Source organism: Enterococcus saccharolyticus subsp. saccharolyticus, from assembly GCF_029023825.1.
Classification (GTDB): Bacteria; Bacillota; Bacilli; order Lactobacillales; family Enterococcaceae; genus Enterococcus_F; species Enterococcus_F saccharolyticus.
The window spans coordinates 1217501-1274541 of sequence record NZ_CP118957.1; the positions used below are offsets into that span (position 1 = coordinate 1217501).

Annotated in this window: 65 protein-coding genes, 2 rRNA genes and 2 pseudogenes (2 of these 69 running past the window's edge); 50 read left to right on the forward strand and 19 right to left on the reverse strand. The window is 35.5% G+C overall.

Features of this window, described 5'->3' with window-relative positions:
• From PYW32_RS06270 to PYW32_RS06340, 15 genes are all read left to right on the forward strand, one after another.
• Positions 1–79, forward strand: a 23S ribosomal RNA gene (locus tag PYW32_RS06270) (it extends 2836 nt beyond the left edge of the window).
• An 85-nt stretch (positions 80–164) separates the two neighbouring features.
• Positions 165–280, forward strand: a 5S ribosomal RNA gene (gene rrf / locus PYW32_RS06275).
• A 158-nt stretch (positions 281–438) separates the two neighbouring features.
• On the forward strand, positions 439–1314 hold the full coding sequence (locus PYW32_RS06280) for a hypothetical protein (protein ID WP_016175173.1): 876 nt from the start codon (positions 439–441) through the stop codon (positions 1312–1314).
• Positions 1311–2219, forward strand: coding sequence for a hypothetical protein (locus PYW32_RS06285; RefSeq protein WP_016175172.1), 909 nt, complete (start codon positions 1311–1313; stop codon positions 2217–2219). Before PYW32_RS06280 ends, PYW32_RS06285 begins: the two co-directional genes overlap by 4 nt.
• An 80-nt stretch (positions 2220–2299) precedes the next feature.
• Positions 2300–3007, forward strand: a complete 708-nt coding sequence (locus tag PYW32_RS06290; protein ID WP_016175171.1) for a methyltransferase domain-containing protein — start codon at positions 2300–2302, stop codon at positions 3005–3007.
• 14 nt (positions 3008–3021) lie between these two features.
• Positions 3022–3696, forward strand: coding sequence for a thermonuclease family protein (locus PYW32_RS06295; protein ID WP_016175170.1), 675 nt, complete (start codon positions 3022–3024; stop codon positions 3694–3696).
• A 15-nt stretch (positions 3697–3711) separates the two neighbouring features.
• Positions 3712–5130, forward strand: coding sequence for an AcpB/EbpR/MafR family transcriptional regulator (locus tag PYW32_RS06300; RefSeq protein WP_016175169.1), 1419 nt, complete (start codon positions 3712–3714; stop codon positions 5128–5130).
• Between the two features lie 12 nt (positions 5131–5142).
• Positions 5143–6492, forward strand: coding sequence for an FAD-dependent oxidoreductase (locus PYW32_RS06305; RefSeq protein WP_245558572.1), 1350 nt, complete (start codon positions 5143–5145; stop codon positions 6490–6492).
• A 133-nt stretch (positions 6493–6625) separates the two neighbouring features.
• Positions 6626–7573 (forward strand): ABC transporter permease, encoded by a 948-nt coding sequence (locus tag PYW32_RS06310; protein ID WP_016175167.1) that lies wholly within the window; start codon positions 6626–6628, stop codon positions 7571–7573.
• On the forward strand, positions 7570–8529 hold the full coding sequence (locus PYW32_RS06315; RefSeq protein ID WP_016175166.1) for an iron chelate uptake ABC transporter family permease subunit: 960 nt from the start codon (positions 7570–7572) through the stop codon (positions 8527–8529). Before PYW32_RS06310 ends, PYW32_RS06315 begins: the two co-directional genes overlap by 4 nt.
• A complete protein-coding gene (locus PYW32_RS06320; RefSeq protein ID WP_016175165.1) occupies positions 8526–9284 on the forward strand; it encodes an iron ABC transporter ATP-binding protein in 759 nt (252 codons plus the stop codon). Before PYW32_RS06315 ends, PYW32_RS06320 begins: the two co-directional genes overlap by 4 nt.
• A 15-nt stretch (positions 9285–9299) precedes the next feature.
• Entirely contained in the window at positions 9300–10295 is a 996-nt protein-coding gene (locus PYW32_RS06325) for a siderophore ABC transporter substrate-binding protein (RefSeq protein ID WP_016175164.1), read from the forward strand.
• Between the two features lie 290 nt (positions 10296–10585).
• Positions 10586–11197, forward strand: a complete 612-nt coding sequence (gene rsgA / locus PYW32_RS06330) for a GTPase RsgA (protein ID WP_016175163.1) — start codon at positions 10586–10588, stop codon at positions 11195–11197.
• An 11-nt stretch (positions 11198–11208) separates the two neighbouring features.
• The gene (locus tag PYW32_RS06335) at positions 11209–11454 is read left to right on the forward strand and encodes a ribosome small subunit-dependent GTPase A (RefSeq protein WP_248636478.1); all 246 of its coding nucleotides are present in this window, start codon (positions 11209–11211) and stop codon (positions 11452–11454) included.
• Between the two features lie 146 nt (positions 11455–11600).
• The gene (locus tag PYW32_RS06340; RefSeq protein WP_016175161.1) at positions 11601–12251 is read left to right on the forward strand and encodes a DNA alkylation repair protein; all 651 of its coding nucleotides are present in this window, start codon (positions 11601–11603) and stop codon (positions 12249–12251) included.
• Between the two features lie 88 nt (positions 12252–12339).
• On the opposite strand, the gene PYW32_RS06345 is transcribed toward PYW32_RS06340, so the two are convergent.
• A complete protein-coding gene (locus tag PYW32_RS06345) occupies positions 12340–13041 on the reverse strand; it encodes an Ltp family lipoprotein (RefSeq protein ID WP_016175160.1) in 702 nt (233 codons plus the stop codon).
• A 156-nt stretch (positions 13042–13197) separates the two neighbouring features.
• Positions 13198–13431 (reverse strand): annotated as a pseudogene (locus PYW32_RS06350) (sunset domain-containing protein); the annotation flags it as partial.
• A 261-nt stretch (positions 13432–13692) separates the two neighbouring features.
• Here PYW32_RS06350 and PYW32_RS06355 point away from each other — a divergent pair.
• The 5 genes from PYW32_RS06355 (at position 13693) to ahpF (ending at position 18541) form a co-directional block, all read left to right on the forward strand.
• Complete coding sequence (locus PYW32_RS06355; RefSeq protein WP_275066195.1) at positions 13693–13821, forward strand: hypothetical protein; 129 nt, start codon at positions 13693–13695, stop codon at positions 13819–13821.
• A gap of 1018 nt (positions 13822–14839) precedes the next feature.
• A complete protein-coding gene (locus PYW32_RS06360; protein WP_016175158.1) occupies positions 14840–15184 on the forward strand; it encodes a PadR family transcriptional regulator in 345 nt (114 codons plus the stop codon).
• A complete protein-coding gene (locus PYW32_RS06365; RefSeq protein ID WP_016175157.1) occupies positions 15171–16133 on the forward strand; it encodes a permease prefix domain 1-containing protein in 963 nt (320 codons plus the stop codon). Before PYW32_RS06360 ends, PYW32_RS06365 begins: the two co-directional genes overlap by 14 nt.
• A gap of 304 nt (positions 16134–16437) precedes the next feature.
• Complete coding sequence (gene ahpC, locus PYW32_RS06370) at positions 16438–16998, forward strand: alkyl hydroperoxide reductase subunit C (protein ID WP_016175156.1); 561 nt, start codon at positions 16438–16440, stop codon at positions 16996–16998.
• Positions 16999–17008: 10 nt separating this feature from the next.
• Positions 17009–18541: an alkyl hydroperoxide reductase subunit F gene (gene ahpF / locus PYW32_RS06375; protein WP_016175155.1), complete on the forward strand. Its 1533-nt coding sequence runs from the start codon at positions 17009–17011 to the stop codon at positions 18539–18541.
• A 16-nt stretch (positions 18542–18557) separates the two neighbouring features.
• Here the strand turns inward: ahpF and PYW32_RS06380 are convergent, their stop codons facing one another.
• Positions 18558–20258, reverse strand: a complete 1701-nt coding sequence (locus PYW32_RS06380) for a hypothetical protein (protein ID WP_016175154.1) — start codon at positions 20256–20258, stop codon at positions 18558–18560.
• 194 nt (positions 20259–20452) lie between these two features.
• Here PYW32_RS06380 and PYW32_RS06385 point away from each other — a divergent pair, with 194 nt between their 5' ends.
• A complete protein-coding gene (locus tag PYW32_RS06385; RefSeq protein WP_016175153.1) occupies positions 20453–21478 on the forward strand; it encodes a YibE/F family protein in 1026 nt (341 codons plus the stop codon).
• Positions 21475–22236, forward strand: a complete 762-nt coding sequence (locus PYW32_RS06390; protein ID WP_016175152.1) for a YibE/F family protein — start codon at positions 21475–21477, stop codon at positions 22234–22236. The genes PYW32_RS06385 and PYW32_RS06390 overlap by 4 nt, the downstream gene beginning before the upstream one ends.
• A gap of 15 nt (positions 22237–22251) precedes the next feature.
• On the opposite strand, the gene PYW32_RS06395 is transcribed toward PYW32_RS06390, so the two are convergent.
• Positions 22252–22479 (reverse strand): helix-turn-helix domain-containing protein, encoded by a 228-nt coding sequence (locus PYW32_RS06395; RefSeq protein ID WP_081633725.1) that lies wholly within the window; start codon positions 22477–22479, stop codon positions 22252–22254.
• On the opposite strand from PYW32_RS06395, the gene PYW32_RS06400 reads away from it, so the two are divergent.
• From PYW32_RS06400 to PYW32_RS06465, 14 genes are all read left to right on the forward strand, one after another.
• Positions 22414–22674, forward strand: coding sequence for a hypothetical protein (locus tag PYW32_RS06400; protein WP_016175151.1), 261 nt, complete (start codon positions 22414–22416; stop codon positions 22672–22674). The two genes, PYW32_RS06395 and PYW32_RS06400, sit on opposite strands and share 66 nt — an antisense overlap.
• Positions 22675–22687: 13 nt before the next feature.
• Positions 22688–23362 (forward strand): ATP-binding cassette domain-containing protein, encoded by a 675-nt coding sequence (locus PYW32_RS06405; RefSeq protein WP_016175150.1) that lies wholly within the window; start codon positions 22688–22690, stop codon positions 23360–23362.
• A gap of 84 nt (positions 23363–23446) precedes the next feature.
• A complete protein-coding gene (locus tag PYW32_RS06410) occupies positions 23447–24115 on the forward strand; it encodes a hypothetical protein (RefSeq protein WP_016175149.1) in 669 nt (222 codons plus the stop codon).
• Positions 24115–24975: a sce7725 family protein gene (locus tag PYW32_RS06415; RefSeq protein WP_016175148.1), complete on the forward strand. Its 861-nt coding sequence runs from the start codon at positions 24115–24117 to the stop codon at positions 24973–24975. The genes PYW32_RS06410 and PYW32_RS06415 overlap by 1 nt, the downstream gene beginning before the upstream one ends.
• 145 nt (positions 24976–25120) lie before the next feature.
• Positions 25121–25738 (forward strand): NAD(P)H-binding protein, encoded by a 618-nt coding sequence (locus tag PYW32_RS06420; protein ID WP_016175147.1) that lies wholly within the window; start codon positions 25121–25123, stop codon positions 25736–25738.
• A gap of 24 nt (positions 25739–25762) precedes the next feature.
• Positions 25763–27022, forward strand: a complete 1260-nt coding sequence (locus PYW32_RS06425; RefSeq protein ID WP_016175146.1) for an MFS transporter — start codon at positions 25763–25765, stop codon at positions 27020–27022.
• A gap of 172 nt (positions 27023–27194) precedes the next feature.
• The gene (locus PYW32_RS06430) at positions 27195–27374 is read left to right on the forward strand and encodes a hypothetical protein (RefSeq protein WP_016175145.1); all 180 of its coding nucleotides are present in this window, start codon (positions 27195–27197) and stop codon (positions 27372–27374) included.
• 343 nt (positions 27375–27717) lie between these two features.
• On the forward strand, positions 27718–29022 hold the full coding sequence (gene brnQ / locus PYW32_RS06435) for a branched-chain amino acid transport system II carrier protein (protein WP_035010157.1): 1305 nt from the start codon (positions 27718–27720) through the stop codon (positions 29020–29022).
• 447 nt (positions 29023–29469) lie between these two features.
• Positions 29470–29694, forward strand: coding sequence for a DUF2829 domain-containing protein (locus tag PYW32_RS06440; protein WP_016175142.1), 225 nt, complete (start codon positions 29470–29472; stop codon positions 29692–29694).
• Positions 29691–30431 (forward strand): 3-oxoacyl-ACP reductase, encoded by a 741-nt coding sequence (locus tag PYW32_RS06445; RefSeq protein ID WP_016175141.1) that lies wholly within the window; start codon positions 29691–29693, stop codon positions 30429–30431. Before PYW32_RS06440 ends, PYW32_RS06445 begins: the two co-directional genes overlap by 4 nt.
• 123 nt (positions 30432–30554) lie before the next feature.
• The gene (locus tag PYW32_RS06450; protein WP_016175140.1) at positions 30555–31064 is read left to right on the forward strand and encodes a QueT transporter family protein; all 510 of its coding nucleotides are present in this window, start codon (positions 30555–30557) and stop codon (positions 31062–31064) included.
• 77 nt (positions 31065–31141) lie between these two features.
• Positions 31142–32032: a PhzF family phenazine biosynthesis isomerase gene (locus PYW32_RS06455; protein WP_016175139.1), complete on the forward strand. Its 891-nt coding sequence runs from the start codon at positions 31142–31144 to the stop codon at positions 32030–32032.
• Positions 32033–32803, forward strand: a complete 771-nt coding sequence (locus tag PYW32_RS06460) for a PhzF family phenazine biosynthesis protein (protein ID WP_016175138.1) — start codon at positions 32033–32035, stop codon at positions 32801–32803.
• A 16-nt stretch (positions 32804–32819) separates the two neighbouring features.
• Positions 32820–33641 carry a dihydrodipicolinate synthase family protein gene (locus tag PYW32_RS06465; RefSeq protein WP_016175137.1) on the forward strand — a complete coding sequence of 274 codons (822 nt, stop codon included), beginning with the start codon at positions 32820–32822 and terminating at the stop codon, positions 33639–33641.
• 49 nt (positions 33642–33690) lie between these two features.
• Here PYW32_RS06465 and PYW32_RS06470 read toward each other — a convergent pair whose 3' ends face one another.
• Complete coding sequence (locus PYW32_RS06470) at positions 33691–34692, reverse strand: ROK family protein (protein ID WP_016175136.1); 1002 nt, start codon at positions 34690–34692, stop codon at positions 33691–33693.
• A gap of 160 nt (positions 34693–34852) precedes the next feature.
• On the opposite strand from PYW32_RS06470, the gene PYW32_RS06475 reads away from it, so the two are divergent.
• Positions 34853–35656 carry an HAD-IIB family hydrolase gene (locus PYW32_RS06475; RefSeq protein WP_016175135.1) on the forward strand — a complete coding sequence of 268 codons (804 nt, stop codon included), beginning with the start codon at positions 34853–34855 and terminating at the stop codon, positions 35654–35656.
• 83 nt (positions 35657–35739) lie between these two features.
• Here PYW32_RS06475 and PYW32_RS06480 read toward each other — a convergent pair whose 3' ends face one another.
• The gene (locus tag PYW32_RS06480) at positions 35740–36153 is read right to left on the reverse strand and encodes a MarR family winged helix-turn-helix transcriptional regulator (RefSeq protein WP_016175134.1); all 414 of its coding nucleotides are present in this window, start codon (positions 36151–36153) and stop codon (positions 35740–35742) included.
• A gap of 64 nt (positions 36154–36217) precedes the next feature.
• Here PYW32_RS06480 and PYW32_RS06485 point away from each other — a divergent pair, with 64 nt between their 5' ends.
• From PYW32_RS06485 to PYW32_RS06495, 3 genes are all read left to right on the forward strand, one after another.
• Positions 36218–36646, forward strand: coding sequence for a GNAT family N-acetyltransferase (locus tag PYW32_RS06485; RefSeq protein ID WP_016175133.1), 429 nt, complete (start codon positions 36218–36220; stop codon positions 36644–36646).
• A gap of 187 nt (positions 36647–36833) precedes the next feature.
• A complete protein-coding gene (locus PYW32_RS06490; RefSeq protein ID WP_016175131.1) occupies positions 36834–37052 on the forward strand; it encodes a hypothetical protein in 219 nt (72 codons plus the stop codon).
• A 148-nt stretch (positions 37053–37200) separates the two neighbouring features.
• Positions 37201–37533, forward strand: a complete 333-nt coding sequence (locus PYW32_RS06495; protein WP_016175130.1) for a hypothetical protein — start codon at positions 37201–37203, stop codon at positions 37531–37533.
• A 200-nt stretch (positions 37534–37733) separates the two neighbouring features.
• On the opposite strand, the gene PYW32_RS06500 is transcribed toward PYW32_RS06495, so the two are convergent.
• Complete coding sequence (locus PYW32_RS06500; RefSeq protein WP_016175128.1) at positions 37734–39104, reverse strand: aminotransferase-like domain-containing protein; 1371 nt, start codon at positions 39102–39104, stop codon at positions 37734–37736.
• A gap of 115 nt (positions 39105–39219) precedes the next feature.
• Between PYW32_RS06500 and PYW32_RS06505 the strand changes: the two genes are divergently transcribed.
• The 9 genes from PYW32_RS06505 (at position 39220) to PYW32_RS06545 (ending at position 45737) form a co-directional block, all read left to right on the forward strand.
• A complete protein-coding gene (locus PYW32_RS06505) occupies positions 39220–39717 on the forward strand; it encodes an Lrp/AsnC family transcriptional regulator (RefSeq protein ID WP_016175127.1) in 498 nt (165 codons plus the stop codon).
• On the forward strand, positions 39714–40874 hold the full coding sequence (locus PYW32_RS06510; RefSeq protein WP_016175126.1) for an aminotransferase class I/II-fold pyridoxal phosphate-dependent enzyme: 1161 nt from the start codon (positions 39714–39716) through the stop codon (positions 40872–40874). The genes PYW32_RS06505 and PYW32_RS06510 overlap by 4 nt, the downstream gene beginning before the upstream one ends.
• Positions 40871–41539: a type 1 glutamine amidotransferase gene (locus PYW32_RS06515; RefSeq protein ID WP_016175125.1), complete on the forward strand. Its 669-nt coding sequence runs from the start codon at positions 40871–40873 to the stop codon at positions 41537–41539. Before PYW32_RS06510 ends, PYW32_RS06515 begins: the two co-directional genes overlap by 4 nt.
• 260 nt (positions 41540–41799) lie before the next feature.
• Positions 41800–42681 carry a cation diffusion facilitator family transporter gene (locus PYW32_RS06520; RefSeq protein ID WP_016175124.1) on the forward strand — a complete coding sequence of 294 codons (882 nt, stop codon included), beginning with the start codon at positions 41800–41802 and terminating at the stop codon, positions 42679–42681.
• A gap of 42 nt (positions 42682–42723) precedes the next feature.
• Positions 42724–43494 carry an N-formylglutamate amidohydrolase gene (locus PYW32_RS06525; protein WP_016175123.1) on the forward strand — a complete coding sequence of 257 codons (771 nt, stop codon included), beginning with the start codon at positions 42724–42726 and terminating at the stop codon, positions 43492–43494.
• Positions 43495–43875 (forward strand): ACT domain-containing protein, encoded by a 381-nt coding sequence (locus PYW32_RS06530; RefSeq protein WP_016175122.1) that lies wholly within the window; start codon positions 43495–43497, stop codon positions 43873–43875.
• A complete protein-coding gene (locus PYW32_RS06535; RefSeq protein WP_016175121.1) occupies positions 43875–44657 on the forward strand; it encodes a GNAT family N-acetyltransferase in 783 nt (260 codons plus the stop codon). The genes PYW32_RS06530 and PYW32_RS06535 overlap by 1 nt, the downstream gene beginning before the upstream one ends.
• A gap of 163 nt (positions 44658–44820) precedes the next feature.
• Complete coding sequence (locus tag PYW32_RS06540; protein WP_016175120.1) at positions 44821–44964, forward strand: putative holin-like toxin; 144 nt, start codon at positions 44821–44823, stop codon at positions 44962–44964.
• 167 nt (positions 44965–45131) lie between these two features.
• Positions 45132–45737: a histidine phosphatase family protein gene (locus tag PYW32_RS06545; protein WP_016175119.1), complete on the forward strand. Its 606-nt coding sequence runs from the start codon at positions 45132–45134 to the stop codon at positions 45735–45737.
• A 378-nt stretch (positions 45738–46115) separates the two neighbouring features.
• Here the strand turns inward: PYW32_RS06545 and PYW32_RS06550 are convergent, their stop codons facing one another.
• The 6 genes and pseudogenes from PYW32_RS06550 to PYW32_RS06570 all read right to left on the reverse strand — a co-directional run bounded on the left by PYW32_RS06550 (position 46116) and on the right by PYW32_RS06570 (position 49681).
• The gene (locus tag PYW32_RS06550) at positions 46116–47003 is read right to left on the reverse strand and encodes an AraC family transcriptional regulator (RefSeq protein ID WP_016175118.1); all 888 of its coding nucleotides are present in this window, start codon (positions 47001–47003) and stop codon (positions 46116–46118) included.
• A 476-nt stretch (positions 47004–47479) separates the two neighbouring features.
• Positions 47480–47656 (reverse strand): hypothetical protein, encoded by a 177-nt coding sequence (locus PYW32_RS06555; RefSeq protein WP_245558535.1) that lies wholly within the window; start codon positions 47654–47656, stop codon positions 47480–47482.
• Between the two features lie 48 nt (positions 47657–47704).
• Positions 47705–47848, reverse strand: a pseudogene (locus PYW32_RS13375) (replication initiation factor domain-containing protein); the annotation flags it as partial.
• Positions 47849–48023: 175 nt separating this feature from the next.
• Positions 48024–48575 carry a tyrosine-type recombinase/integrase gene (locus PYW32_RS06560; RefSeq protein ID WP_016175117.1) on the reverse strand — a complete coding sequence of 184 codons (552 nt, stop codon included), beginning with the start codon at positions 48573–48575 and terminating at the stop codon, positions 48024–48026.
• A gap of 294 nt (positions 48576–48869) precedes the next feature.
• Positions 48870–49046, reverse strand: coding sequence for a GNAT family N-acetyltransferase (locus tag PYW32_RS06565; protein ID WP_154649298.1), 177 nt, complete (start codon positions 49044–49046; stop codon positions 48870–48872).
• A 293-nt stretch (positions 49047–49339) separates the two neighbouring features.
• Positions 49340–49681, reverse strand: coding sequence for a hypothetical protein (locus tag PYW32_RS06570; RefSeq protein ID WP_016175116.1), 342 nt, complete (start codon positions 49679–49681; stop codon positions 49340–49342).
• A gap of 219 nt (positions 49682–49900) precedes the next feature.
• Between PYW32_RS06570 and PYW32_RS06575 the strand changes: the two genes are divergently transcribed.
• Positions 49901–51220 carry an IS1380-like element IS1678 family transposase gene (locus PYW32_RS06575; protein WP_016175115.1) on the forward strand — a complete coding sequence of 440 codons (1320 nt, stop codon included), beginning with the start codon at positions 49901–49903 and terminating at the stop codon, positions 51218–51220.
• A gap of 426 nt (positions 51221–51646) precedes the next feature.
• Here the strand turns inward: PYW32_RS06575 and PYW32_RS06580 are convergent, their stop codons facing one another.
• The 6 genes in view from PYW32_RS06580 to menE are tightly spaced (at most 23 nt apart) and all read right to left on the reverse strand, a layout consistent with a single transcriptional unit that may run on beyond the window.
• Complete coding sequence (locus PYW32_RS06580; protein WP_016175114.1) at positions 51647–52021, reverse strand: DUF1697 domain-containing protein; 375 nt, start codon at positions 52019–52021, stop codon at positions 51647–51649.
• 23 nt (positions 52022–52044) lie between these two features.
• A complete protein-coding gene (gene menC / locus PYW32_RS06585) occupies positions 52045–53154 on the reverse strand; it encodes an o-succinylbenzoate synthase (RefSeq protein ID WP_016175113.1) in 1110 nt (369 codons plus the stop codon).
• Positions 53151–53948: a 2-succinyl-6-hydroxy-2,4-cyclohexadiene-1-carboxylate synthase gene (gene menH, locus PYW32_RS06590; protein ID WP_016175112.1), complete on the reverse strand. Its 798-nt coding sequence runs from the start codon at positions 53946–53948 to the stop codon at positions 53151–53153. Before menH ends, menC begins: the two co-directional genes overlap by 4 nt.
• The gene (gene menD, locus PYW32_RS06595) at positions 53941–55635 is read right to left on the reverse strand and encodes a 2-succinyl-5-enolpyruvyl-6-hydroxy-3-cyclohexene-1-carboxylic-acid synthase (RefSeq protein ID WP_016175111.1); all 1695 of its coding nucleotides are present in this window, start codon (positions 55633–55635) and stop codon (positions 53941–53943) included. Before menD ends, menH begins: the two co-directional genes overlap by 8 nt.
• Positions 55610–56968, reverse strand: coding sequence for an isochorismate synthase (locus tag PYW32_RS06600; RefSeq protein ID WP_016175110.1), 1359 nt, complete (start codon positions 56966–56968; stop codon positions 55610–55612). Before PYW32_RS06600 ends, menD begins: the two co-directional genes overlap by 26 nt.
• Positions 56949–57041, reverse strand: partial view of an o-succinylbenzoate--CoA ligase gene (gene menE, locus PYW32_RS06605; protein WP_016175109.1) — the 3' end only. It continues 1317 nt past the right edge of the window; the window shows 93 of its 1410 coding nt (coding positions 1318–1410); the start codon falls outside the window, past its right edge — the gene reads right to left on this strand; the stop codon is at positions 56949–56951. The genes PYW32_RS06600 and menE overlap by 20 nt, the downstream gene beginning before the upstream one ends.

Sequence of the window (57041 nt, forward strand, 5' to 3'; positions counted from 1 at the left end):
GATCAGGTAGATAGGTCAGAAGTGGAAGTGCAGTGATGTACGGAGCGGACTGATACTAATCGATCGAGGACTTAACCAAAAAGAAAAAAATTGAATTCAAGGTTATGTTGACCTTTACTTTAAATCCAGTTTTGAGTGAATGACTTCATTCAATTAAATAATAGTGTGGTGGCGATAGCGAGAAGGATACACCTGTTCCCATGTCGAACACAGAAGTTAAGCTTCTTAGCGCCGATTGTAGTTGGGGGTTGCCCCCTGTGAGAGTAGGACGTCGCCACGCAAATGAAAAGGACTGATATATTATCAGTTCTTTTTTTGTATAATAACAAGAAAATTTATGAAAAAAATTAAATAAAAAGCAAAAATCGAGGTTTTTGACCCTTTTTTCAACTAAAAATGATAAACTATAATAGAGAAAATTTAGAGGAGGGCATTGTTATGTCTGAGGAAGTACTAGAAGAAACAGATCGTCAAGAGACATCTGATTCGTATAAAGACTTTGATAAAATCAAAAAAGTAGCTTCAATGAACATTACTTCTATGTTGAAAGATTTGCATGCATTTGAAGCCGCCATTGAGACTGAAAATATTCCTGAGATTTATCGTATTTATAAAGGAAAATTGCATAAAGAATTAAAAGAGACCTCAAATCAAAATCATGAAATTGATGAACTGTTATCAACAAAATTACATGATAAATTTGTTGAACAATTTCCATTTATGGAATATGTAGAAAAAATTTCGCCGACCATTCACTATTATAAAATCGGTACCTATTATCGCGAACGTGCGACAATTGGTTTTGATGCAAGTATTCCAGAAATTTTTGTTTTGCCAAAAATTGACGAAGAATGGCAACATTATCGTCCAGAAAGTCGTGAATTATTGAAAGCAATTGAAAAGCAAATCGATAATTTAGACGCTAAGATGATTGCGGCAGAAGAAGAACTTAAAAATTTGGAAAAAGAAGCGCAAATATTAGCAGCAAAAAAAGAAGAAATTTCAAATAGTAAATCATTTTTCAATCGCGCAAAAACAGAAGAAGAAGTGGAAGCTTTAAATAAACAAATTGCTGAAATCAATAAGAAAAAAACTGAATGGTTACCATTTGTACAAAATAAAAATAAGTCCAATCAGCAAAAAGAACAACTGATGCGTACCTACGAAGAAACTCGTTTAAAACGTGCAGTTGTAGCAAAGGAATATCGTTTTATTAATCAATATTTTGGTTCAATGAAAAAAATGAATGAACAAATTCAGCAATTTTTGACAGCTTATTTGTCACCTAAGAAAGGAGAGGGACATACTAAATGAGTAAAACAAAGAAAAAAATAACACCGAACTCTCCGACTGTTGATAAATCATCAAAAAAAGATAACTATTATGTATTAAAAGAAAAAGATCATCAAGCGATTATGAACCTTATTGGAGAAAGAGAAGATGAATTAGCAGATTTATACATGCGTATGGCTTTATTAGAAGCCGATTTTGTCGAATTATTAGAAGCGTACTGTCAATTTATTATTCCAAATGTACCAATTTCTAAGATAGCGAAAACGAATTTATTAGCGTATTTTTCATATGAATTATTGAAGCCATTAAAGGCTGTTGGCTTAACACAAACAGATAAAGAAAATGTTTGGAAAAGTAAACATTTTGATGTAGCTTACGAATTAGATAAAAATAATGATTTGGCATTAAGTTTTAAAATGGAAGTCGTAGATGCTCGTTTTGAGTCTGCTTATATGCCACTTATTTTGGTTCATCCTAAAGAGATGACGGTAGAAGTAGATGAAAAGCAAGTATTAAAATTAATTCATTTATGGCATAAAGATAAAATCTTTTCGCATAATCAATTGTCTTTAATCAATTACGATTTAAATCAATTATTAGCATGGTTTAAAGAACTTGGATTTGAAGTTGCACCAAGTCTTTTAGACAATACGCATGCATTAAAACGTGAATTTTCAAGTGAATTATCAGTAGATACCAAAGTGCTAGATGATATTTTTATCATTACGATGGAATCTACAGATTATGATTTTGAAAAAATCGATGATACCCATTATCAAGTGAAATTAAATCAAGAACAAACAGTTGATATTTTTTCTGAAAATGGGAAGACACGCTTGTTTATTGATTCGAATAATCGTCGTCGTTCAATTTTGGATTTCTTTACAAATTATCCATTCTTAGTTCCATTAATTGTCCGTAATTAGTAAGGGATATCCGAGCTATAAAGAAACTGCTCTGGTGGTTTAAATAGTTCGGATATTTTTATTTTTACAAAGGAGAAAAAATGAGTCATTTAGAAGAAGAACGTTTATTTTGGGATGGTTTTGCAGAGGAATATGCTGAAATCCAAGCAGAATCGACAACCACTATTCCACAAGATGTTCATGATTTTTTAGTAGCTGAAAACATTTTACCTACGAATACTTTTCTAGATCTTGCCGGGGGAACTGGAAAATATATCCCTGCAATACTTGCTAATGTCAATGACTATACGTTAGTTGATTTCTCAGAAAAAATGCTTCAAATTGCGCAAGATACTCACAATTATCCACGACTTCAATTCCTTCATTGTGAACAAGCAGTTTTTTTGACGCAAACCAAAGATAACCGTTATGATGTCGTATTTTCAGCAATGAATCCAGCTTTAACATCGAAACAAATCCTTAACGAATTGTTACGAATAGCGAATGAATATGTCTGTATTTTACGTGTGATTGAAGAAAAAGATGAATTGTTTTCTTTGTTTGAACAGACTCCAGAAGAATGGAAGTGGATGGAAACCTATAAGGAATGGTTAGATGGAAAGTATCGAACCCAATTGTTTTCATATAATTCATCAGAAAGCATTTCAAAAGAATTTTTCCTAACGTATTTTGAAATGGATTTTCCTTATAGTCAACTTCAAAAAATCGCAGATGACTTATTCCAACAGAACACAGAGAAATTAAATCGCACAACAATTACTTTTGAATTGTTAATAATTGAAATATAAAGGAAGTTGCAACAATGAAGAAAAAAATAACTAGCTTTTTAACGGTACTTATCGTATTAATTGTCGGTATCTGGCAATGGTTGAATCCCAGTGAATTTTTAGAAGTAGCGGAACCAAAACAAGAACAAAAACAAATTTCAGAACCAACGAATACCATAGATACAACAATTAATGAAAAAACAAGCCAATCAATTGACGACATTGATTTAGAAAATCCACCACGTTTTGAGAATATTCGTGTTTCTTCTTTACGAAGTGTCGATGGCGATACGTTTGCGTTTTATACAGCAGATGGGAAAGAACACAAATTACGTTTATTGATGGTTGATACCCCTGAAAGTGTGAAAAAAGGTGTATCCGTCCAACCTTATGGAAAAGAAGCCAGTGATTTTACGAAAGAACAACTAACGAAAGAAGGTGTTTCTTTGGTTTTTGATAAAGGCGAAGTGGTGGATAACTATGGACGCTTTTTAGCGTATGTCTATATTGGAGAAAACTCACTTCAAGAGTTATTATTAGAAAACGGTCTTGGAATTGTTCGTTATGTAAATGCAGGTGGTGACAGTTTAGTGGAAGAATTATTAACTGCTCAAGAAAAGGCGCAAGATGAAAAATTAGGTGTTTGGAGTAAAAAGGATTATGTAATGCAAATGAAAAATGGCTACTATCGTTACAATGAAGTTGAATAAAGTTGAGGTGATTCAATGAAACTAACTGAGTTGATGGATAAACATCAACAAGTACAGATAACAATTTTTCAATGGATTTTAAAAAGTGAAGGTGCAATTCGCATCAAAGATTTGGAAAGAGAATTAGCTATTTCAGTCCCAACCTTACAAAAAGAAATTCGCTCATTAGAAACAGCTTTGGAACTATTTGATGATGAATCTAAGCTGATGAAGTTAGACAATGATTATTTGAGTTTACATCTGTCAAATGAATTTTCTGTCAAAGCATTTGTTTATTCCTATTTGGAACAAGCACTAGATTATCAGATAGTTTCGTTTATCTTTCAACATAAAAAAGTGTCAATCACAAAAATGGCACTTGATTTGCAAGTAAGTGAAGCCTCGTTATTTCGTCGCTTGAAATCAATTAACCAACAATTGGAAGAATTTGAAATTCAATTTCGCAATAAAAAAATGATTGGTGATGAACTTCAAATTCGAGTATTTTATTATTATCTTTTTTGGACAAGTTTACCTTTTGAGCAATTGCAAAAAAAGTTTCGTAATCCTACCATACAAAACTTAATTCAAGTAATTGAAAAACACTTCCATTTAACTTTTACAAAAGAACAATATTGGAAGTTGTCCTTATGGTTAGGAATTATGCATAGTCGCTTTGATTATCGTGGGGAACAGAAATACCGTTTGCGCAAAGAGACTGTTCACGAAATTGAACAAGACATGTTTTATCAAGAATTAAAGAATATGCTAGCGCGTTATTTAAGTCGTTTTGCCTTCCAAGGATCAGATGAAGAATCCGTCTATCTTTATTTATTCTTTTTATCAGAAAATCTGTTGCCATCAGAGAAAAAATGGCTAACAGAATCGCCTTTTATCGCTAAATTTTTGACATTAAATCAAAAAATTTACCAAGAGTTAGTGCATGATTCAGATGTCTCTTCATTTGATGCTTTTTTATTGGAGTTGCACATAAAATTGGCATTTTCTAAAGGATGGATTGATACCGAAGAAAATGATTTATTGTTACTGTCGGATTACGATTCGTCAAAAATGTCCGCCTGTATGTCAATCATTGAAGCAGAATTATCTAAGGATATTTCGAATTCCCAATGGCGTATGTTAGATCAGGCGTATGGTCTAGTAGTCGATATTTATCAAAGAAGGCAACAAAAAGAATTACTTGTTGGCATTGCATCCGACGATTCCTTACAATCAGAGGAAGTGTATCAATTTATTGAGCAACATTTGGCAAGTTTGCCGCATGTAAAAGTTAAAAAAGCAAAAAATCGCGTGTATTCGTTACTAGTTGCATCAGAATATACGGACATAACAAACTATGCTTATGAGGAACGCTATATTTTTAGTGGTCGCTTATCCTTATTTGAAGTGAATCGATTAAAACAAGCGATTGAAAATTGCTATGATAGGAGTTGAGAAATTTTGCGAGTGGTAATTATTGGTGGATCTCATGCAGGGATTGCTGCAGCGAGACATTTAAAGAAAATTGACGAGAGTGTCGAAGTAATTATCGTCGAACGATCCAATGTTTTGGGGTACATTGGTAGCAGTTTAAATCTTTATTTAGAAGGTTTTATTGATAAATTAGAGGATGCAAGAACTGTGACTCCAGGCCAATTATTGGCAGAACAAATCAACGTATTGTTAAATAGCCGAGTAGTTTCTGTAGATGCCAAAAATAAATCTGTGGATTTTACAACAGATAATGGAGATATTCATTTAACAGATAATATTTCTTACGATTATTTAATTTTAGCGATGGGGTCAAGCCAATACCATACCGATTTTTCATCGGAAACAGAAGCAACAATGACAAATTTTAAAACACTAACACAATCAAAAACAGCGTTAGATACTTTAATGGATGCCAAGAAAGTCGCAATTATTGGGGCAGGGTTAATCGGTTTTGAATTGGCAGAGTCTTTAAGTAAATACAACAAAGAAATTTATTTAATTGATCGCATGGACAGCGTGCTGTTTCGTTACTTTGATGAAGAAATTACGCAAGAATTAGTGCAAAAACTGCCGGAGAATGTCCATATTTTATTAAATAGTGATGTCCGTGAAATTACAATGACTGATGAACAAAAAGTCACAGGTGTCATCTTAGCGAATGGTCAGACGGTTGCAGTAGAAGCAGCTGTGTATGCCATTAACCCACGACCAAATGTCGAATTAGTGACAGATATTTTAGATATCAATATGGATGGAACGATTGATACCAATGAGTTTTTAGAGACGTCTGATCCGTTTATTTATGCAGTAGGGGACTTAGTGTCTGTTCACTTTAATCATTCTGCTATGCCAATTTATATTCCGTTAGTGACAAATGCGTATCGAACAGGGATGATTGCTGCGTCAAATATTTTATTAACCGATAAAATTCCTTTCCCAAAAGTACAACGCACGATTGTCAGTGCATTATTTGACACCTATTTAGCAAGTTGTGGAGTCAATGAAGAAGAAGCTCCTTATTATGGTTTAGACGTAGCATCTGTCTCCAAAACCTTTCATAAAGAAGCCTTATTTCAACTAGATGATACGTTTGAATTAACGATTAAACTGGTATTTGATGTTAACACAAAACAGTTAATGGGGGGGCAATTAATGACTAATTCCAAAAAGACGCTAGAAATTATTAACACGTTATCTACCTTGGTAACAATGGAAACAACGTTGAATCAATTAGTCACGATGGATTTTTATTTTAATCCTAAATTATCAACGCCCTTGCATTTTCTAAATGATTTAGCATTGGAAGGGGTCATTAAACGTTAAAACCAATAAAAGAATTGCTATTTCAGCAATTCTTTTATTTTTATTTGAAAAAAGCATTGTAATTTTCTGTATTTTCTAATAAACTAGTTAAGAGAATGAGAATCGTTCTCAACTGTATTGTAAGGAGTTTGTCATGAGGAAAGTTTGGTTATTTCTGAGTTTATTACTTCTTGCTATCGTTTCGCTTTTTGTGGGTGTTCACCAAGTCTCATTATATGGATTAATGAATGGCGATGAGACCCAATGGATGTTGTTGTTAAAAACACGAATCCCCCGAACAATTAGTTTGATTTTAGCAGGAGGAATGTTAAGTGTCTGCGGAAAAATTATGCAACACTTAATGCAAAACAGATTTGTTTCTGCTGGAACAATTGGGATGATGGATAGTGCACGGTTAGGGATTTTGTTAGTCATGTTACTATTTCCGAACGGATCGATTTTATTACGTGCGGGAGTAGCGTTCATCTTTGCTTACATAGGTGTTTTGCTATTTTTGAATTTAAGTCGAATTCTACCTAAAGGTGATCCGATGATTTTACCATTAACGGGTGTCATGTTTGGAAATATTATTGGTGCAGTCGCTTCATTTTTTGCGTATCAATTCCAATTGGTTCAAAATTTATCGTCTTGGCTTCAAGGAAATTTTGCGACAGTCATGGAAGGTAGTTATGAATTAATCTACATAACCGTACCAGTATTTATAATTTTATATTTACTAGCCTATCAAATGACGATTGCCGGATTGGGTGAGGAACTCGCAACCAATCTTGGTATGAACTATCAATTGTTACAATTTATTGTCTTTGCGTTAGTCGCATTAGGCAGCAGTGCAGTCTTAATTATGGTCGGTAACATTCCTTTCTTAGGAGTGGTTATTCCCAATCTAGTATCTTTATTTTACGGAGATCATTTAAAGAATACCATGAGTGTAACAGTTATCTTTGGAAGTATTTTCTTATTGATTTGTGACATTCTATCGCGTGTATTGATAGCCCCTTATGAAATTCCTGTCAGCGTTGTTGTGGGGATGATTGGTGGCGCTCTTTTCTTATTCTTATTGATTAGGAGGAGAAAAGGATGAAAAAAAATCATTTTGCACTCAAAATTGGTGCGTTATTCGCGTTGTGTTTAGTAGTCGTTGTAGTGTTCTTGACTTACAATACCTATGGAAATTGGGATTTTGCTTTAAAGTTAAGAGGAAAAAAAATCTTAGCCTTTATCTTTGTTGCCCTGGCAACATCAGTCAGTACGATTGCTTTTCAAACAATTACACGAAATCAATTTTTAACTCCCGGAATTTTAGGACTAGATAACTTGTATATTATGATTCAGACATTATTATTCTTTTTTGTAGGGGGAATTAAAATGCTCTCTCAAGAATCAATTTGGATGTTTATTGCGAACGTTGGTTTAATGACAATTTTAAGCGTCTTGTTTATTTCTTTCTTTATGGATAAAGTGACAGGAAATCTCTTTTTGCTTTTAATGGTCGGTATGATTTCAGGAACCTTGTTTTCAAGTATTAGTACATTCATCCAAGTGTTGATGGATCCTAATGAATATGACCTCCTACAAGGACGTTTATTTGCTAGTTTTAGTAATGTGAATAGCAATTATTTGATGGTAGCGGCAGCGATTATTATCGTATCTGTCGTGGTCTTATGGTTCGTTGCACCAGAACTAGATATTATGCATATTGGGAGAGATCATGCGGTAAACTTAGGGATTTCTGTTAATCGACTACAAACTCTTTGCTTATTTTGTATTTCCTTATTAACGGGAACAGCAACAGCATTAGTTGGGCCAACTGTTTTCCTAGGCTTTATTGTTGTAACGATTAGTTATCGTTTATTTGCGACATATCAGCATAAAAAATTATTTATTGGTAGTTTTTTATTAGGAATTTTGTTGTTAGTTGGTGGGCAGTTTTTAGTAGAGCAAATTTTCCAATGGAGTACGACAATTAGTACAGTTATTCAATTTGTGGGTGGTATCTTCTTTTTAGGAAAAATTTTATCAGAAAGGAAAAAGGTATGATTCAAGCACAAGAAATTTCAAAAAAATATGAGAATAAAATCGTGTTACAAAATGTTGACCTAGAACTACCTAAAGGTAAATTAATTGCCTTTATTGGTCCAAATGGTGCAGGAAAAAGTACCTTTTTGTCGCTAGTTAGTCGATTGCAACCACAATCAAGTGGCGAAATTTTTCTAGATCGAGAAGAAGTACGGAATTGGAAATCAAAAGAATTAGCGAAAAAGCTAGCGATTTTGAAACAAAGTAATGCCATTCAATTGAATATTTCTGTTCGTGAATTGGTTTCATTTGGCCGGTTTCCTTATAATCGAGGAAAATTAACTGCTGAAGACGAACGAATCATCGATCAAGCAATTGAGCAGATGGAATTGCAAGAGATGGTCAATGATTCCATTCATTCGTTGTCAGGTGGCCAATTACAGCGTGTTTATATTGCGATGATTTTAGCACAAGATACGGAATACGTCTTGTTAGATGAACCATTGAATAATTTAGATATGAACCATGCCAATCAGATGATGCATTTGTTGAAACGTTTGGTAGAAGAACAAAATAAAACAGTGTTAATTGTTTTACATGATATTAACTTTGCGGCAGGATTTGCCGATCATATTGTGGCAATGAAAAATGGCGAAGTTTTCGCGACAGGAGAAACGGAAACGATTATCCAACCTGAAGTATTAAATAAATTATATGGCATGAACATACGGATTTGTGAAATTGAAGGAAAACGATTTTGCATGTATTTTAGCTAATAGGGGGAACTTTTTATGAAAAAGATTTTTAGTGGCATTCTTGTATTAACAGCAGCATTAACGTTGGCAGCGTGTGGGAACACTGGTGGCGACACAGCGAAATCATCAGAAACAGCGGCAAGCACAGCAACACCTACAACGGCTGCTTCGTCTGCGGCAGAAGCAACACCAACAGAAGTAACAGTTACGGATTCAGATGGCGATGAAGTCACTGTACCATTCAATCCAAGTAAAGTGGTTGTCTTTGATAATAGTGCCTTAGATACGATGGATGCATTAGGTGTCGGTGAATCAGTGATTGGTGCGGCAACAGATAGCATGCCGGATTACTTGGAAGCTTATAAAAATGTTGAATCTGCAGGTGGTATTAAAGAACCTGATTTGGAAAAAATCAATCAATTACAACCAGATTTAATCATTATTTCTGGTCGTCAAGCAGATTACAAAAAAGATTTACAAGCAATTGCACCAACTGTTTTCTTTAGCACAAATGGTGAAGATACTTGGGGTTCAATTCAAACAAATGTAAAAACAATTGCACAAATCTTTGGCAAAGAAGCTGAAGCTGATGCAAAAATTGCGGAATTAACAACATCTATTGATGAAGTCAAAGCGGCTGCTGAAGCTTCTGGTGAAAAAGTATTAACAGTACTAGTTAATGAAGGTAGTCTTTCTGCTTACGGATTAGGTTCTCGTTTTGGCATTGTTCATGATACTTTTGGTTTTGCACAAGCAGATGAAAATATCGAAGCATCAACACACGGACAAAATGTATCGTATGAGTATGTTTTAGAAAAAAATCCAGATGTGATTTTCGTTGTTGACCGTACAAAAGCAATCGGTGGTGACGCTTCTCAAAACAATGTAGCGGATAACGATTTAGTCAAAGAAACAAATGCTGGTAAAAATGGTAAAGTTATCGCATTAGACCCACAAGTGTGGTACTTATCAGGTTCTGGTTTAGAATCAGTGCAAATCATGTTAGATGATGTGAAAAAAGCAGTAGAATAATCAAATGAAGCAACCGTCAATGATTAATCATTGACAGTTGTTTTTAGAAAGCGGTATCAAAAATGGTTGTTATTAGTTTAAATATATGCTATGGTAAATTTACTACAAGGAGAGAAGGTGCGTGCAATGATGAATACAACAAATCAACCGAAGCTAAATTGCAAACACTTCTTCTTAAACAACTAATAAATTCTTTATTCAATGTTTAAAAATAAGTTCTCTATGATTTTGCAATGAGCGGGTCATAGAGTTTTTTTATGTGCAATTAAACAATGAATAGGTGGAAAAGAATGGAAAATAAATTACAACGTGGTCGTGTCGCAATTGTTCATGGCGATTATTACCGTGTATTAACCAAAGAAGGCGAAATATTAGCAAAGTTAGCTGGAAAATTCAGTGAGCAATTCATCACAAACCTAGAATTACCGACTGTGGGTGATTGGGTTTTCTTTCAAACAATCGATCAGCAACGAGGAATTATTCAACAAATTGAACCACGAATCTCAAAATTTTCTAGAAAGATTGCAGGTCATCAGTCAACCGAACAATTGATAGCTAGCAATGTAGAAATTATTGTGGTTTTAACAAAAGTCGATTGTTGCGCAAATGTAGCTGATTATTTAATTCCTTTGTATGAATTAACGACTACTATTATTGTGACTGGATTGAACGATGATACTGGTATTTTAAAAATTGCTAGTTATTTAAAAAATGGAAAAACAGGCGCTTTTGTAGGTTCTTCGGGTGTTGGTAAATCGACATTAGTGAATCGATTGGTACAGAATCAACAAATGGCTGTTTCAGGAATTCGCTTAGAAGACAGTAAAGGGCGGCATACAACAACTCATCGAGAATTGCTTGTTTTGTCAACTGGTGGTATATCATTGATACCCCGGAAATGAGAGAGTTTCAGTTGTTTGAAGAAAATGAATTGGATGCGACGTTCCAAGATATTGTTGACCTAGCTAAGAATTGTCGATTTAATGATTGTCGGCATGAAACTGAAAATGATTGTGCTGTTAAAGCTGCAATTCAAGCAGGCGTCTTAACAGAATCTCGTTTATTGAATTATAGCAAGCTACAACGCGAGTTAACTTTTCAGGAAAGACGTACAAAACAAAAAGAACGATTCAAAAACAAACGAAAAAAGACCCGCTAGTGGGGAGACTAGCGGGTAGGAGAAAAATGAAAAAGTGTTAGGGTTGTTGTTTTAGTATGTCTAAAATATAACGAGAAAATGTGAAGAATTTTTGATAAAAATACGGATAGTTACAGAATTTTTTACTAAGAAAAGGTAGTGAAACGATGTTTGAACGGATAGTACAACAATTTTTAGAAGCTGCTGATCCAAACAAAGCAGAAAAAATGGCTGCTTATATGCGTAATCAATTTCTTTTTCTAGGCGTGTCTGCGCCACAACGGCAAATGATTTGCAAAGAATTTTATAAAGAAAGCACACAACAAGAAATTGATTGGCACTTTGTTTTTGAGTGCTGGGCATGTCCTTATCGTGAATTGCAATATGTTGCGATTGGTTATTTACAAGTTCTCAAGAAAAAATTAGAACCAGAGGATGTGGGAGCTATCCAACGATTAGCACAAACAAAATCTTGGTGGGACACAATTGATGGTTTGGACAAATTAATGGGTGAGCTTGCTTTTCAATATCCAGAGGTAAAGTCTATATTGATTCAATGGAGTACAGCAGAAGACTTCTGGTTGCGAAGAATTGCCATTGATCATCAATTATTACGAAAACACACAACCGATGTAGAATTATTACGTGTCATTTTAGAAAATAATTTAAATCAATCAGAGTTTTTTATCAATAAAGCTATCGGTTGGAGTTTACGTGATTATTCTAAAACTAATCCAGAATGGGTCAGAGATTTCATTGAAGCGCATCGTAAAGAATTGACGTCATTAAGTATCCGCGAAGCAAGTAAATATCTTTAAGGAACTATTATCGCATTTGCGATAGAAAAAAGGCGACAAAAAAGAACTTGTTAGATGATTATGTGGTTCATCTAACAAGTTCTTTTGATTATTCAGGCAAATTTTTTATCGCATATTCTGCTTGTTCCTTAGTAAAACCAGAATAAATTAATTGATCATATAAGCCTTGATCAGAAGAGGGACTAAAACTTTGTAACTGGATAGCTGATTGAAGTGCTTGTTCATTCCAATCAACATCAATATTCGCCAAGGCATAGGCTATTTGTTCATCAGTGAATTTTGCATATAGTAATTGTGAAGATAAATTATCTTTTGAAAATGCTGAATAAGAAAGATAAGTATTAGCAGATTCTAAAGCGTGTTTGTTCCAATCAGTCTGAATAGTATCAACCGCATATTGCGCCGCCTCGTTAGGATATTTATCAAAAATGAGTTGGTCATATAAACCATCCTTTGATAAATGACTAAACGTAAGATACTGTTCGGCGCTCGCTAAGGCATTACTAAATTCTCTAGACACATTGCTATCAGGGGAGGATGTACTGCTCGTTGTTTCGTTAAAAAAATAACTAGATGACTGACTACTTTCATGAGAGTGAGTTGGTTTCATTGCTTTTGATTCAAGTGTATTACTTAAGGCACCACCTGCTAACATAATCAGAACGCTGCCAAGAAAAATAAAGACACCAGGTTTTTTCGGCGTTTTTTTGAAAAGAGACCGAATAAATAATACAATGCCGTAAATACTTCCTAATAAGCCCATCAAGATAAGGATATCTTCTAATTTCATCTTTTTCCTCCTTACAAACCAATTTTAGTAAGACATAAAAAAGGAGTTTTTATTTTATTTTACCAATTTTTGTAAACGGAAACAAACTCTTTTTAAGAAGCTAACAATTAAAACCAGGTAATCCAATGAGATCACCTTATTTTTTGTATCAAAATTTTACCTAAGTGGCGCACGATACCCTGCTGCTTCGGCTTCTTCAATTGATGTAAATAAAGCTTCTGGGTTAGTCGTACGGTCGTAATAGGTGGAACCAGGGACATGATAAATTTTATTTTTTGACCCTTTGATTAAGCCTAACCCATTTGCATCTACATATGGATTAGCTGCTGCTTGTTGTGCAACTTGCTCATTGACTAATCGTTCTGCTTCAGCTTGTTCAGCGGCAAGTCGTTCTTGTTCTTCTGCCTGTTCTGTAGCGATTCTTTGAGCTTCCGCTTCTTCTTGTGCGATACGCTCTTGTTCGGCCTTTTCAGCGGCAAGTTTCTCTGACTCTTCCTTTTCTTTTGCCATTCATTCTTGTTCAGATTGCTCAGTCGCGCGTTTTTCGGCTTCTCAAGACGCTCAGATTCTTGCATTTTCAGTTGTTCTTGCTTTTTTGCTTCTGCTTCAGAAGAATCTTTTTCTTTTGTTACAGTTGTAGAAGTCTCTACTATGCTAGAACTAACCGTAGCGACTTCTTCTGCTGGAGTAGGAGAGGTCATTGCCACTCCAGCAATTGAAAGAACTCCAGTTGCAACAGACGAGAGTGCCAATCGCTTAGCTGATTTTCTTTTCTTGTGATCTTTTTTTACAAAAGAGACAATCGTCCGATAAATACTTAAACCAACACCCACTAAACTTACCAAAAACAACACTAAAAACAAATTTTCCATTATAAACGCTCCTTATCATTGATATACTAGATATGTCCGTGATATCAATGAAAGACAATTCCCTTAACTTTAGAGAGTGAGAGGGGGTTGTTTGCGTTTTTTTTACAAAACCTAGGTATTTTGATGCAAGTCTATTATAACCATAGATATGAAATTATACCATCACATTATTATCAAACTATTATTGCATTTTTGATAATAACAAAAAATCCCTCCCACCAAAAAGAACTAACCCGCACACATTCTTTCCCAACCTTAAATTATCCACCTAAGAACAAGGACATTCTTCCATGACAGACTAGTAGAACACGCTGATTAATATCCGAAAGGGAATAAAAAAATCCCCATCCTATTTTCACAAGATGGGGATTTTTTTATGGAATCATTACTCAATTTTTTTAGTGATAATTTTTATATTATCTATTACTCCACACAGATAGATAAAGACTTTATATACAAAAAAACAGTCACATATAAAAAAGAATAGTACAATTAAAGTAAATAGCGCATTGAAATGATTTACCCATATAGTTACTACTACGAATGTTAAAAAAATGAAAAAAAAGTAAATGACAAAAAGATAAGAAAAGAAAAAAGCGAGAGTAAAAAAATAAATTGTTTATTCTTTGTGTTTCTTAAATCAGTCAAAATAAGTTCATCAGCAAATATGATACAACTGCTTAAACATTCTAACAAAAATCCCATATAAATCCTTTCTTTACCACTCGTTAATATCATTATTATTGCTTATTTTATCTTTTTTATCAACGCAAAATAAAGAAGGAGACGATGTGTTCGAGGTAAAAGATAACAACGTCTACGACTTCCGACTGATATTTGACTAATTTATTGATTTTACTTTACCTGTCGTAGTAATTGGGTATATAATTACTATGACAGATGAAGTAATATGAAGGAGGGGTAAGATGATTACAAGCGATGGTATTCGTGGGTACAATGATGTGATTATTTTATCCCTTCTAAAAGAAGGCGATTCTTACGGTTATGCTATTTCTAAACAGATCCGGGCAAGAACCAATGATTTATATGTCATAAAAGAAACGACTTTATATTCTGCGTTTACACGATTAGGAAAACAAGCGTTGATTGAAGCCTATCCCGGAGAACTAACACATGGGAAAAAAAGAACGTATTATCGCATTACTGACAAAGGAAACGAGTTTCTAAAAATGAAAAGGCAAGAGTGGGAGCAAACAAAATTCGTAGTGGATGAATTTTTAGAAGGGGGAACTGAAAATGAAAATTATTAAGGACTATTTAGATAGCTTATTTTTAACCGTACCAATTACACCAGAAACGAAAAAAGCCAAAGAAGATTTGTTGGCGATTATGGAGGATCATTATCACGAGTTGATTGCAGAAGGCAAAAGTGAACATGAAGCGATTGGTGCTGTTATTAGTGAATTTGGTTCGATTGATGAAATCCTAGCTGAACTTGAGTTAGAACAAGCAGAAGAGGATGAAGATTATCCGGAAGTTGATGCAGTATCCTTAGATGAAGCCATTGATTTTTGGGCAGTCACTAGAAAATTTGCATTTGAATTATCATTAGGTATTTTACTCCTTGCTTTATCAATGTCGGCTATGATGTTTATCGGTTTTTCTGAGTTATTTGCCTTTTTAGGAATCCTTGGATTTAGTGTTTTGGCTGCGGTAGGTATTGGTTTTATTATTTCTGGTTCGATGAAATATGTTCGAGAAAAACGAAAATTAGACGATCGCCCGTTAGCTAGAGACGTTTACAAAGAAGCTTTTTTCCAACTAGAAAATTATGATAAAAGTTTTCGAATGGGCTTAGCTTTAGGGATTGGTTTATGTATTTTGGCAATTCCAATGAGTATCTTTTTTACAAGTATCATTTATGCTGTTACATTAGGTATTAGTGCTTTTTTTGCAACAGGAGGAGTGGGTGTTTTCTTAATTGTTTATACTAGTATTGTTCGAAATGGTTTTAAGAAGATGACGAATGGACAATATTTTGTATCAGACGAAGATCATCCTGGTCCACGAGCGATGAAACATTCCTACGGTTCAGCGGCACCATTGATTATTACGCTTAGAAAATTTTATTGGCCATTGGTTTTTATTTTCTATCTTTTTTGGTCAAATCTTACAGGATGGGCAAACAGCTGGATTATCTTTGTTATCGCAGGAATTTTTTACAGTCTAGTCAGTGAAACTCTCAAGAAACGTAAATAAATCTGAACAGGAAATCAAATTGATTTCCTGTTTTTTATGTTCTAATTGAGAATTACAAGCTTTAATTGAGAATAAATGTTAAATCTATTTCTTAATTGTACAAACGTTATCAAATAGTTTGGTTATGAAAATAGAATGAAAGCACCATCTGATAAGGTTGGCAAGTGGTCATTACCAAACGTTTTTTATCAAATTAAAATTATTAAAAATAATTGAAGCAAAAGCATTGACCTTATTTCTGACTTTCTATATAGTTATTAATAGAGAATATTCTCAAATAATTATTCTAATTGGAGGACGTATTATGTCATTAATCGGAAAAGAAATTGTCGAATTTAACGCAAATGCTTATCATAAAGGTGAATTTATTGAGGTTTCATCAGAAGATTTTAAAGGGAAATGGAGCATTGTTTGTTTTTATCCTGCAGACTTCACATTTGTATGCCCAACTGAATTAGAAGATTTACAAGAACAATACGCAACGTTACAAAGTTTAGATGTTGAAGTTTATTCAGTTTCAACAGATACACACTTTACTCATAAAGCTTGGCATGATCATTCAGATGCCATCGGTAAAATTGAATATATCATGATTGGTGATCCATCACACGTTATTTCTAAAGGATTTGATGTATTAGATGGAGAAGGTCTAGCGCAACGTGGGACATTTATTATTGATCCAGATGGTATCGTTCAAGCAGTAGAAATCAATGCAGACGGTATTGGTCGCGATGCAAGTAGCTTAATTGATAAAGTTCGTGCTGCACAATATGTTCGTACACATCCAGGTGAAGTATGCCCTGCGAAATGGAAAGAAGGAGCAGAAACGCTAAAACCTAGTCTAGATTTAGTAGGTAAAATTTAAGGAGGATATTATGGCATTAGATAATGAAATCAAAGGTCAACTTGCACAATATTTAGAATTATTAGAGTCTGATATTGTTTTTAAAGCAAGTTTAGGCGATGATGAAAATTCAGAGAAAGTCAAAGAGTTTTTAGAAGAAATCGCTGAAATGTCTCCAAAATTATCAATTGAAGCAGTGACTCTTTCACGCACACCTAGTTTTGCTTTAGCACAACCTGGACAAGAAAGCCGTGTAGCGTTTGCTGGTCTACCATTAGGTCATGAGTTTACCTCATTCATTTTAGCGTTATTGCAAGTTGCGGGGCGTGCACCAAAAATTGATGCAGCCATTGCTAAACGTATTCAAGCAATTGATAAAAAATTGCATTTTGAAACATACGTTAGTTTAACTTGTCATAACTGTCCGGATGTTGTGCAATCATTGAATATTATGTCAGTGTTAAATCCAAACATTTCACATACAATGATTGAAGGCGGAATGTTCCAAGATGAAGTTGAAGCGAAGAAAATTATGGCAGTTCCGACTGTTCTTTTAGACGATGTGGAATTTGCAAGCGGTCGTATGACGATTGAACAATTAGTAGAATTAGCTGCTGGTCCAACTAGTGCAGATGAATTTACAGACAAAGACGTCTTTGATGTTTTAGTTGTCGGTGGCGGACCTGCTGGAAATAGTGCTGCTATCTACGCTGCTCGTAAGGGAATCAACACAGGTATGGTCGTTGAGACCTATGGTGGACAAGTTATGGACACAGTAGGAATTGAAAACATGGTTGGTACACCGTATACGGAAGGCCCACGTTTGATGGCCCAAGTGGAAGAACATGTGAACCAATACAACGTAGACATCATGAAAAATCAACGCGCAAAATCAATCCGTAAAAATGAATTGATTGAAGTTGAACTAGAGAACGGCGCTATTCTTAAAGCTAAATCTGCTATTTTATCTGTAGGTGCTGCTTGGAGAAATGTCAATGTTCCTGGTGAGGAAGAATTCCGTACCAAAGGGGTAACTAATTGTCCACACTGTGATGGTCCTTTATTTACAGGAAAAGACGTTGCGGTTATTGGGGGCGGAAATTCTGGAATTGAAGCAGCTATTGATTTAGCTGGTTTAGCAAAACATGTTTACGTTTTAGAATTCTTACCTGAATTAAAAGCCGATCAAGTGTTGCAAGACCGTGTTAATTCTTTAGCCAACGTGACTGTTATCAAAAATGTTGCCACAAAAGAAATTACTGGAACAGATCAAGTGAATGGTATTTCTTATGTGGATCGTGAAACAAACGAAGAACATCACATTGCTTTAGAAGGTGTCTTTGTACAAATTGGATTAGTACCAAATACTGCTTGGTTACGCGAGTCGGATGTGGTATTAAATGAACGTGGTGAAATTGTTGTCGACAACCATGGCATGACAAGCTTAGAAGGTGTTTTTGCTGCAGGTGACTGTACGGATAGCGTTTATAAACAAATTATTATTTCAATGGGTGCTGGAGCAACGGCTGCTTTAGGCGCATTTGATTATTTGATTCGTCAATAAAAAAATGAGTGGAAGATCATGAAGATCTTTCACTCATTTTTGTTTTGAAAAGAAAATAGATAGCTATAATCCAAGAAAACATTGAGAAAATAATGGGATAAATAATTTGTTTGCTGCCTTTAAAGGTTACAGTCAATACGTTTTTCCCAGGTTGTTGTTTGACAGTAATTGTCCCAATTTTGGTTAACAGAATATCTTTATCTGTTAGTTTTTTCCCATTTAAAGAAAGTTCCGTTCGGGCATATTTAACAATGGGAACTTTTACTTTTGCTATTTTTTCACCAGTCCATTCGACATAAAGTTGATGATTTTTAACGTATTTTTTGAAATTAGGATTAAGTGCCAAGATATGTTGTTCATATTGTCGATAATTGTTTTTATGGTTTTGTTGATAAATTGGCAAATAATCAGGTGTTGATTTTTCCACTAATTTTAAAAATGTGGTGAAATCAGAAGAATGCACGGCATTTTTTAGTTCCGTCTTATCTTCAGTACGGACAAATAAATGCTTTTTTCCAGTTTGAATCATCCGTTTTTCCTCATTCCATTCGTGCATAGGGTCTTGTGCTTTTAACATCACTTGTCCAACACTGACAGCTAAGATGGTAGTAAGAATGGCAATACTTAATAAGCTTTTTTGACAGTAACGTTGAAAGGTGTAACAGGCTAATAAAATGAGAAAAATTGTTACTGGTACAAAGAAACGAAATGGAAATTGAATCAAATCAACTACAAGAATGTCTCTGCCTTGTAATTTTTCCCAAGGAACAAGATTGGTTGATAAAATTAAGAAAAAGCACATGGTACCAATACATAGTCGCATGAAGGGTGAATATTTTTTCCATAACAAGACACTAGCAAGCACTTGTCCAACTAATAATACGGCTAAAAAGATTGGTGTGGTTAACCAGTAGCGTCCGTTCCTTGTAATAGCACTGCGATCCATGTGTTGATTGATAAATGGGTCAGCAATGGTATTACTACTATAAATCATATAAAAGCTAATCCAAATCGCTAATGTTAATAACAAGAAAATGCCAATAGAGTATGCTAATTTTTTAATTAATGCTATTTTTTCGGATGTTTGAATCAACGCATATAAGAAAAAAGGGAGATATATTAGAATCAAAATCAAACTTGTAAAAACATGCGTTTGAAACATAAGTGCCGTTAAGATTCCTAATTCTAACCAATTGAAATCTTTTTTCTCTGCCATATCAACTATAGGTAATAAACAAAGGGGTAAAATTGCTGCGCCCCAACTTGAAAACCCTTGACGCATGGTCCAATATTGGATGGAAAATGTGGTTAAATAAAAAATAGCACCTGCGCAACTTAAGGATCCTCGAATATGGGCTTTGTTCAATAAGGCATACATCGATATTCCTGAAAGTGTAAAAATCATTAAGCGTGATAAGACTTGATAACCAAACCATGATGGACTAAGTAAGACTAAAAAACCTTGAATATAGGATACTAAAGGTCCGTATAACGCATTGACAATTCGTCCGGATTGTTGGAAACCATACATTGAAATAAAATGTTGAAAGTTCCCTTCTTTTATCTGCATCGCAGCATCGTAAAAACGATTATAATGAAAGACGGCATCTGAACCAATCACCATTCCTTTGGTAATCAATTGTGGAAGAATGAGCACTAAAGAGACTAGAAAAATAAGAAGAATAGCTAGTCCATGTGTACGAATCATTTTTTTCATACGAAACCCTTCAACTTTCTAATTATTTTTTTGTAAGTATAGCATGAAAAAAATTTGTAAACGAATGAAATGGGAAACGATTCCTTTTTTTCTGCATAAATTCTTTTGTGATTCTAAGAAAAATTTAAACATTCAGATGGTTGTTCCAATTTCTTTTTTGTTTTATGCTTAAAAACGGGGAGAAGGAGGCGCGCATGAAACAGAAAATAATCTTAGGAATTGTTGCGACAATTCTTTGTGTTTTTAGTAGTTTATTGATTCAAACTTACAGTGGGCAATGGTACCACCAACCCTTGGCAAAAATTCAATTAGTAGAAATCAAAGACAGTCAACAACAAATTACGGCTATTGGCATCAACGGGGAGAAAAAAGGACAGCAAATGCAATTAGTTGCTCCCTATCAAGAAAATGAAATTGAAAGTGTACACTTGGTGAAAGGGAATCAAGTATTTTACCAAGGGAAGGATGTTGTAGAAAAAAAAAGAGATGGCTTTGTGTTTTTTATGGTTAGCTTTTTGTTATTAACTTTGTTATTTGTGGGTGGCAAAACGGGTATCACGACCTTTATTAGTGCTGTTTTAAATAGTGGGGCTCTTTTCTTCACGATTTGGTTTTATCGTGAGCATACGTCGCTATCATTATTGCCGATTACGATGATTTATATGGTGTTTTCGGTAGCAATTACGTTATTTTTAATCGATGGTATCCAAAAAAATAGCCTGCAAAAATTTTTAGCTACCCTGGTTACTATTTTGACAACGTTTGGTATTTGTTATATGACTATGGCAATGCTGCATGATAAAGGGTTACGCTTTGAAGATATGGGCGTATTAACTAGACCGTATCGTCCAATTTATTTAGCTAGTTTGTTAGTCGGTGCAATTGGTGCTTCGTTGGATACTGTCGTGACAGTTATTGCAACATTGGAAGAAATTGAAACTCGTAATCAACATGTGACATTAAAACAATTGATTCAATCAGGGAAAACAGTTGGAAATGATATTAGTGGAACGATGATTAACGTCTTAATTTGTTCGTATTTTAGTAGCGCCATTCCAGTTATTTTATTGTATTTATTCAATGGTTGGACATTTAGTCAAACAATCAATATGTTATTGTCATTAGAAGCGGTTCGGGTATTATGTGGAGGTTTTGGTATTTTATTATCAATTCCTATTTCATTATTCTTCTTTTCACTTGGAAGGAGGAAACTTGCATGAGTGTTCTGGGTGTATTGCTTGTTTTATTTATTCTTTGCATGAGTCTCATTCTTGGGAAGTCAGCAGTCTATGTTTTAAGTGGTTTATTTATGAACTTAGTGTTATTTTTATTGTTTCTTTTCTTTTTGAATCAAGGCTTTTCGGTATACTTTGTTAGTTTCGTCTATATTTTAGGCAATAGCTTAATTACGTTAGCTTATGTAAATGGGTGGAATGAAAAAACAAAAGCGGCATTTTATAGTATGTTACTTTTTTTAGTTGTTTTAGGAGTTATTTTTATTCCGTTAATTCAAAGTTTAGCAGTTCATGGTTTTCCCGCCCAAGAAATGGAAGAATTATCTGTCATGAATTTAGATATGCCGATTCGTTTTTCGGAATTAAGTGTCGCAGTGTTGTTTATAGGTGTTTCTGGTGCATTGATTGATGGCAGTATGGCGATTGCTAGTGCAACAACTGAATTGTATCATCGCCGTGAAGGGAACATTGAATTTATGGGTTTGTTTGAATCCAGTATGACTGTTGTTAAAAGTATTTTAAATTCAACAATTAATACCTTACTTTTTGCGTTTATCAGTAGTAGTTTAGCGTTAATTTTTTGGTATCAGGATCTAAATATTCCTTGGCAAGAAATGATTCATTCCAAAGCTTTCGTTGATGAATTAGCGATTATTTTATTATCAGGAGTTGGCGTAGCAGTGATTTTACCCTTTACTAGTGTGGTAACGTGTTGGTATTTGTTGAAGCAAAAAACGAGGTGAACGCACCTCGTTTTTTTATGTTTTTGGGTATTGTTTGTGTAATTTTAACGCAAAAGCTAGGTTAAAAGCTACAGAAGGTGTTGTGAGTGAATATCCCAAGAGTGTTTCAATTTTTTCAATACGATAAAGCAACGTATTGCGATGAATAAACAGAAGACGAGAGGTTGCAGCTAAATAGTGAAAGATGGAAAAGAAACGGAATACAAAGGCAATTACGATGCTTATCTGCAACAAAAAGAGCATGGAAAAATTAGCCAAGAATATGCGTATCACGAATATCAAAAAGAAGTAACTCGCTTAACCAAAGGCATTCAGGAGAAGAAACAAAAAGCAGCGCAAGCCGTGAAAATTTCAGATAAAAAGAAAAAAACAAAACGTACGACCAGACCGTTTATCATCTTCAAAACAAAAAGATACGGTACAAAAAAATCTGTATAAACAGGCGAAAGCAATGCATTCTCGCTTAGAGCAATTAAAAGAAGTTCAAACAGTTGATTGCTTGACAACCATTAAATTTCCAAAACATGAGACAGCAGCAATCCACAATCCGTATCCTTTACGAATTGAAAAACTGTCGATTACATATGAAGGTAAAATCATTTTAGATGAAATAGATTTTCAATTGCCCTTAGGAAAAAAAGTTGCCATCGTCGGTGCAAATGGTGCCGGAAAATCAACTTTCTTGCGTGCTATTTTGACGCAGCACTCAAGTGTTATCGTGTCGCCAAAAGCCCAAATAGCCACCTATCGTCAGATGGATTATAAATTCACGAGTCAACAACCGTTATTACGGGCGCTAATGGCAGAAACCGATTGGCCAGAAGGAACGGTTCGTTCGTTGTTACACCATTTAGGCTTTACACAAGAAGAAGTGTTAAAACCATTAGCTGTTTTAAGTGGTGGAGAAGCGACCAGAATAGCAATTGCGCAGTTGTTCACTCGACCATCTAATGTGCTACTTTTGGATGAACCGACGAATTTTATTGATTTAGTCACCATTCGGGCGTTAGAACTCTTTTTAACTGAGTATGACGGCACGGTTTTATACACGTCACATGATGCTCATTTTATTGCGCTTGCTGATGAAGTGTGGAAACTAGAGAATGGCAAACTGATCCAGCAATGAAAAATATCGCTATTTTAAATTTTTTCTTGCAAAAAACAAACGTACGTTCTATTCTGTAAGTAACATAAAATAAGGAGAGTCGCGATGAAAACACCGTTAACGATTCAAATGGAAGAAAGTCTGTATTATTATTGTCGTGAAAATGGCGATATTGTGATTGAAGAAGTAACTATGCCGGAGGAACAAGGAATTGTGGATACGTTGAGTTGTCGCTTAGATGCGATGAATCAATTTGAATGGCGTTGTTATGAATTAAAAGTCAGTAAAGCAGATTTTCGTTCAAAAGCAAAGTTATCGTTTGTGGGTCATTACAATTATTTTGTGTTACCTGAAAAATTATATCTCGCTGTTCAAGATGAAATTCCTAGTCAAATTGGTGTGTTGGTGTATCATTCGTATATTAACGAAGAAATTGGCGTACCGGGCTATTTTACAACAGCTAAAAAACCACAACGCCAAGCATTGCAAGTAAACGAACATGAATTACTTTATCGTTTGATTGCTTCTCAAGCTCGTGAAGTTGGCAAGGCTAAAAAAACAGCGCGTGGTTTACGTGTTTTTAGCACCGAACAATTATACAAAGAATTGAAGCGACGACAACCAGAATATGATTTATTTGGGGGAGGAGTCAATTACTATGACCGCTTTATTGAAGAGATACAGTCACAAGCCGTTGAAACCTTAAAAGAAGAGCTAGAAGCAACTCGTACCGCTTATTTTGAATTGGAAAAACGTTGGTTGGAGGGAAAATAATGTATTATCCGTATTTTCGTGGAAAGCAGTTTGATTTAATTGCCTTGCGTACGTTGTTAGAAGACAATCGTTTATCCAAAAAAATTCAACCAATTATTGAACCGGTGAAACAAACGACAGCATTGACTAAATTGCTAGAGACAAGCCAACAAACAGCCCATCCATTTTATATTATTCAGAATCCACAAGTCGGTGCATTTGCTACAGAGAATGGGTTAGCAACACTACGTCAATTACCAACTCAAAAAGCGTATTTGTTGGATCAACCATTGGAAACGCTAGAAACGACGGCGACAATGATGATTGTCCAACAAGCAACTCCCGCGTTAGCGAGTGAATGGACTGTTTATGAAGGGAAAGTCTTAGTTCCTGAAGAATTTCGGTTATTGCAAAAAGTGCGTGGTGAACGGATTTTATCAGAAGATGTTTTTACACGACTTCCACGCACGCATTTTTATCAGGAACAGCCCGATGAACTTTTTTCAACGACGCATCAAACCTACCAGAAAAAAGGGTTTGCAGGGTTTAGTGACTTCTCAATTGATAGTCGTATTTATTATGAACACGGGTATCCAACGCCAATACTAAGTCTACATCTTGTCTATTTTTCTGATGAACAATTGCGAATTCATCACTTTTTATCACCAGAAGAACTACCGTCACAAAAAGAAAAATTCTTAGCGTTAATGCTAGAAGTCGATCGTTGGCTCACAAAATTATGTGGTACAAAACCGACAAAAGGGTTAGAATTATTGCTAGAAAATGCCGCAAAAGACAAATTTCCAGGAATGGGTGTGATGCGCAAAGCCGCCGTCATGCATCATTTGGAACTAATGAGCCGGTATTTAGATGGGAGATAGCTGTACCGGCGTATTCAGGAATAGACGCTTTATTTCAACTAGAAAAATAATCGTTTGAGGAGAAAATGACTTTTCAGAAATAATTGCTAGAAAGTGTTTTTTACCTTTTCATTTGCTAGTATAAAGAAAAAGGAGGGAAAACAAGATGAAACGATTACTAATTTTTGGTGGGAGTGGTTTTTTAGGTCGAGAAATCATTAAAATTGCGTGTAAGCAATATCATGTAATCAGTGTTTCACGTCATGGTCAACCCAAAGAAGTGGAAGAATGGATGTCAGAAATTCAATGGGAAAAAGGGGATGTTTTTCAAACAGAAACATGGTGCCATCTCTTAAAAGAAGTGGATGTTGTGATTGATGCTGTTGGTTTATTGATTGAAAATCCTAAAAAAGGCATGACGTATGAACGATTTAATATTGAACCTGCAAGAATTACTGCTCGAAAAGCGCAGGAAATGAAGGTACCACATTTCGTTTATATTTCTGCGAATCAATTTACGACTCTTTTTTTAAAACGCTATTTTCATTCAAAAGCTGTAGCAGAGACACTTGTTTTATCCTATTTTCCTAAGGCGTTGTTGGTTCGTCCAAGTTTTATGTATGGTAAAAATCGCAAACTCACTACAACGCAAGCGAAACTTATTCGTTTGGCAAAAAAAGTGCCGCTTCTTTCGCAACCAATTAAAAAATTACAACCACAAAATGTCGAAGAGGTTGCACAAGCAATTGTTATAAAAATTCAAGAAATGACTGAAAAAACATAGAGGGTCATTTAAAAGGAGTAAAAATTGAAAGAAACTGAGTTTTCACTAGCGCATTGGCGCAGAAATTTTTATTTGTTTTTGAGTGGACAATTTTTATCAGGAATCACCAGTATGATTGTCCAATATGCCATTATTTGGTATTTAACAGAAATGACGGGGTCAGCAACAGTTTTAAGTTATGCAACTATTTTAGGGATGTTGCCGATGGTCTTGTTAAGTCCGTTTGTGGGGCCTTTGATTGACCGTTGGAATAAAAAATTATTGTTAATGATTACCGATGGAATTGTCGCAATTTTTGCGATTATCTTATCGTTAGTTGGGACATTTTCAGCCGAATTTCCGATATGGTTAGTGTTTATTTCTTTGTTTGTACGTTCTGTCGCACAAACTTTCCAAATGCCGACGATTCAATCTATTTTACCGACGATCGTACCTGAAAGCGAATTGACTAAAGTAAATGGACAATTAGGTATGGTACAATCAGCCAATTTTATTATTGCTCCAGCTTTGGGTGCATTTTTATTTGCGATTGTTCCGATGAATCAACTTATTTTGTTGGATGTTTTAGGCGCTATTTTAGGAATCAGCTTATTGTTATTTGTTGCTATTCCTAAAATCATCTCACAAGGGGAAAAAGTGCATTTATTGACGGATACACGTTTTGGGGTTCAACAGTTGGTCACGAATAAAGGCTTATGGTTGTTATCGTTGATTGGAGCTGCTTTTACGTTGATTTTTATGCCAGCAGCAAGTATGTATCCGCTGATGACGATGGAATATTTTAATCGTTCTGTAGGCGATGCTGGACTAATCGAAATGGTCTATGCGTTAGGAATGTTAGCTGGTGGTGCCATTATCGGGATTTTTGGGAAATGGAAAGATCGCATGAAACCCATTTTTGCAGCATACGCAGTGATTGGAGTGGCCATTGGTTTAAGTGGTATCTTACCTGCAACGAGTAAAGGATTTATCTACTTTATTATTTTAAATGCCTTTGCTGGGTTTGCGACACCTTACTTTAATACGCTATTGATGGCGATGATTCAACAAAGTTATGACCCTAAATATCTAGGGCGGATTTTGGGTGTTTTAAATTCATTAATGAGCATTACAGGTCCCGTGGGATTAATCTTTGCTGGTCCTTTAGCAGACAAAATCGGTGTAGAAAAGATGTTCCTATTAGCTGGTGTGGGTACACTGATATGTGGAATTATCACTTTTATAATTCCTGCAACACGTAATTATGACAAGGAATTACAAGCAAAGCTAAATCAAGAAGCCTAGCATGTTAGAGTGTATTATTCGCCTATAGATATATAACGTATAAAGAAAAAGTTGCAGCTGTTTTTCATAGCTGCAACTTTCAGACTGTAGACAAAGTCCAAGAAATTGGATGCCATCTACAGTCTTTTCTTTTATAATAAGAATTGAAAACGAATACAAGGAGTGGATAAGAATGAAGCAAAAAACATATGTTGTCTTGAAAGTTCTTTACATTCTATTGATGATCGCATTAGTCATAGTACTTGGAAGAGCAATTTTAATGGGGAATAAGTGGTACAGCATTATGTTGGTACTAGTGTTAGTTGGAATGACGAAAGATTTATGGCTATTTAAGAAAAGAGTCAAAGAATAATAAAGAGTTATCACGTCTACTTTTCTAGCGGTGATAGCTTTTACAGGTAGAAATAATAGAATATAGCTTGTAACCGCCAAAAAAATTTCTCGTGAATGATTGTTTTGGCGGTTTTATGATTTAGCAACTTAAAATAACTGAAATTCAATTTTTTTATAGGCTATCCAAGGATGTACTTCTTCTTATATTGTTATTTAAAATTAATCGTAAATTAATTGTGAATGTTTAGAAAATTCGATAAAGTTAGTAAATAAGCTTTTTATAACTGTTCTTGTTTTGAGAAGTATTCAAGGCTGGTGAATAAAAAGTTTTTTTATTTTTAAGGAGTGGTGTGATAAATATTATGAAAAAGACACTTTCAACGAGAGAAATTATCTTTATCGGTTTAATGATTTTCTCACTTTTTTTTGGTGCAGGAAATTTAATTTTCCCTGCAGAATTAGGGAGAGCTGCTGGAACATCCGTCTGGTCAGGGATGGTGGGCTTTTTAATCGCTGGAGTGGGATTGCCTTTGCTTGGATTATTAGCCATTGCTCAAGTGAGTGCCGATGGTTCAACAGAAGCGTTAAGCGAGAAAGTTCATCCGATCTTTGCATCTGTTTTAACGTGTGTGACCTATTTAACGATTGGGCCTTTATTTGCAGGACCGCGCACAGGTGTGGTTTCTTATGAAATTGCGGTAGCACCGTTTTTAGCGAATCAACCGCATCGCTGGGCACTATTCGCTTTTACACTGGTTTACTTTGGAATTGTTTATTATTTGGCATTGTATCCAAGTAAATTTGTGGATCATTTTGGTAAAATTGTTACGCCATTTTTATTACTGATTTTAGGTGGTTTAATTTTAGCAAGTATTATTCATCCCCTAAATGGACTCCAAGAACCACAATTTCCCTATACAGAGTACCCATTTTTGCGAGGGATTAAAGCAGGGTATTTAACAATGGATACAATTGTTTCTATCGTTTTTGCGACGATTATTATCACGGCAGTCAAAGACCGTGGTGTGACAGAGAAGAGAGTGATCCAAACAATTATTTTCAAAGCGGGTAGTATTGCGGCCTTGTTTTTAGGACTGATTTATTTTGGTTTAAGTTATGTGGGCGCATCAAGTGCACAATTGTCGTTTGCTTCAGGCGCAGAAATTTTAGCAGGGGTCTCGACACACTATTTTGGCATCTATGGCAATATTATTTTTGGTTTAGCTATTTTATTGGCTTGTATTCCTACAGGCGCAGGTTTATTGTCTTCGTGTGCATTATATTTCCATCAATTACTTCCACGTTTTTCATACCAACAGTTGTTAACGGCATTTGTTTTGTTTAGTTGTGGGGTAGCGAATATTGGTTTAAATGAATTAATTCGTATTTCAGTACCTGTATTGAGTTTTATTTATCCAATTATTATTGTATTAATTTTATTAACCTTTATTGACAAAATTGTTCCTTGTCATCGTTATGTCTATCGGGGGGCGATTGCTTTTACGATGGTCGTAAGTTTAAATGATGGATTGATGGCAGTTCAACCCAATTGGGATTTTATCTCGCCAATTATTTATTTACCCTTTACAGAATTAGGTTTTGGCTGGGTATTACCAGCAATCGTTGGTGGGCTCGTCGGCTGGATTTATTCTCTTATCAAAGAGTAATATACTACACTAAAAGAAACCAAACGATTGAGGGTGAGTAAATGAAAATAAATGGTAAGCAACTTCTCGTTATTTCTTGGTGGCTTCATCTAGGCATGATTTGTCTGGTATTTGGGCTATGGTTCCTGTTTATTTTTAATGGCGATTTTACACAAGTGCCAAAGATCACGTGGCAATCAGGTAGTTCTCTTTTTTTTATTGTAGGATTACAGCTCAGTTTACTGGTTACTTTGATGGGAATTGGTCTTTCACAATGACCAAAATCGAGAGGGTGGACACTCTTTTTTATCATCGTTGGTCTTTTATTAGCAGGAACTATCCTTGGGTTGTTAAATGCGGTTGGTGGTTTCATGGTGTGGAAAGAAAAAAATTAAATGGACGGGAAAACGAGGATGGTTTTCTCGTTCATTTTATGTTACAACTAGAAGAGAAAATGGAGGGATAACAATGACATTTGAAGAAATTTTACCAAAATTAAAACAAGGCGAAAAGATTATTCGTGAAGGGTGGAGCGGTTTTGAATTATACGTGACTTGCGTTTCAGGAGAAGTATATGACGGCTGTCCAGTCACCCCGTATTTTTTAATTAAAACATCCGATGAAGGTTTTTCAAGCTTTGCACCAACAGTTTGCGATATTTTAGCAGAGGATTGGAAAGTAGTTGACGCATGAGTGAGTTTCAAGAAAAGGTAGTGTTCGTCACTGGCGCAGCGTCAGGGATTGGTCATGCGCAAGCAACTGCTTTTTTAGAAGCAGGAAGCTTTGTTTTTGGTGTGGATATTCAAACAGATTTCGGTGACTTATCTCGCCAAACGAATTTTTACCCATTTACAGGTGATTTAAGTCAACAAATGGTTTGTCAAGAAGCAGTAGCTACTTGTCAGCGACATTTTGGTTCTATTGATATTCTCTTGAATACAGCAGGCATTTTAGATGGGTATAAAACGGTTGAAGAAACAGATATCGACTTGTGGCAAAAAATATTTGCAACGAATGTGACCAGCATGTTCGTTTTGACAAAAGAAATTCTACCGCAGATGGTGCAACGAGCAACAGGAACCATTATTAATATGGCATCCGTTGCAAGCTTTGTAGGCGGTGGCGGTGGAATTGCATATACTTCGGCTAAACATGCGGTTGCTGGGTTTACCAAACAGTTAGCACTTGATTATGCTGAAAAAGGACTGCATATTAACGGTATTGCTCCAGGGGCGATTCAAACACCTATGAATGCTGCTGATTTTGAAGGCGATGGTGCGATGGCAAAATGGGTAGCAGATGAAACTCCTGTAAAAAGATGGGCGCAACCCGAAGAAGTAGCTGCAGTGACGTTATTTTTAGCGAGTGAGCATTCTCGTTACATGCAAGGAACGATTTTACCAGTTGATGGTGGTTGGTTACTAAAATAAAAAAATTCTTGCAAACGAATTATTTTTCATTATCATAAATAGTAGTGGTTTTCCACACTGCGACACTTCAATCCTTTGGTCGCAGTTATTACCAAGGCAGGTCCTTGTAAAGGAGAAAGAGACATGAATAAAGAAAAATCACGTTCAGTTACTCACTGGACAACACAGGAAACAACAAAAATGGCATTAGTGACGAGTTTATATGTTGTCGTAACGGTCGCATTGGCCGTCGTTAGTTTTGGTGCCGTACAAATTCGATTATCAGAGATGTTCAACTATTTAGCGTTGTATAACAAACGCTATATTTGGGCAATTACATTAGGCGTAGCAATCGCTAATTTCTCTTCACCGAATGGCTTGTTGGATGTTGTTGTTGGGAGTGTCTGCACGTTTTTAGTGTTGGTCGTTAATCATCAAGTAACCAAACGTATCCAGAATATGAAATACAAAATGGTCATTACAGCAATTGTCTTTTCATTGTCGATGTTCACAGTGGCAGGACAATTAACTTTTTTATATGGTTTACCTTTTTTCTATAATTGGCTAATCATCGGCTTAGGTGAGTTACTATCGATGACTGTTGGCGGGATTATTATTTATTTTATTGGACAAAAAGTGGATTTAACAAAATAAGGTAAAACGCGTATCTAGGATTGAAGATACGTGTTTTTTTAGTATAATGAGTAACAATACACAAAGGAGGTTGTTAGATGAAGATTCAAGTGGAACATATCGATGCGTTTAGTTCCTTACCAAATAAAGGAAATCCGGCAGGTGTTGTACACAATGGTGATCATTATACTACTGAACAAATGCAGCAGCTTGCGTCTAAGGTGGGATTTAATGAAACGGCATTTGTTTGTCAGTCTAATCATGCTGATTTCCAGTTGCGCTATTTCACACCCGGTCATGAAATGAATTTGTGTGGACATGGCACAATCGGAGCAGTCTATAGTTTGTTTCGTCATCAATTACTTCCATCAAATGAATTTACAATCGAAACAAAAGCCGGAATTTTACCAATTCATATCTTTTTTGAAGCAGAGCGATTGGTTGTGACTATGCAACAAGCAACGCCGCAATTTCGTCCATTTAATGGATTTGTTGCTCAGTTGGCAAGTGCCCTAGGTTTAGCTGAAACGGAAATTGACACTCGTTATCCCATTGTTTACGGAAATACCGGCGTTTGGACATTACTAGTTCCCATTAAAGAATTAGCCAGTTTTCAAAAAATGATACCGGTAAATGCGCTATTTCCAGAAGTATTAAGAGAAATCCCTACAACATCTATTCATCCGTTCTGTTTTGAAACAGTTTATCCAGAAAATGCGATGCATGCACGTCATTTTTCCTCTCCCTATTCAGGAACAATTGAAGATCCGGTGACAGGAACAGCATCGGGTGTCATGGGGGCATATTATCAAACGTTTGTTGAGCAACACCCATTACCACATACTGTTTATATCGAACAAGGGTTAGAAATAGGCAAAGATGGGCAAGTAGGAGTTCATCTTGCTGGTGAGGATGAATTGACCGTTGCAATTTCAGGGACAGCTGTCTATGTAGATACATTCGCGATTGAGCTGGAAGGAGAAAATTAAATGAAACAATATATTGTCGATGCATTTACAAAAGAAGTATTTAAGGGAAACCCGGCAGCTATTTGTCTGTTGGATACGTGGTTACCAGATGAGACCTTGCAAGCAATCGCGTTAGAAAACAACTTGTCAGAAACTGCTTTTTTGGTAAAAGCAGATGAAGGGTATCAGTTACGTTGGTTTTCTTTAGGCGGAGAAATTGATTTATGTGGACATGCCACCATGGCAGCTGCATATGTATTGGTCAATTTTTATGAAAGCTCCGATGAATTAATTTTTCATACGATGAGTGGGAAACTTACCGTCACCCATCAAGCAGGACGCTTTGAAATTAGCTTTCCATCGTTTGCTTTACAAGAGGTACCCATTACAGAGGAGATGGTTGCGGCCATTGGTTGTCGTCCGGTGACTGCTTATCTAGGGCGAGATTTGTTATGTGTGCTTGATTCTGCCCAAGCGGTGGTTGCTGTCGTTCCAAATCAAGAGAAGATCGAAAAATTAGCAGGTTTATTGTTACATGTTACTGCTAAAGACAATCAGTATACTTGTGTTTCCCGTACCTTTGCACCTAAATTAAACATCGCCGAAGATCCAGTCTGTGGCAGTGGTCATTGTCATATAGTTCCGTATTGGGCGCAAGAATTACAAACCAATGAAATTACGGCGTATCAAGCTTCAACACGTGGTGGTATTTTATACGGCACTTATGCTGGTGAGCGCACGAAATTAGCTGGTTATGCGACGCTATTTGCGATAGCTGAGATTTTTATTTAGGAGGGGAGAGAAAACGATGAAAAACATGTTACATTGTTCCTACCATATTGCTGTCCCTACGGCCTTTTTTCAAAATGAAGAATTGAATATTCCAGCAACGATGCAACATATTCTTTATTTGCAAAAACAAGGCGTCTCATCAGTCTTAGTTTGTGGTTCAACCGGTGAACAGCATAGTCTCACGCTGGAGGAAAAACTACAATTAATCGAAGCAATTGAACACATGGACTTACTAGAAGATTTTGAAATTCTTTTTGGCGTTGCAAGTATTCGTCAAAAAGAGGCTCTTTTATTAGCCCAAGCCGTCAATCGTACAACTAAAATTGCAGGTGCTTTGGTCGGTTTTCCGCCATATATTCTACCTAGTCAACAAGAAGCGAAAAAATATATGTATGCATTAGCTAGTATTATTGCAAAACCGATTATTTTATACAACAATCCCAAGCGAACAGGATTTGATTTAGCGATTGATTCCGTCAACGAGCTTATCCAAATTCCACAGGTCATTGGATTAAAAGAAGCTGGAGATTACCATCGCATCGCACAAGTTATCTTGTCCGAAACCCCGTTTGATTTCTATGCAGGTGGGGAGATAAATTTGCCAGAGAAAGTTGCAGCAGGTTTTACTAGATTGTCTTCGATTGGTGGCAATCTTTACCCAAAAGAAATCGAAGAATGGTTTCAAACCCTGTTACATGGAGAAAAGCAAGAATTTCTTCAACAATCGGCACTAGATGACGTGTTACATGGGAATGTACTACCGGCACTGAAAAAAGCAATTAGCGAGAAAGAACAAATTGCCATGGGTGTGACTCGTGCGCCATTGGGAAATGAATAGCGGTAAAAAAACAATCCGAATGCTGATAAAAAGCGTTCGGATTGTTTTTTTATAGTTGATAAATACTGTCAGTAGTTACTAACCAACGCAAACCATAAGTCAAAGCGGTTTGAAAATCATCGACAAACAATAATTGCGGTTGATTGATTTGTTTGTCTAAAATCACGGATTGTTCGACTGCTTGTTGAATGGTTGTTTCTGTGACAGAATCAGCAGAAATAACAAATCGGTCGGGGGCGATGACGGCATTATAAATTGCTAAAATTTCTAATAAATTAGTTGTGAGTTCCTTAGGGGTTTCAGGTGTCGGTGAATCAATCAAATGGGGCAAGAATTTTGCTTCTCCTGCTAAGTTATGTCCACCTTCAATCAGGCTTCCATTGGCATAAATGGTAATACCAGGCATACTGTTTTCTGGATAAAAAATACCCACAATCGTTTCTGTTTTGCTAAGTTTTTGTTGGATGCTAGTACCCACTGTTAGGAGGTGGGTATCATTTTGAATCAGAAGCGGAATTGTAGACTGTTTGGCCCAAGCTTTCTCAAATTCCCACTGATCAAATAGACTTTCCCAACTGGATAACACTACACCGTGATAAATTTTCCCTGGAAAAGACAAGCCAATTTTAGTGAAAGCAATATCTAATTGAACAAAATGATTTAAGGTATCAAGAAAGAAGTCTAAAGAAATCTCTGTGAAATCAATATTTTTTTCATATTTGATTTCCCCTGCTAAATTAACAATTTTACCAACAATTTCTAAGGTTCGATGAATTGCTGCTTTTTTCTCTTGAATACTAAGCAATAAAAAATGTTGTTGATCATAATTAAAGTGATAGCAAATTGCCGGACGTCCTAAAGGTGGTTGCACCAAATCTCCTTCAAGAATAATTTTTTTCTCCACTAACTCTTTGACTAATGTATTAATAGTCACCACGCTAATCCCGGTCTCTTTGGCCATTTCAGCTTTTAATGCTGTCCCTTTAGTAAAAAGGAAAGATTTAAGTACAGCTAAATTTTTATCTCTAATTAGATTTTTGTTTTTTGACATGGGGAACCTCCGATTTAATTAAATCTATTAATTAATAATAGGTTCAATATAATATACATTGTCTAAAAAGTAAAACGTTGACAGAAAGGTTATTGACAAGTAACTCTATAATTAATATACTTAATTAATAAGATTAATAAAATAAGAAAAGAGGAGACAAATGATTAAATTAGTAATTACCGATTTAGATGGTACCTTTTTAAATAGTGCAGGGGATTTTGACAAAGAGTATTATAAACGCGTTCGGCAAGAAATGGTTGCACAAGGTGTTTATTTTGCGGCGTGTACTGGAAAACAATGCGAACGAGTAGAAGAACTATTTGGTGAAGAAACCAAAGATATTTGGATTTTAGGAGACAGTGCGACAAGAATTAAACATGAAGGAAACTATGTGTACGAATCTCTTTTACCAAATCAAATAGGACGTAACATCATTGAAAAATTGGATGCTATTGCGTCGGATCATGTCATTATTGCATGTACACCAACTGCAGCGTTTATCAAAACGACTGTACCAGCAGAGGAAGCCAAGAAAGTCCGTGGTTCTTACGCTGTCGTAAAAACATTGGATCATTTAGAAGAGATTGAAGAAGATTTTGTTAAAATTACTATTTATGATCCCAAATTGCGTTGTTTTGAAAGCGTATTAGAATTAGCTGATTTCAAAGATGAGGCATATATTGTTGCTTCGGAAGCTGCTTGGATTGATATTTCCAATTATGGTGTTCATAAAGGAACAACGGTTAAAGAATTGCAACAGCTCTTAAACGTTACCAAAGAGGAGACAATGGCTTTTGGCGATGGTTTAAATGATATTGAGTTAATGGAATCGGCAACCTATAGTTTTGCGATGCGTAACGCGTTTGAAGAAACGAAAAAAGCAGCAGCCTTTGTGACACATTCTAATGATGACAATGGTGTCTTAGCAACCATCGAAAAAATATTAGCATTACAAACCAAATGAGTGTAAGAAGTACCTAGAAGATAGGTGCTTCTTTCTTTTTTATAGTTGCAAATGCAACTGTTTATGGTAAAATAAACACGACTTCATTGGAACATGTTTATTTTTTGTAATAATTGATTGAGATGTTGTTTCTCATCGATAGTTAGTTTTTGTAGTGCTTGTTGAATATACTGACTTTCGAGTGTGAGCAGTGTTTGATAAATCTCGTAGGCTTTAGGTGTAGGGAAAAGTTGATTGAATTTTTTATTGGTTGGATTCGTTTTTTTGATTACGTAATCGTCATTTTCCAATTTTTTTAACGCGCGACTAAGCGTGGTTTTGTCGATTTTTACTAATTGTGCTAATTCTGACTGAGAAATGCCTTCGTTTTCAACAATTCGAATGACATACAAAAATAGATTATTATCTAATTGATAGTCAGCAGCAAATTGGTTCATATCAGTTGTCGCTTGGCGAGAAATGGAACCAATCAAGCGAAATAGTGCGGTATCATTCATAAGAAAACTCCTTTGCTTTCGTTGCACACTATTTTACATGATTCATTAGAAAAGAGGAACTACTATGTGGAAAGTAAAATTATTAGAAGAATTATCTAGTCGAGAATTATTAGGGGTCCTACGCTTAAGAATCGATACATTCGTGGTAGAACAAACACGTATTTATCATGAGGTAGATGACTATGACGAAGTGGCATATCATATTTTTTATCAAACAGAACATGGTGTAGAAGCTTATGCACGTGTATTTCAGCTAGATGATCATGTCACGTTTGGCAGAGTTGTGATTAAAGAATCGTTACGTGGTACCGGACAAGGAAAGGCGTTAATGAATCATATTTTAGCGACATGTCACAATCATTTTCCAAACCAGCCAATTATCATAGAATCACAAGAACAGGTTGTGCCATTTTATGAAAAATTTGGTTTTGAAACAATCGGAGCAGCGTTTATTTTTGAAGGAACCCCTCATGTCGAAATGAAATTAGAATAATATGCTATAATTATTTTATAAAGGAACTGTGATAGGATGGAGGAGAAGGGGATGAAGAAACAAGAGCACAAGCCAAGTCCGATTTTTGATGTAGGTGCAAATCTTAATCGCTTTATGATTGGTTTTTTAGTTGTCGGATATATTCTGTATGTAACATTCTTTACTTAAAAAAAGGGGGAGAGTGGCAATGGAAGAATCTGTTTTTTTCAATAAAGGAAATGCGATTTCTTCAACTGTTGATTTAAAGAATCTATATGAAACTGCGCAAATTGAGAAGTATCGTGGGCTGAATGAAAAATTGGTTATTGTACAAAAGAAGAATGGGGCAGAATACATGCTATTCAATCAAACAGACTTCGATCAATTAACAGATCGTGAGGAGTACCAAATTGTTGAACATATTTAATCGCATGACTTAAAAGGGATGGATTGACAAGCGTCGTTCATTCCTTTTTATTTGGTTTAAAAACTAGTATTTCTATAAAAAGGGTGCTATGATAAACCTAGAACTATTATTGCATTCGCGATAAGTAAAAAGAGGAGGCGCTCCAACTATGACTATCAACACTTACGTATATCCACACCCAATTAATGTTTTTGTCATCCGCGATTTAGGAGTTTCTTTAGACCGTTTATGTGAACTGTATGGATTTAAACAATCAACTGTTGCATCGTGGATTCATCGCGACCGTCGGATTGAATCATTGCCTGTTTCATTTATTCATTCCTTATCCTTAGCATCTAGCCGGAGTATGAATACCGTGTATAGTCGATTGTTAGCCTTACAAGACGAATACGATAAACAATTAGAGAAGAACAAAAAGAAAGAAAAAGAACGCCTAGAAGACGTTGCAGAAGCAATCCCTTTAAAAGAAACATTAGACTAATCAATAGTCCTCCATTTTCGTAACGATGGAGGACTATTTTTTATAATCGATTTTCCCACTATTATTGCATTTTAAATAATTAATAAAAAAACTGCCCGCCATATTAGATAAAATTTTCAAGAAAACATTTCCTAGCAATATCTTTCCTTTATGAACAAACGATAAAAAAGGCTCAGACATTGATAATCCAAGCCTTATTTTTAAATATATAGTTGTGAATCTTTAAAAATAGAACTTTTTTTCTGTTGCAAGGAGACAATTGTTTGGGCTATTTGGGCAATACCATAATCAATGTCTGTTAATTGTGTTCTTGAAATACTCAAGCGAATCATATTTTTATTCGAGATATGAGGCAAAAACATGCGAGAAATATCATCCACCAGAATATTTTTCAATTTTAAAGTGGCTGTTAACTCTTGAGAATGAACATTTTCAGGTAGTTGCAATGAAAAATAAAAACCAGTATTAGGAATCGAATAGGTAACATTTGCTGGTAAATATTTTTGGCAGCTTTTTTTCGCTTGGTGCATTTTTAAAGCATAAATATCTTTCAAGGACTTTAAATGTTTTTCAAACATGCCATTTTCAATAAAGGTTGCGAGTATTTCTTGTGAAAACAGCGGCGTCGAAAAGTCTCGACAAAATTTATATTCTAAAAAGGTAGGCATGAGTGATTGTGGTAAAACAGTGACGGCTAAGCGTAATCCCGGTAAAAAAATTTTAGAAAAACTTTTTAAATAAATCACTCTTCCAGTAGGATTATAAGAAAACATCGGATCAGCTTTAGCGTTTTGTTCTAAATCGCCCAAATAATCATCTTCTACGATATATACATCATATTTATCCGCTAAAGCAACAATGGCCTGCTTGAGTTCATTCGTATAGGAATGGCCTAAAGGATTGTGAAAACGAGGGATGATATAAAATAATTTAATCTCATTATTTTTAAAAATATACTCTAAACGATTCAAATCAATTTGCTCATCTGCAATGGTGATTCCTAAGATATCTTTACCAGAGATTTTAGCAGAATTTAACGCACCAAAATACGTGGGTTGTTCCACTAAAATTTTCTCTCTTTTATTTGGAAAGGGCATATTCATTAAAATATCAATTGCTTGTTGTGAGCCCGTTGTGATGACCAAACGTTCCGGACTCGTAAATACTTGATTATCTTGAAGATAGGGGATTAATTGTTCTTTTAAGCGTTCTAAACCAGATTGATTGCCGTACGATAGAAAATAATCTGGTGATTTACTAAGCACTTGTTCGGCGCAATGATGCAAATTGGTCATTTGCACGGTGGCATTATCGGGTTCTGCTGATAAAAAATCAATCATACAATCAGTTGGTGTTGCTGCTGCAGAAGATGTCGCAACAAAAAATCCTTGCTTAGGTACAGAGTAAATGAGATGTTGCTTTTCTAATTCGGATAATGCTTTGATAATCGTGTTTTTACTACAATTGAATTCATTGGATAGTTGACGGATGGAAGAAATTTTATCGCCAGATGACCATGTCCTTGTTCCGATTTTATTTGCTAAAATGCCTTCAATTTCCTTGTATAACATAAGAATTAACTCCTTCTGTATGGGTACAGATGACCAAAAAAGTCATTTACAATTACACAAATTATAGCTATTATGTGCCTATCTGTACAGATACAATCGAGAAAAGAGGGATACAATGGAAGTCAAACAGTTGGAGTTAACACTATTACGCATCATCGAAAACAACCCACATATTCATTTAGACATGCTTACCAAAATTACTAATGAACCTAAAGAAGTTATTCAGCAAGCTTTAGACGCCTTAATCGCTAATAAAATTTTATTTCAACAGAATTTTGTCATCAATTGGGCAGCAATTTCCAATGAAAAACGAATCTTGGCTAGAATTGATTTAAAAACAATTCCTAAAGCGACGTTTGGTTTTGATGAATTAGCAGAAGAAATTAGCCATTTTGAACAAGTCCAGTCCGTTTATTTGATTTCAGGTGTGTATGATTTATCTGTCATGGTCCAAACGTCGTCTATGGATGACATTTCTCATCTTGTTTCTCGTTTTGCAAGTTTAGCATCTGTCCAAGAAACAGCGACAAATTTTATTATGAAACGTTACAAGCATGAGCAAACATTGTTTATCGATGAAGAAAATGATTCACGAATGAAGGTGAGTTTATGAATGAAAAGTTATCACATACGGCTATGGCAATCGAGCCTTCAGGTATTCGTCGCTTTTTCTCACTTGCAAATGAAATGGACGATGTGATTTCATTAGGCGTTGGTGAGCCAGATTTTAAAACAGCTCAAAATGTACGTGATGAAGCAATTGCTAAATTACAAGAAGGACGAACAGCATACACCCCTAATGCTGGTTTAGAAGAATTACGAGAATTGATTGCTGCACGTATCTATCAGAAATCAGCCGTTCGTTATCACCCAGCTAATGAAATCATTGTGACAAGTGGTTCAAGCCAAGCGTTAGATATGACACTTCGCAGTATTATTAATCCAAACGATGAAATCTTAATGATTGAGCCCACCTATGTAGCGTATAAACCATTGATTGAATTAGCAGGAGGTGTGCCTGTTGTCGTTCCAGCTAATCCATTAACGTTAAGAATTGATATTCCCGCCATTGAGAAACAAGTGACAGACAAAACGAAAGCAATTTTACTTTGTTCTCCTAATAATCCAACAGGAATCACGCTAAACCAAGAAGAATTAGAGGCGTTGGCAAATATTCTGGAAAAATACGATTTATTGGCTGTGTTAGATGAAATTTATTCTGATTTGATTTATGATCGTGATTTTACATCGCTATCACAACTACAGCATATGAAACAACGATGTTTAGTCATTTCAGGATTTTCAAAAGGTTTCTCTATGACAGGATGGCGTTTAGGATATATTTGCGCACCACAGGAAATTAGTGAGGTCCTATTGAAAATTCAACAATATACCATGATGAGTGCACCTACCATCGCTCAATATGCGGCTATTGAAGCATTAAAATCATCGCAAGATTACGTTATCTATATGAAAGAGAAATACAAACAACGACGTGATTATTTAGTGAAATCACTCAACGAATTAGGTTTAACTTGTGCACTCCCAGAAGGCGCATTCTATGCCTTCCCATCGATTCAGGAAACGGGAATGACCTCAGAAATATTCTGCGAAGAGCTACTCATTCACAATCGCTTAGCTGTTATCCCAGGAAATGTCTTTGGCCAAAGTGGGGAAGGGCATATACGCTGTTCATTTGCCTATTCATTGACCGATTTAGAAAAAGCGCTGGTTCGTTTAGAAAAATTTTTAAAGGAGAGAGTCACATGAGAATCAATGTCTTACAACATACACCGAATGAAGGACCCGGAACAATCAAACGTTGGGCGCAACAAAATCATCATGACTTATATATCTACCATCCTTACCAATTTGGCGTACTACCTACTGCTGAAGAAACTGATTTTTTAGTTGTTTTAGGTGGTCCAATGAGCCCTAATGATTCTTTTGCATGGATTATGAAAGAGCGGCAATTAATTCAAACATTAATGGAACAAGGAAAACCCATTTTTGGCACCTGCTATGGGGCACAACAGATAGCTAAAACACTCGGTTATGCGGTTACAAAAGCACCGTACAAAGAAGTTGGTTGGGCACCAGTGTATCTTCAATCAACAGTTATTCCAGGGGTTCCACCCCAATTAATGGCATTACATTGGCACGAAGAAATGTTTGAAATTCCTCGCGAAGCCGAACGACTATTCAGTAGTGACCTTGTAAAAAATCAAGGATTTATTTTGAATGGAAATATCCTAGGTCTACAATTCCATTTTGAGCCTGAAGCTGAAGATATTCGAGAAATTGTTATTAATGATGCTGAATATGCACGTCATCATAATGCCTTGCAACAATCTCCTGAAGAAATTCTACAAATGGCGATTCCTCCTGAGAATAGAAACGTTATGTTTCATTTATTAGATTTCATTACGAAATAACCAAAGAGAAATAGGAAAGGCAATATACAGCTTTTCTTGCTTTCCTTTAAAAAGAAGAGCCGCCTAAAACAGAATAATTGGTTGAATTAGTATATAATAAAAGAAATAAAAGTTATTTCTAAGGCCTACTGATTCTGATTTTTGGTATACTGAAACCTCGGTTTTATATACTACCAAAAACATTACATTTCTCAAATTTTCAACTTTTTTCAGTGAATTTTTTGTATGATAAGAACACTCACATTTAGGGAGGAATAATCATGCACAAAGATCGACAGCAAGACCTCAAAAAAGCCGAAACGGGTGCTATTCTTAGCATCGTTGCTTATATTTTTGTCACTGTCCTAAAACTAGTTGTCGGTAATCTCGCCAATTCCAAAGCGCTCATCGCAGATGGTTTAAATAACTTTACGGATATCATCGCTTCACTTGTTGTTTTGATTGGATTACGAATTGCTCGCAAACCAGCAGATAAAGACCATACCTATGGCCATTGGAAAGCCGAAAATGTAGCTAGTTTGATTACATCATTTATTATGTTATTGATTGGTTTAGAAGTATTATATTCTTCGATTCAAGCCATGTTAAACCATGATATACAGAGTCCTGACAGTAGTGCCGCCATTGTCGGCGTAATTTCTGCAGTTATCATGTACGGCGTTTATTTTTATAATAAAAAGTTATCTGAAAAAGTCCGAAGTTCCGCTTTATTAGCTGCTGCGAAAGATAATCGTAGCGATGCTTGGACGAGTATCGGGACATCCGTAGCCATTTTTGCTGCGTCTTTTAATTTAGGGTGGTTGGATAATCTAACAGCTGTTGTTGTTGGCGGGCTAATCCTTAAAACGGCAATTGATATTTTTAGAGAAAGTGCCTTTTCTCTATCTGATGGTTTTGAAGAAGAATTACTTGCGGCGTATTCCGCAGCAGTCAAAAAAATCGCTGGTGTCGATGAGTTAGTTTCTATTCGTGGTCGCTATTATGGCGCCAATATATTTTTAGATATCGTGATTAAAGTAAATCGTCATTTAACGGTTGAAAAAAGTCATGCTATCGCCGATGAAATTGAAACAATCTTATACGAAGAGTTTCATGTATTTGATGTAGATATTCATATTGAACCATTCGAACAGCTTAGTTGAAAAACTAACTGTTTTTTTACATATAAGATACGGAAGTGTAAAATGGACAATCTAACTATATTTCATGACAAATTAAACCAATATCCTGTTATTTTTAGTTTACCTCATAGTGGGACGACAATTCCTGATAGGATGAAGCAATTATTACAACCCAATATATTTCTTCCTAATACAGATTGGTTTTTAAGAGAATTTTATGATTTTTTATCGGAATTAGGGTTTACCGTTATCCAAAATAACATGAATCACTATGTTGCTGATCCTAATCGAGAAGATATCGCATTTGAACACTCCGGAACTTATCAAACCAATGTTGTCTATCAATCAAACATATTTGGTACACCGATATATGCCCAACCACTAACTGAAATAGAGATACAAGAGCGTCTAACTATGGCATATTATCCTTATCACCGTCAGCTTGAAAAATTAATCGCTAAAAAATTCGAAACATTTAAACATATTTACCTGATTGATTTGCATAGCTTTGCGACATATATTGCTGATTTTGTGATAGGGAATCAACAGGATCAAACGTCTTCTAAAGAAGAACGAATGTGGTTAACAACACAACTTGAAGCATTGGGTTTTACTGTGTCGGATAACGTTCCATTCAAAAGTGGCTATATTACCACACATTATGGAAAACACCCCGATATTTCCACATTACAATTAGACATTCGCTACAATAAATATATTGATACTCGTGAGTTCGGTGAAGAAGAGCTCCGACAATTTAACCCAGTTCTTTTTACTGAAAGCCAAAACAAAATGAAATACCTTGCACAACAATTATTAAAGGAGTTGAGTTGATTGCTATTAACTGTCTTACCAGAAGAGTTTTCTGTTATTCAAATAGGATATTTCTCGGACATTGATTTATCAATTTCGCCACTTTTTATTGGGAAAACAGAAGAGGAAATTTCTGTTGTATTACCTACAAAAGACCTTACTGCAGCTACATTAAATCGTGAAGATCATTGGAAAGTGTTTAAAATCGAGGGCGTTTTAGATTTTAGTTTAGTAGGGATTCTGGCTAAATTAGCAACAATTTTAGCCGAGTGTTCAATTAGTATTTTCGCAGTTTCAACATTTAATACAGATTATATTTTGGTTAAAACAGCTGATTTTGAAAAAGCCAAACAAGTATTGATACAACATGACTACCAAATAACAGAGGAAGTAGGTAAATAATGGGAAGCTCACAAATTGTTTTAAGACAATCGCTGAATGAACAAGTTTATCAAGACATTTATGGTTTAGAAATGATTTGTCGTCAATATGAAAAGGGGACGTACAAATTGGAACTAGATTATAAATTAAAGAATAGCCACGCTCATACCGACGACAATTTAAACGAATTTCTATATTACGTAGACCACGAATTGATTGGTTATATTGGCATTTGTGACTTTGATGCAGAAGTTTTAGAAGTTACTGGTATGGTTCACCCAGATTTTCGAAATCAAGGAATTTTTTCCAAATTATATGATCTTGTGCAAGAGGAATTTAATAAACGGCCAGCCCAAGAAATGCTATTATTCTGTCACAAGGATTTGCAAGCTGGACTTCATTTTATCGAACAAAAGGCGAGGTATCATCATGCAGAATATGATATGTATTTAGATATTTCAGTATTTACGCCTACGATGAAATATCGTTTGAAACTGGAAGAAATTGATTCAAAAGAACATCTTTTCATTGGAAAAGTAGATAATACAGCGATTGGACAAGTTCGCTTAGAATTAGGTACTGAGGTTGGTGGGATTTATGGCTTAGAAATCTTTCCTGATTGCCGTAGACAAGGATATGGTCGAGAACTACTAACACAGGCAATTGAAAAATTAGTGGCACATGGTATGCAAAAAGTGTTTCTACAAGTAGATACCATGAATGAACAGGCACTAAAACTTTATCAATCTTGTGGCTTTGTAGAAGGCGATGTAATGCTGTATTATTCAATATCTAAAAATTGATCATCTATCAAATTGATGCTAATAAAATGGAGATTATCTTACTAATATTTCCCAATATATCTATAGGTATATCTTTATGATAGTTCATCCAATAAAATATGTTACAATATAACGAACAGTAAAGTTTGTGACGGTGGCTATCTTTTGAAAGGTGGTGGTGCTTATGTATGTAAGTACTAAAATCTGTGGAAGGAGAAGCCTTTTGTCTGTAGCTGAAGCATTAGGGCTAATGATTAGTTTCGGTTCTTTAATCGCAACAATAATCTTTGGCATCCTAACAGCAGTGAAAAATGACAAAAAAAAATAACCGTCAGCTTTAGCCAGAGGACGATTATTTTCTAAAAAATAAGAACACTCGGTCACCGTCTTAAACGGTGCTGTTAGAGGAGTTGTTTGCGCAGCTCCTCTTTTACATATACAGTATAACAAAAAGAGAGGCAATACGCAAAATATGTGAGATAAAAGGAGGGAATCATGAAAAAAATTATTACTATTCAACATACAGAATCTGTTCATCATAATAATGGAATGATCGGTTCTTTAACCGACTGGGAATTGTCAGAAAGAGGGCATCAGCAAGCACAACGTCTTGCGAATCGATTAGCCCAAACAATCAATTCTGAAAAATGGAAAATCTATACTTCTGATCTTAAACGAGCATACCAAACAGCAGAATATTTAGCAAAAGAGTTAGATCTATCTCTACAATTACAACCTGAATTACGCGAAAGAGATTTAGGAGAAGCCGTGGGTAAATCCGTTGAATGGTTTAAAGAACGACTAACTCCTGAAAAGACGGTTTATGATCGTTTAATTTCCACAGCAGAATCTCGTAGCGATAAATGGAAACGATTAACACCTCTAGTGAAAGCAATTAATGAATCTCATGAAAATAATATTGTTTTAGTTTCTCATGGGGATTGTTTAAGTATTTTTTATGCCATATGGTTAGGATTATCCGTTGAAGATTTAACTAAAATAAATTTATATGGGGAACCTGGTGGCGTGTCGTTTTTATATGATGACGGACAAAAGAAAAGTATTCGTAGATTAAGTGATATGTCTTTTGTTATGGATTAGCTACAGATAAAATAATAGAATAAATCTACTACTTTTAATGATTTTTTTCTTAAACATACGTGTCAAAGACTTGGTACAATATTTGAAACATGTTATAATGAGTATGCGAAACATGATAAATTGTTGCAAGGCAACACAAAACCCCAGCCTACTGGCATAGGTTGGGGTTTTTTATGCACTCGTTGCGATTCCGAGCGTGTGGGTAGCAAGCAACTTGCTTTTTAGTTGTCATCTTTCTCATCACTAGTTCAATGACTAAGCCCACAAAAAGTGGTGCAACAACTAACATGATAAATTGTTCAAACAAGACAACACCCCCTTTTAGGGCAAGTTGCCATTAATGAGTATAGCACACTCATTAATAAAGAAGTTTACTTTTTAATAAAAATCTTTGTATTGTTTTGGGGGATAACCAAATTGCTTTTTAAATTCTTTGATAAAATGGCTTGTTTGGTTAAATCCTACATTTAGTGCTATTTCAGAAATAGGAGAGGTAGCCATTAACAACAAATCTAAGCTACGTTTGATTCTATAGTTTATTAAGTATTTGTAAGGAGTTGTATGGGTAAATTTTTTGAATGTACGTGTGCATTCTGAACTACTGATACTCGCACTTTGGGCAATATCAGCTAACGAAATACTTTCAGCATAATTTTCGTGAATAAAACGCAGCATCGTTTGAATTCTTTCGAAATGTAAATAAGATTTTTGAGAAATTCCTTTTTTAGTAATAAATTCAAGCGATTGAATAATAGTTAGCCAAGTCTGAACGATCAATGTAGCAATTTGATATTGCCAAGCAACTTTTTGTTCGGATGTATCCAAATAAATTTTTTCAATCTCCCACAAATTTGTAAGTGCATTTTTTTGCCAAGTGACATTAGAAGTAAGAATTATATAAGGGAGGACTAATTGCTCAGTATATGGGTTTACATAATTTATTTCTAATCTACTATTGGAGAAAAAACCTAAAAATGATTGAGGAAAAGTTATACTATGGTAACTTGATCCTGTACCGATTGCAATCATTTGATGGATTACACCACTATTGATAAAAATGCCATCATTTTCTTGTAAGACGATTTCTTCTCCATTAATTTGAATACATACTTCTCCTGATTTAATGAGAGTAAATTGTAGTTCCTCATGCCAATGCAAATCGTTAAATCCGTGTCCTTCAGGGAAAGTTCCTGTAATATCTGTACGATAGATTTCAAAGGGAAAGTGTGGATCGTTATATTTATTCTTTTCGTGTTGTTTATTCATAAGAGCACCTTTTGACGATATTTTATTATAATTACGCAGATAATTTGCTATATTTCAGTTATTTCTGACGATATTATTATATCATTGAATAACCCAGAGAAAAACAATGATTAATTATTTTTGAATGATGCTTGCAATTAAAACATATCCCAAAAATGATTTTGAGATAATCTGACAATGTGTTGAGGCACTTGAGAATTTAGTTAAACTCTAAAGAAAAAGCAGATAATCGATTAAATAGTGAATTTAAACTTAAAATCCGATAGGGAGATAGCATCAAGAGAAAAATGTGATGAAAATTAAGTATGTTGTAAACTAAAATATTTTAGTTTACATAATATATATTATACAAAGTTACATTCAAAGTTTTAGCGGGCTAACAGCGTTTTAGTTATTGCTGTATAACCCCCTCTTGTAATGACATATATTTCTAAGAAACTATGCTATATAGCTTTGAAACGTTGATTTAACAGTTTTTAGTTGTCTAAAATGTTATTTTTTAATTCATGATTATACCAAAATTCAGTAAATGAACTGATATTTTCTTTTTTGTTAGATTCGTCAATTATAAAGTTACGCATGTCTTTTAATATTTCTTTGCCAATGTCACTTTGTTTAAATTCCTCAACAAGCATTTCATGATCTTCAGACATGCGAGATTTACCAAGAATCTTAAGATATTCAAAAAATGTTTCATCTTCACCAAGAGCTTTATAAACAGTCGCAAGGCTTGATACAACTTGAGCGTCAATCCATTCTTTTTTTCTGATAATTGTTGGAAACGGATGAATTGCGGTTAATTTAATGCGTTCAGCAGAACCAAGGAATTTATCCCACCAAGGACAATTTTTCCATTTAACAGACTGCTAAATTTTTACAATTTTAGCATACTAAGATAATTAAATAAATTGTGTTCAATATTACTTTATTAGATCAGTTATTGTAAGATAAATATATTATTTGTTTACATAACATATTGATTTACATAATTAGATTATGTGCTACTAAAACTTCGGAATATTAAAATCCTAAATGAAATCCTTCTAGAGAGTTGCCAATTTCGTCAGCATTAATACCGATATACATTTTCGTAACACGTTCGCTGCTGTGATTAAATAGTTCCATTAAAGTTGCAATATCTCTGGTTTTCTTATAGTAGTGATAACCAAAAGTTTTTCTAAGTGTATGTGTACCGATATCATCACGATCTAAAGTGTTTGCAACGTCTTGAAATATCTTGTAAACAGCATTAACAGTTAAATGTCCACCTTTTTTAGATGGGAATAAATAATCTTCGTCATTACGACCCTCGATGTATCTTCCGATTAATTCTTGCATATTATCTAGATAAAGAATTTTTCTTTTTCCGGTTTTTTGTTCAATGATAACTGGACGTACTGAATAACGAATTGTTTTTACTTGCAGCTTAACAATGTCTGACATTCGTAGCCCTGTGTTAATTCCTAGTAGGAAAAGAAATGAATCTCGCTCTGGGTTAGCAGTTCTTCTTAAACAAAATAAAAAATCATCAATTTCTATTTTTGTCCGCAATGGTTCTACATTATATGGCATGAAAATCCCTCCAAATCAACTATTCCCTATTTTAGTAATATATTAACACAATAATGAATTAAAATAAACGTTTTGTAGAATTCCTTTAAAATAAGGGATTCTTATTCATTAAAATGATACAAATAGTGAATAAGAATCCTTTCAAGTAAGTAAATACCATATTAAAATAACGTGTGTTAGAAACGTATTTTAAGGAATTTTCATTTCCCTATCTAAGTAGTTATGCTCTAAATGAGTTTAAAACACACAAATAAAAAAGCACATTACAGTCTCATCTGCTTGCGTACTTTTTATTTAAATTAATCCAACTTCAATTGCAACATATTCATCAAAATAGTTTTGCCCATCAAACAGTGCTTGTGGTTCCATTCCATAAACGACAAATCCTAAAGATTCATAAAATATTTTTGCACGTTTATTTTTTGAAACGACACTTAAATTTAATATGGTTATTTCATTAATCTTTTTCACTTATTCAATAAGAGTTTCCATTATTCGTGTAGCAATTTTTAATTGCCGAAATTCCGGTTTACAATACACCGCAACGATATTTCCTTTGTGCTTTGTTTTTTCTCCAACACTTTTTGTCCGCTCTCAAAAGCACCAATTGTAAATTGGGTATCTGTGTTGCGCAATCGTTTTACGAAGGTTTCTTGAGGTAACTTGACTTCCCTTATTTTCATCTCTTGTTTATTCATTGGGTAAAATGTCATAGATATCCAGCCGTGTTCGTTGGATTAACGGTCTGATAGATACTCTTCTATTTATATTTTTTCATCATAATCAAAGTTTCCAGAATCTAACTCTTGCAACAGTTCTCTTTTTAAGGTAACCGGAATTTCCCAGAATCCATCAACAAGTTTAAATAATTCTTGGTCATATTGTTCGAAAATGGGATACATTGCTAAAAAAGATTCAAAAGAAAGATTTTCTTCTTCGTAAAAATCTTTAATCCAACCATTCTCTAATGTATATGGTGTAGGCAAGCCATTTTCTGTGATAATTCCTTTTTCAACCATCGAACGATACATCTCTGCTTTGCTGATACCTTCGTTAGAATGATATGTCACACTTTGTTCAACGAGCGGCGGATAAACTATTTTCATTCCTCCTAAAATACAAATCGTAATAATTACGATTTAATGTAGTTACTTTATCATTATATAACCTCCTGAATAATTCATACTTTTAATTAAAACCATGTGAAACTGCCTCACGGCAGCTTACAATTACTTTTTCATCTTCACCCGTTAAGTGATGAAAAAAGAACCCCTTTCTGCTATGGTTAAAGTGACTAAACCAACCAAAAGAAAGGAGTTCTTTTCATGACTAGCTTACACAAAAACCAAGTAAAATTCAATTCAAATATCACTATTTCTCATACAGGTGGTCAATTATCGAGTGATTCGGGTCTCGTCCTAGTGAAAGAGCTGATGAACATCTTTGGTTTTTCTGAACTGGCTAAGCAACACATTCACATTGAAGACGAACGAGCGTATTTTACTCATGACAACTTATCCATACTTGAGCAGTTCATTATGCAATTAATTGCTGGTTACTCAGCTGATTCTGCAGCTAATCTCCTGAGACAAGATCCTGTGTTTAAAGCTGTTTTAGATAGGAAAGAACTCGCTTCTCAATCTTCACTTTCCCGATTTTTAGATCGACTATCTGAGGAGAATATCCATGAACTTCAAGCTTTGAACCAAGAACTTATCGATAAAGCACGCCTCATCCGTAATGATACGGAATTAATCATTGATTTAGATTCGACCCATTCAGATACATTTGGTCACCAAGAACAAACGAATTATAATACACACTACCAAACCTATGGTTACCATCCATTGGTAGCTTTTGACGGATTGACTGGTGACTTCTTAAAAGCTGAACTACGTTCAGGAAATCAATATACATCAAAAGGCGTAAAGGAGTTTCTCACACCTTTATTAGAGCACTATAATCACTCTCTACCAAACACTGACATCTTGGTTCGTGGAGACAGCGGGTTCGCTACACCTGGTGTGTATGATTCGTGTGAATCAAAAAAGAGTCATTATGTTATTCGACTGAAGAATAATCGTAGACTAGGTCAAATAGCTGAGAAATCAGTACTTTATGGCGATAATCAAAAGTGGGAAGAACGAGAAGTTCAGTACTTCTCGACCACTTATCAAGCACAATCCTGGTCACAAAGTCGTCGCGTGTGTATACGCTCAACACGTGAAGCGGGCGAACTACTCTTTCGACATGAATTTATCGTGACGAATCTATCAGAAAATGTTTCTCCTGATACCATCTTTTCTATCTATGCCAAACGTGGCACAATGGAGAACTTCATTAAAGAAGCGAAAGCTGGCTTTTACTTTGACAAAACAGACAGTCCTCGCTTTTTGGAGAATCATGTCCGAATGATGCTCAGCTTGATAGCTTACAACTTAGTCAACTTCTTAAGAACGATTGGCTTTGAAGAAGTCCAAAAGGGAATGACCATTCATTCTATTCGATTGAAGTTTCTGAAAGTTGCTGGGAAATTAGTCCAAACGGGTAGACGAGTCTATCTCAAATTATCTAGTTATCATGTGTATCAGAATGAATTCTACAGGGTCTTGGCTCGCCTGAGGCGAGCCAGTCAATGGATCTAATCCAACAATCTAACGATTTTTTTACTGGGAAGTTATCCAGGGAGAAGTATGCTCAAAATGCCTTACACCCAAAATTTATTCCTCAATATTTTTGAACAGTGAATGTTTGAAGTAACTTTTTAGTCAAAATCAGTTGATAGGGATATTAGTGATACATATTTCAATAAAATGTGCCAAAGAATTAAAGCTATGAATTATTCAGGAACCTAACTGTCAATAAAAAAATAACATGATTTTTCATTCAAATGAACGTTAAATCATGTTATCTTCGGTTAATTATTCGTTTCATATTCTTTCGCAATCGCTAAAACTTTTGATAAGGTATTAAAGTTACGTGTAGTAGCTACGATTTTCCAGCTCTTCTCCAGCAGATTATTAGTCAATTTACTTCTTGCTGAATTACCTGGTATATACATATACGCAGTTTTATAAGCAACATGAATTTGCTCGAATGATACGAATTTCTTCTTCTGTTGGTTGCTGACTTAACATACTGAAAAAGACACGTTTTAAATCATCGCCAGGTCTTTGAAACGGATTATTCGCTAACAAAGACTGAACTTCTTGCGGTGTACGGATAATAATTCCTAAATCAGGACCAATTTGAGTAATAATCAGCATATGAATATGTGTTGCTAATTCGTGAGCCTCTTTTTCAGTTGTCAAAATAATATTACCGGTGTGAAGATATGTTCGTGCATCTGGATAGCTGTTGTCTCTAAGCAGTTCTTGTAACTGTTTCATAGGCACTCTATTTTTTCCAGAAGGCATCACCCCTCTTAAAAAGACCAAATGAATCATCGCACTCTCCCCTTTTTCTTCTATTATATAGTTTGTCTATCTGAAAAAGTACGATAACGTTTGATATTGTTCCAATTTAAGTCTACACCAATTCCTAAACCTTGTGGCACAGCTAGCATACCGTCAATGACTAGCGCAGGCTCGGTTACTATATCAGCCTCATAATAGCGATTGGAACCTGAGATATCTCCTGGAAATTGGAAAACTTGTTGACTGGCAAATTGTAAATTCAGCGCACGACCAACACCAGATTCAAACATTCCGCCAAGCCAAACTATAATCTTCTTCTCTTTACAAAAAGAAAGGATACGTAAAGCTTCTGTAATTCCACCTACACGAGGGATTTTCAAATTAATGCTCTGACAACTACCTAATGCATAAGCAGTTTGGACGTCTTCTAACGTACGAATATTTTCATCTAAACAAATGGGTGTTTGTAATCGTTGTTGTAATTGTTGATGGTGTACAAAATCTCGTTGATGAAATGGCTGTTCAATCATCGCTAAGTGTAAGGTATCTAGTCTTTCGAGCATCGCCAAGTCTTCCCAAGAGTAGGCAGAATTCGCATCTGCCATCAAGACTAACTCCGGAAATTTTTGTCTTACTGCTGCAAGTGGTTCGTAATCCTTCGTGGGCGCGATTTTTATTTTGACACGTTGATAGCCCTGATCAACATAGTTTTGAACAATTTCTAAGAGATCTGCAATGGTTGGTTGTATCCCTACGCTTACGCCTACTGGGATTTTTTGACGGGTCTCTTCAAAATAAGTAACCAGTGAACGATTATGACGTTTTGCATGCAAATCCCAGACGGCTGTTTCAATGGCTGATTTTGCCATATAGTTGCCTTGTATCCCTTGGAATAATTGCCACACTTCACTGGGGTGATTGATTTCTTTATCGGATAACAATGGTAGTAAAAAGTCACGGATGACCTGACGCGAATTTGCTAATGTTTCTTCGATATAATCCGGTACTTCAAAGGCGACGAGTTCCCCGATACCTTGATTGCCTTGTTCATCACTTAAAAGATACAAATCGAAGGCTTTTTCCTTTAATACACCGTAACTAGTCACAAAAGGCGACTTCAATGGCAAACGTAGTTGTTCATGTCTAACTTCAACGATTCTCATCCTAGTTGCTCCTTTAACCAATTCTCCACAAGTTGTAAAAACATATCTGGTTGTTCGACATGGACACAATGACCGGCATTCGGCACAGTATGAATGTGCATCGCTGATTGTTTTATGTGCATTTTCCGCGCAATTTCTTGGAACTTATGATCCCATTCACCGGTAATATAAAGCAAAGGTATCGTCGTCTCTAATTGATTCCAATAACTTGGTTGTTGTCCAGTTCCCATCATAAACAAGCTCATCGCCAAACCATACGGCTGTTGGCTCATTCGTTCTTGTCGAATTTTTGCTTGGATTTTTGGTGATAACTGCTTTTGTGAATCAAATAAAGGTAATGCTTGCCAGAAATCAATAAAATCTCCCAATGGTTCTGTTAATAAACGTTGTGCCAATCGGTTATCTTTGTCAATCCGTGTTGTTCGTTCTGGTAAGGTAGCCAAACCTGGTGAAGCATTCTCCAAGATAATCCCTTTAACATTCTCATCTGTTAATCCCCACGCTAATGCGACACGCCCTCCCATCGAATACCCCAATACATAATAAGACGTAATCGCTAAATGCTGTAACAAAGCTTGTAGTTCACGAATGACATTGGTCATTTGGTAATGATCAGGATGAACAAAAACACTGGTTTTCCCATGGCCAATTAAGTCAATCCCTAGATAGTTATACGCTTCTGAAAATTTCAATGTTTGAAAAGTGTTCGATGTACCCGTAAATCCATGAAGGCAAACAATTGTGGGCTGCTCTTTCTTATATGGCGTGAACCATTGGTAAGCATACTCAACCATGGGTATCACCTAATGCAAGTTGATACTCCTGACAAATCGTTTCCCATAAATCAACTGGTTCTTTTTGGGTCCCACGAACTTCAATAAGTTGAAACCTAGGTTGTTGTTGTGCAGCAATAATCAATGCCTCAAAATCTTTTAAAGACGTTGGTTGGTGATACTGCGCCCCGTATAATTTAGCAACATGCTGAAAGTCCATATCTAAAGGAGTGCCAAATAACGGAGTGAAATCTTCGGGTGCCAATGTTTGTTGTGATAAGAAAGAGAAAATGCCCCCTCCATTATTATTTAATAAAACAATCGTGATTGGTAATTGGTATTGTTTCATCATCTGTAACCCATTCATATCGTGGAATAAGGCTAAATCACCAATTAAGAGAAAGGTTGGTTGTGCTTGGTTGGCCGCAATTCCAGCCGTTGTCGAAAGTAACCCGTCTATCCCATTCACGCCTCGATTCCCATGAATTGTCACACGATTAGGATTAGTAGCTGTCAATCGATCAACAAAACGAATAGCATTGCTGTTGGCCACAAATAACTGACTATCATGCAATTGATTGACTAAAGCAACCGTCGCTGCCGATTCATTGAATTCCTTTAAAAGTGGTTGGGCTGCTAAAACTTTCGTCGCAAGCTCTTGCTCTTGTTGCCAAGCAGTGATCCATGAATCCGCAACCTTCGTGAAGGTTGCTTGCTGGATACTCCGTAGGAATTCAGTAATCGTTGCTTCGATAAAGTAATTCGTTGTTTGTAACTGGTCTTGCCAAGAGAAAGCTGATTCTACTAAAATAGTCGGTGCATGCACTCGTTTTAGATACAACAAGACATTTTTAGTCACAGGTAACCGCCCGAAACGTAAAATAACTTCCGGTTGTAGTGTTGTCTCACTAAAAATCAAATCACTTTGTTTTAAATAATGCGTTGATGATTGACTGGTTGCGAGATTAGTTAAAGGATCTCCGACAATAGGCCAATTTAACCATTCTGCTAATGCCAAATAATGTTGTGCTTCCTTTATATCGTGTTGCTCTCCCACAATAATGAGGCCTTTTTTACCTAGCAATGGGCGTAACAAAGAGATGTCTACATTACGTTGACTCGGCACAATTGTAGAAGAAGTGTATTTTGGTGCTTTCATCGCCAAGTCAGGCAATAATGGCTCACGCAATGGGAAATTAACATGTACGGGTCCTTTCGGTGCTTGTTGTGCATGTAAGCTATTGGTTAACCCTTGCCAATGGCTATAACGCAATAATTCATCACTCGCTTCTGGGACGGTCATTTCTACAAATCGTTTAACATGACTTGCGTATAATTGTTGTTGATCCATTGCTTGTGGTGCTCCGACTTGCCGTAATTCAGGTGGACGATCTGTCGTTAAAACAACTAAAGGTAAATTGGTTGCTTCCGCTTCACAAATTGCTGGATAATAATTTGCCGCCGCTGTTCCCGATGTACAGACAATTGCAACAGGTTCATCGGTCGCTTTGATTAACCCTAATGCAAAGAATGCCGCCGAACGTTCATCAACATCGATAAAACAAGTGATATCTTGGTCGCGATGTAGCAGTAAAGACAATGGGGTGGAACGTGATCCAGGGCTAATAACCACTTTTTTAATCCCAGCTGTTTTTAACCCTTCGATAAATGCTAATAAATAACTAGTCATAACTTTTTGATGATTCAATACCTTTCACTCCTCGCAACATCGGTTGAAATTTCATCCGCGTTTCTTTTTCTTCTTCTTTAGCAATGGATTCGCCGACAATACCACAACCAGCATATAACAAGCCTTCATCTTCACTAAAGACACCTGAACGAATGCCTACCGCAAATTCACCGATGTCTTCTTTTAAACTTAACCAACCAATCGGTGCTCCGTATAAGCCGCGGCCAGAAACTTCATGTTCGGCTAACCATTGCATCGCCGCTTCTCTTGGTTCCCCACCTAATGCCGGTGTAGGATGCAGTGTTTGCACACATTGTAATAAATGCGTACCCTTTTTCCGTTTGCCAAAAAGAGGCAAATAAATATGTTGAATATCACGATTCTTTAAAAGTCGTCGTGCACCTAAAGTTAGTTCGTCAATAAAAGGAGCGAGTTCTTGTTCAATTCGATTGACGACTAACCCATGCTCATGCGAATTTTTAGCATCGTTTAATAACGATTGCCCCAATCGTTCATCTTCTGCTAGTGTTGTCCCACGTTTGATGGAACCAGCTACGCTTGCTGTTGCAAAATAATCAGGAGTACCTTCAATTAAACGTTCGGGTGTGGCTCCAATAAAACATCTTGTCGCGCCTTCTAAGACAAAGACATATGTGTTAGGTTGTTGATCCAAGAGATGGTTCAATATAACCGCAGAATCGAATTTTCCTGTCGTACTTAGTTTCATTTGGCGTGCTAAGACAACTTTTTTCAACGCCCCCGCTTGAATTGCTTGAACACTTTCATCTACCAACGTTAACCAAGGATCAATCCCAAGTTCAGTTGCTTGAATGTCAGGAGCAGGCGTTGCCTGTTCGCTAGGAGGCAACGTTAACAGTGCACAGACTTGTTCTTCTAACTGTTGAAAGACAGTTTCAACGTGTTCTTGATTGCGTACCGTCAGTGTCACGATACATTGCTCTTCTTGTTGACTAAACAAAATAAAAGGAACTTGAAAATAACCTTTTTCTAATTCATTCCAGAAAGATTCTGTTTTGCCAGACGAATCAAATGCAAATCCGCCAAATAAAAGCGGTTCTTGGTAGACTTCTGTTGGCAAAATCGTCGAATGTTCAAAAAAATAGGTTTGAAACGCTTGAATTTCTTCTGTTGTTTTCCCTTGCAACACTTCCAACTGACCTAACCCTAGCAAGACCACTTTTTTATCGGCTGATTGCCAAAAGAAGCGTTCCCCTTGATACGCATCGCTTTTCGCAAATAAATCGTTCAAAGCAACCGAAGCAATTGGATAAGAATAACTAATATACTCTGTTTGAATGGTTGCCAGTTGTTCATGTAAGTTGGTACACAATATAGTTCACTCTTTCTTCTGTTAGAAATTTTCGTTTTAATGGTTTGCCACTTGCTGTTTTCGGAATAGCTGA

Coding starts and splice junctions, on each gene's coding strand:
- PYW32_RS06340 (WP_016175161.1), top strand. CDS start 11,601: ATGTTTGAACGGATAGTACAACAATTTTTAGAAGCTGCTGATCCAAAC.
- PYW32_RS06580 (WP_016175114.1), bottom strand. CDS start 52,021: ATGATTCATTTGGTCTTTTTAAGAGGGGTGATGCCTTCTGGAAAAAAT.
- PYW32_RS06540 (WP_016175120.1), top strand. CDS start 44,821: ATGTATGTAAGTACTAAAATCTGTGGAAGGAGAAGCCTTTTGTCTGTA.
- PYW32_RS06495 (WP_016175130.1), top strand. CDS start 37,201: ATGACTATCAACACTTACGTATATCCACACCCAATTAATGTTTTTGTC.
- PYW32_RS06475 (WP_016175135.1), top strand. CDS start 34,853: ATGATTAAATTAGTAATTACCGATTTAGATGGTACCTTTTTAAATAGT.
- PYW32_RS06285 (WP_016175172.1), top strand. CDS start 1,311: ATGAGTAAAACAAAGAAAAAAATAACACCGAACTCTCCGACTGTTGAT.
- PYW32_RS06365 (WP_016175157.1), top strand. CDS start 15,171: ATGAAAATTATTAAGGACTATTTAGATAGCTTATTTTTAACCGTACCA.
- PYW32_RS06515 (WP_016175125.1), top strand. CDS start 40,871: ATGAGAATCAATGTCTTACAACATACACCGAATGAAGGACCCGGAACA.
- PYW32_RS06450 (WP_016175140.1), top strand. CDS start 30,555: ATGAATAAAGAAAAATCACGTTCAGTTACTCACTGGACAACACAGGAA.
- PYW32_RS06320 (WP_016175165.1), top strand. CDS start 8,526: ATGATTCAAGCACAAGAAATTTCAAAAAAATATGAGAATAAAATCGTG.
- PYW32_RS06555 (WP_245558535.1), bottom strand. CDS start 47,656: ATGTCTGAAGATCATGAAATGCTTGTTGAGGAATTTAAACAAAGTGAC.
- PYW32_RS06310 (WP_016175167.1), top strand. CDS start 6,626: ATGAGGAAAGTTTGGTTATTTCTGAGTTTATTACTTCTTGCTATCGTT.
- PYW32_RS06325 (WP_016175164.1), top strand. CDS start 9,300: ATGAAAAAGATTTTTAGTGGCATTCTTGTATTAACAGCAGCATTAACG.
- PYW32_RS06420 (WP_016175147.1), top strand. CDS start 25,121: ATGAAACGATTACTAATTTTTGGTGGGAGTGGTTTTTTAGGTCGAGAA.
- PYW32_RS06395 (WP_081633725.1), bottom strand. CDS start 22,479: ATGCTCTTTTTGTTGCAGATAAGCATCGTAATTGCCTTTGTATTCCGT.
- ahpC (WP_016175156.1), top strand. CDS start 16,438: ATGTCATTAATCGGAAAAGAAATTGTCGAATTTAACGCAAATGCTTAT.
- PYW32_RS06360 (WP_016175158.1), top strand. CDS start 14,840: ATGATTACAAGCGATGGTATTCGTGGGTACAATGATGTGATTATTTTA.
- PYW32_RS06405 (WP_016175150.1), top strand. CDS start 22,688: ATGCATTCTCGCTTAGAGCAATTAAAAGAAGTTCAAACAGTTGATTGC.
- PYW32_RS06455 (WP_016175139.1), top strand. CDS start 31,142: ATGAAGATTCAAGTGGAACATATCGATGCGTTTAGTTCCTTACCAAAT.
- PYW32_RS06525 (WP_016175123.1), top strand. CDS start 42,724: ATGGACAATCTAACTATATTTCATGACAAATTAAACCAATATCCTGTT.
- PYW32_RS06430 (WP_016175145.1), top strand. CDS start 27,195: ATGAAGCAAAAAACATATGTTGTCTTGAAAGTTCTTTACATTCTATTG.
- PYW32_RS06480 (WP_016175134.1), bottom strand. CDS start 36,153: ATGAATGATACCGCACTATTTCGCTTGATTGGTTCCATTTCTCGCCAA.
- PYW32_RS06345 (WP_016175160.1), bottom strand. CDS start 13,041: ATGAAATTAGAAGATATCCTTATCTTGATGGGCTTATTAGGAAGTATT.
- PYW32_RS06440 (WP_016175142.1), top strand. CDS start 29,470: ATGACATTTGAAGAAATTTTACCAAAATTAAAACAAGGCGAAAAGATT.
- PYW32_RS06570 (WP_016175116.1), bottom strand. CDS start 49,681: ATGAAAATAGTTTATCCGCCGCTCGTTGAACAAAGTGTGACATATCAT.
- PYW32_RS06485 (WP_016175133.1), top strand. CDS start 36,218: ATGTGGAAAGTAAAATTATTAGAAGAATTATCTAGTCGAGAATTATTA.
- PYW32_RS06410 (WP_016175149.1), top strand. CDS start 23,447: ATGAAAACACCGTTAACGATTCAAATGGAAGAAAGTCTGTATTATTAT.
- PYW32_RS06510 (WP_016175126.1), top strand. CDS start 39,714: ATGAATGAAAAGTTATCACATACGGCTATGGCAATCGAGCCTTCAGGT.
- PYW32_RS06355 (WP_275066195.1), top strand. CDS start 13,693: ATGCTAGAACTAACCGTAGCGACTTCTTCTGCTGGAGTAGGAGAGGTC.
- brnQ (WP_035010157.1), top strand. CDS start 27,718: ATGAAAAAGACACTTTCAACGAGAGAAATTATCTTTATCGGTTTAATG.
- PYW32_RS06490 (WP_016175131.1), top strand. CDS start 36,834: ATGGAAGAATCTGTTTTTTTCAATAAAGGAAATGCGATTTCTTCAACT.
- PYW32_RS06460 (WP_016175138.1), top strand. CDS start 32,033: ATGAAACAATATATTGTCGATGCATTTACAAAAGAAGTATTTAAGGGA.
- PYW32_RS06445 (WP_016175141.1), top strand. CDS start 29,691: ATGAGTGAGTTTCAAGAAAAGGTAGTGTTCGTCACTGGCGCAGCGTCA.
- PYW32_RS06380 (WP_016175154.1), bottom strand. CDS start 20,258: ATGAAAAAAATGATTCGTACACATGGACTAGCTATTCTTCTTATTTTT.
- PYW32_RS06550 (WP_016175118.1), bottom strand. CDS start 47,003: ATGAATAAACAACACGAAAAGAATAAATATAACGATCCACACTTTCCC.
- PYW32_RS06290 (WP_016175171.1), top strand. CDS start 2,300: ATGAGTCATTTAGAAGAAGAACGTTTATTTTGGGATGGTTTTGCAGAG.
- PYW32_RS06385 (WP_016175153.1), top strand. CDS start 20,453: ATGAAACAGAAAATAATCTTAGGAATTGTTGCGACAATTCTTTGTGTT.
- PYW32_RS06415 (WP_016175148.1), top strand. CDS start 24,115: ATGTATTATCCGTATTTTCGTGGAAAGCAGTTTGATTTAATTGCCTTG.
- PYW32_RS06280 (WP_016175173.1), top strand. CDS start 439: ATGTCTGAGGAAGTACTAGAAGAAACAGATCGTCAAGAGACATCTGAT.
- PYW32_RS06575 (WP_016175115.1), top strand. CDS start 49,901: ATGACTAGCTTACACAAAAACCAAGTAAAATTCAATTCAAATATCACT.
- PYW32_RS06535 (WP_016175121.1), top strand. CDS start 43,875: ATGGGAAGCTCACAAATTGTTTTAAGACAATCGCTGAATGAACAAGTT.
- PYW32_RS06295 (WP_016175170.1), top strand. CDS start 3,022: ATGAAGAAAAAAATAACTAGCTTTTTAACGGTACTTATCGTATTAATT.
- menH (WP_016175112.1), bottom strand. CDS start 53,948: ATGGTTGAGTATGCTTACCAATGGTTCACGCCATATAAGAAAGAGCAG.
- PYW32_RS06470 (WP_016175136.1), bottom strand. CDS start 34,692: ATGTCAAAAAACAAAAATCTAATTAGAGATAAAAATTTAGCTGTACTT.
- PYW32_RS06545 (WP_016175119.1), top strand. CDS start 45,132: ATGAAAAAAATTATTACTATTCAACATACAGAATCTGTTCATCATAAT.
- menC (WP_016175113.1), bottom strand. CDS start 53,154: ATGAGAATCGTTGAAGTTAGACATGAACAACTACGTTTGCCATTGAAG.
- ahpF (WP_016175155.1), top strand. CDS start 17,009: ATGGCATTAGATAATGAAATCAAAGGTCAACTTGCACAATATTTAGAA.
- PYW32_RS06500 (WP_016175128.1), bottom strand. CDS start 39,104: ATGTTATACAAGGAAATTGAAGGCATTTTAGCAAATAAAATCGGAACA.
- PYW32_RS06300 (WP_016175169.1), top strand. CDS start 3,712: ATGAAACTAACTGAGTTGATGGATAAACATCAACAAGTACAGATAACA.
- PYW32_RS06465 (WP_016175137.1), top strand. CDS start 32,820: ATGAAAAACATGTTACATTGTTCCTACCATATTGCTGTCCCTACGGCC.
- PYW32_RS06315 (WP_016175166.1), top strand. CDS start 7,570: ATGAAAAAAAATCATTTTGCACTCAAAATTGGTGCGTTATTCGCGTTG.
- rsgA (WP_016175163.1), top strand. CDS start 10,586: ATGGAAAATAAATTACAACGTGGTCGTGTCGCAATTGTTCATGGCGAT.
- PYW32_RS06390 (WP_016175152.1), top strand. CDS start 21,475: ATGAGTGTTCTGGGTGTATTGCTTGTTTTATTTATTCTTTGCATGAGT.
- PYW32_RS06520 (WP_016175124.1), top strand. CDS start 41,800: ATGCACAAAGATCGACAGCAAGACCTCAAAAAAGCCGAAACGGGTGCT.
- PYW32_RS06560 (WP_016175117.1), bottom strand. CDS start 48,575: ATGCCATATAATGTAGAACCATTGCGGACAAAAATAGAAATTGATGAT.
- PYW32_RS06505 (WP_016175127.1), top strand. CDS start 39,220: ATGGAAGTCAAACAGTTGGAGTTAACACTATTACGCATCATCGAAAAC.